The following is a 57263-nucleotide window of genomic DNA, read 5'->3' on the forward strand; positions in this document are numbered from 1 at the left end:
GACTAGCGAAGTATTGTACTTGGAAATTGATTTAGTTCCAACGATGTTTTGTTTATTATCAACACAATCATCTTTTTTGAATTGTGTTATGACCGTGAATATCCCTGAATCCTTAATGAACCTTGAAGCCAATGGCGGTATCTATGCAGTATGGATGATGCTGCAACATTTAGGTATAGATGCAGAGATTGAACAATTGATTGATGTCTGTGCTTATGATGCAACGTTTGGCACCACAACGATAGGCTTGGCTGTAGGCTTAAAAAAGTTTGGTTTCAATGTGCATTTCTATACCGATGAAGACCCTGATCTTCAAGAACAAGAAAAACTGAGTTATGCCGAAGCTGAACAGTTAAAGTTACCTATTTCGCCTGCAATCAATTATCAACACATTCAGCAGGCGTTTGAACAGAATAACTTTATTATTGTGTATTACGATACTTTAGAAGGCGTCGGAAACCATTCACTGGTTTATTCTATAGATGAACAAGAAATCTGTTTCTTTGACAGTTTTGATGCTATGCCAGCATCTGTATTTGAACAACAACGAAAAGCCGAAGGCATTTGTCGTCAGGTGATCATGATCGAGAATGCAAACTTTGAGACTCATGCAGAACATTAAACCTTAAAAAAGAAGATTAAAATGAAAAAAATAATAGGGTTATTCGTATTTATGTCTATGCACGTGAGTGCGAATGACAGTACGGGTTTTGTTGCAACAGGCGGTGTGCAATATCTGAAAAATAAAGATATTCAAATGTATAGTGAAAACTTATTTATCAGTAAAAAGCGAATCATTGTCGATTATGAGTTTAAAAATTTAAGTAAACATTTGGTAAACGAGACTATTTTATTTCCCTTACCGAAAGTTCAAAATTACATGGACTATGATTATGCTGATGCCACAGGTTTAATTGATAGTTTTAAAATTCAAGTTAATGGTCAGCGTATACAGCCTCAGGTGCATGTACGGGCTTTTTTACCGAGTAATGAACAAGAATATGTTCATGATGGAGACTTTCAAGCCGATGTAACGAATGAGCTTATGGCTTGCAGTCTCACGCAGCAAGAGTTGATCCAGCCGTGGAAAGGTGAAAATGCCGATATAAGTATTTCTATTCAGCAAAAAATTCAAACTTGTAAAAATCCAAGAGTGCAAAAACTATTAAAAATTCAAGATGAAGATCTCATTCGCTGGCAGTCTCAGGTTATTTATAGTTGGAAACAAAATTTTAAAGCGAACAGCATGACCCGTATTCAGCATGAATATGCACCATTGGTCGGTGGTTCGGTCTCTTTATATCCTGAAGAGGATGAAAAGACTTATTGTATGGATCAAAGCTTCAAAGCGGGTTTGAAAAAAGCCAAATCACAATATGCACCTTATCAGGCGTTGGGTTATATCTTGAAAACGGGCGCAAATTGGGCGAAACCGATTCAAAATTTTAAACTGACGATTGAGCGTGATCCCAATGAGTTGGTTTCATTTTGTTGGAATGGTCAGGTGAAAAAGATCAGTTCGACACAATTTCAAATGACAGAAAAGAATTTTGTGCCTAAGCAGGATTTAGATATTATTTTTGTGCGTAAGTTTTAAGTAGTAAAAAGCCCATCAAAGGATGGGCTTTTGCTTTTATTCTTGCTCTGCGGCATCCGCCTTGTCGTGCCAGTATTTGGCTTTTTCTTCATCCGCATCAATACCTAGTGCATTTTCATAAATGAAAGCCAAATCACGCATGGCTTGAGCCTCACCCAGTTCCGCCGCTTGTTGTACCAGTTCAATTGACTTAGTGACATCTTTTTCAACCACATCGCCCCGACGGTAAAAACCAGCCAACTCTAATATTGCAGTAGGGTGTTTCAGTTCAGCAGCTTGTTTTAACCAGTGATGTGCATGTCCAAAGTAGGTTTCTGCTTCGCTTGGGTCTTCTTCACAAAGTTCTTTGGCATAAAAAGCATAACCTTCACCGAGCCAATACATGGCTTCTACATGACCTAATGCTGCTGCTTTGAGTGCCCATTCTTCTGCAAGGGTAATGTCATCTTCATTTTCACTTTGCATATATAGTTCAGCAAGTTCAAATTGAGCGTCACTATTACCTGTTGTTGCAAGGTTGACCAATTTAGCAGGAATTTTAGGAGATTTAGGCATACAGATAACCAAAGATTTAAACTGTGGATAGCCTAATGCTTTCAAGTGAAAAAGCCAATCCGAAGATTGGCTTTTAGGCTTAGATTAGGTGCAAAGTTAGACTGGATATAAATATGAGTAAAACTGAAACAGCGATATTCCTAATTTTTTGCTCAAAATAACTCAAGCAAAGTCCAACAAACAACGCCGCGAAGCTAATCACGCCAACCCAATAACTGATTTCAGTACTCCAGTGTCCTTGCGTTAAGCAAATGAACAAAGAAACAATGAGGAGTAACCAACCCACAGTGGTTGCTAAGCGGGTTTGCTGAAGTGTCAATTCTTTGCTAAAGATTTGCTTTTGATGTTTAGACATACTGCTGGCAAGAGCAAAAAAACCTAGGGTTGCTAAAGCCCATATCATTAGAAACCAAATCATGCTTTGGCCTCCTGAACAGGTGCTTTCACTTTTTTATTCGGCAAACCTTGATGCTTTTTAACTTTGTTATAAGCGAAATAGAAGATCACTGCCATTACCCACATGGCTAGGTCAACCGATGCAATCATCCACTGATCCTGCGCAATGCTGTTCCACAAAGCCTGACCACCTGTCATCAAGTTGACCACTGGTAACAGGGCGAAAGCGAGTGTTGCCAATAACAGTAAGTCTAACCATGCTTGCCGGTGGGTACGGAAAATGGCATAAATTAGCGTGAGTAACCATACCGTAAAGAAGCTACGGATCTCCCAGTTTAGACGCATTTCTACATCTGCTGGAATGAAACGGTTGGCATAAAAATATGCTGCGCAGGCCAAAGGTAAACCAATAATGGCTGCAATATTCAGGACTTCAACCAGTCGGAAACCAAACGATTTATAGCCTTGTTTCTGTTGTTGGGGTGCACGTTTTACACACCAAAGAATCAGACCTGTAGCGACCATGAGCGTGCCTAAAATGCCCGAACAGAATAGCAACCAACGAAGAGCCAAATCGACGCCGCGAGCTTCGTGTAAGACGGTGACCACGTTATAGATGCCACTTGGAATAGATGGGTTTTTTATCCGTATATTTTTATCCGTTTCATCTTGACCTGTGACCCCATTGTAGTTGAGTGTTGCATAGACATTGCGATGCGCGACACTTTCAGCACGCAAGGCACGGAACTCAATTTTGGCTTGGTCTGTATTGGGTGAAATAATGTTAATCGAAGCAATTGGATTGTCTTTCCACTGCTGTTGTACTGTCACCATAATCGGCGCTAGGTCTGTCAGTGGTGCAGGATGGAATACAGGTTGTGGATGTTCCCCACCACGACCTTCAGCATGTTCACCACGTTGCTGTCCGCGCTCTCCACCATCCGCTCTTTCGCCTTCGCGTTGACCCCGACCTTCGCGCTGCTGATCTTCAGCTTTTTGGGGCTGCTCAATCATGCTGGCCTGTTGGTCACGTAAGAACTGTTGTCTATTTTCATACGCTTGGTTAATTCCCCAAGGCATGAACATAAACATGAGCAGTAGTAAGCCACTAAAAGTAATCATTAAGTGAAAAGGCAATGCAAAAACAGCGGTTGCGTTGTGTGCATCTAGCCATGAACGCTGACCTTTGCCTGAGCGAAAGGTAAAGAAGTCCTTAAAGATTTTTTTATGAGTGATGATACCGCTAACAATTGCAACCAACATGAACATGGTGGCAATCCCGACCAACCAACGTGTCCACAGACGCGGTAAACCGTATAATTCAAAATGGAAACGGTACAGGAACCCACCACCACGCGTATCCCGTGGTTCAATCACTTCACCAGTTGCACTGTCTAAGGTGATCCGTGTCCCACCACGACGTGCTTTCGGGTCTTCGCCGACGGCACGAATAGTTACTTCAGTCGTAGTTTGCCGTGAGTTGGGTAGTTGAATGTTCCAACTGCCTGCATCAGGGTGGTTTTTTTGTAAATAGTTGAGTGCGACCTGCATTTGTTGTACTTGAGACTGTGCAGGGATAGATTGATGGGTTTCAGGTTTCATCCAAGTAGAAATTTCATTTTGGAAAAAACTGAGTGTTCCAGTCACAAAAATTGCATACAGCAGCCACCCTAAAATGAGACTGGCCCATGTATGCAACCATGACATGGATTGGCGCGGTCCTTCCGCTTTTTGATCAACACGCATTGAAAAACTATCCTAAAAATTTGAGTAGGGCATACAGTGCAATACATGGCACAGCAATACCGAGCGTTGCTTTTAAGGTTTTTTGAACCATAAAGACCCAAATAAAGGCAGCACAGTTAAGACAAAATGCAATGAGTGTAGCGCTCATAGCCGCATTCACAGGATTGGCTATAAAGATTTTAGCAATGGCTAATGCAGAAAGTGCTGCAAGGAGATAGCCTCCAAGTAAGGCAAGAGCAAATCGGTACAACACCATAAGGCGGTAGCTAACGGGGGTATCGACTTTTTTCTTTTTGGTTGGTTTCGGACGAACTTTTTCCGAATGAACCAAGGCATCAATTTGAGTGGTGCTATTCATGGAAGACAGTTGGTGCTTTAGTAAATAGTGTTGCAAATGATAACAATTATTATTTAAATTAAATAGATGGTAATTTTATTTATTTTTTCTGTAATGTTTGGTGAGCCTCTAAATGAGTAAGATTTAAAGCAACGGTAGAAGAATATTAAATTTATTAAATTTTGAAGATTTTTTTTAGCCGAAAAGGCTACATGGCGTTACTAAATCATCTGATTGAGTATTTGTTTCTGCGTTATTTTCATTGCCTATACAATGATGTAATTTGAGGAAAGGAATGGCTGCTTTTATTAATGCTGAACAAGCAAAAATTATGTCTAACCAAGCGTATTTAGATATTGAGATCTACAAATTACGTTTGGCCTCATTGATTGAAGAAAGTGCCAAACAGGGAAATACTGCGGTATTTACAGTGCTGCCAAAACATTTACCTTTACAGGATATTCGCCGTTTTTCAGCAGAACTCACCCAATTGGGATATCAAGTCCGTTTGGAGGTGGAAGAGTTCTATTACCGTTTAAACGTCTATTGGATTTAAAACTTTGCTTCGATGTCATGGTTTATATTGTGTGGATAAAATAAAAGCCCGTAAACGAACTTTTATTTTTTAGCAATTCCACAAAACCAATAAGACGATTAGAGTCTAATATCTGAAATTTTGGTGTGATAGGGGTTATTTAAAGAGAGTGTCTGTTCAAGCTCATGGTCGAAAATATCGGTGAGCATACTATCGAAGCGTTGAGTGTTGTAATGAAGCAACTGATCCGCTTCCTCAGAGCTGATGAACCCTGTTTCAAGCGCATGTTGAATATGTGATTCAAAATCTAAGCCTTCAAATTGTCCTTTGGACTCCGCTTTTTTAAACTTCGTCCACAGCGGATCAATCTTTAGTGCTGCTTGGAACGCATTTTCCATACGCCCAAAGACATCATCGGGATTGGTATTGTAAAAAACATGCTGCTTCAGTTGTTCACGGAACGGGTTATTTTCCATGATAGCAAGTCCTAATTGCGTTTTTAGCTGGTCACTTGGTTGTTGGGCAACACGACCAAAAGGGAAACAGATGAATTTGACTATGCGAGCTGCGGCTCGTATAGGAAAGTTTGCAAGTAGCCCATCAAATGCATCCTGAATTTGCACGAATGCTTTTTCTAAAGCTAGTTGAGCATGTTGTTGTTCCACCTCACTATGTTGTCCTTTTTCATAAAACTTCAAAATAGCAGTCGCGATAAATAAATAAGCATGAATGTCGGCTAAACGCCCTGAAAGCATTTCTTTGCGCTTAATATCACCTGCAAGTAAGCCTAAACAAAGGTCTGCGGTTAAAGCGAAGTTGGCACTGAAACGGTTAATGGTTTTGTAAAAAGGACGTGAGAAATCATCTGTCTGTGCGGAAGCATCTGAAGGACCACCGAACATGCCATAACTGAATGAACGTGCTGTTCGGTTAAAGGTATAAGCCAAATGTTTAAAAAGTAGCGTGTCGAAAGGCGCTAAAGCGGTTTTTGTATCTTCTGCTTGAAGGAGTTGCAGCTCTTCATATAAATAAGGATGACAGCGCATAGAACCTTGACCAAATATCATTAAAGAACGGCTTAAAATATTGGCCCCTTCAACAGTAATCGAAATGGGGATGGCTTGATAATTCAGTGCTAAAAAATTGCGTGGCCCCATTTGCACAGCCCGTCCACCAACGACATCCATGCCGTGATTGACAATTTTACGCATGGTTTCAGTGGCATAGTATTTGGCCATAGCTGTCATTACAGCAGGTTTTCCACCTTCATTTAAACCACAGGTCACCATATAGCGAAAAGCTTCTAACATATACGCACCGCTGGCAATATCACTGGTGGCTTCTTGCACACCTTCAAAATGTCCCACAGAAATTTTAAACTGTTGGCGGACTTTGGCAAAAGCACCGATGCTTAAATAGGCCATTTCAGCAGAAGCAGTGGAGAGCGCAGGTAGGGAAATACCGCGACCTACGGCTAAGCACTCCATCAGCATGCGCCAACCTTTACCTGCATTTTCTACCCCACCAATAATCCAATCGAGTGGGATAAAAACATCTTGTCCATCGACCGTTCCATTCATAAAAGGAGAACCAGGATTATGGCGTGCACCGACTTGGACACCTGCATGGCTGGCAGGTAATAAGGCGCAGGTGATACCGTATTCAGTTTTGCTTGCATCGCCTAAGAGTCCATCAGGGTCATAAAGTTTAAAAGCGAGACCAATCACAGTTGCAATAGGTGCCAGAGTAATCCAGCGTTTTGAAAAGTTCATACGTAAACCGAGTATTTCTCGGCCTTCAAACATGCCATAACAGACCACGCCTGTATCAGGTATTGCACCTGCGTCTGAACCAGCCTCGGGACTGGTTAAACCAAAGCAGGGGATTTCTTCACCTTTGGCGAGTCCCGGTAGATAGCGTTGTTTTTGTTCCTCAGTTCCATAATGTAAAAGCAACTCACCTGGACCTAGAGAGTTGGGCACCATACAACTGACGGCAGTAGTTAGTGAACGTGAAGAAATTTTGCTCATGATGCGGCTTTGGGCAAAGGAGCTAAACGCACGACCGCCGTATTCTTTGGGAATAATTAAACCCAAAAAGCCTTGTTCTTTGATGTATTGCCATGCTTCAACAGGAAGATCTTTTAAGTGATGGTGAATTTCCCATTCATTGAGTAAACCGCAAAGGTGTTCTACTTCATGATCTAAGAAGGACTGTTCTTCAGCAGACAAGGTTGGATAGACATAACCATCAAATTTTTTCCAGTCAGGCGCACCCATAAATAATTCTTTTTCCCACCAACTGGTGCCTGCATCCAATGCTTCGCGTTCGGTACTGCTCATACTCGGCATGGCTTTGGCTAAAGCTTTATAGGCAGGTTGCGTGATTAAGGACTTGCGTAATGGATCAATAACCACAATCAGGCTGAGAATAATTAAGGGTAGACCTAGAAGTAGTGACCATGGATTAATAAAAATAGCAGTGAATAGGGATGCAAAAATAAGGATTGCAGTCCCAAGTAAGCGACTGACTTCAAAATAAAAAATAGCCCAGAGGGTACAGATTAAAAGAAGAATGGCGAAAATGAAACCCATTGAAACCTCCCGTTGTTTACACCGTGAGGTGAGTCATACGTTTTATAAAATTTCACGGAAAATAGGACAAAACGTAGACTAAAAAGGTGTAATAAAATGAATTTGATTTGATGTGTAGCAATACAATTATTTTAGACTTCGAATTAGATTAGGGTGTTTTTTGAGCAATGACTGTGTTAGAAATGTATGAATACGTAATTGAAAAATATAAAGAACGACGATCGCAATAAAAAAAGCCCTCATATGAGGGCTTTTAATTTTTGCATTTAACTGTTTAACACCACAGGAAATTAAGCTTCAATCGTTTGAACGGCAATCTTTTTCGCAGGGTCTACTTTGCGACGTACTGCTGCTACAGGTTCGCCATAGTATTGACGGTCAGCGAAGTAACTTGAGCGAACCATTGGTGCTGCCCAAATATTTCTAAAGCCTAGCTTTTGACCATGTGCAGTGTAACGTTCAAATTCTTCTGGTGTAACAAAGCGGTCAATCGGCGCATGCTCTTTTGAAGGCTGTAAATACTGACCAATCGTTACATAGTCAACGCCGTGTGCATGCAAGTCATCTAAAAGTGAAATGACTTCTTCTTCAGTTTCACCAATACCGACCATCAAACCACATTTGGTTGGAACGTCAGGGCAATATTCTTTAAACATTTTCAACAGATTTAAAGAGTGTTGGTAGTCTGAACCTGGACGCATCGCTTTGTATAAGCGCGGTACCGTTTCAATGTTGTGGTTAAAAACATCGGGTGGACACTCAGTCATAATACGAAGCGCAATGTCCATACGACCACGGAAGTCAGGTACCAAAATCTCAAGTAAAGTATTCGGGCTTAATGCACGTGCTTCTTTAATACAATCAACAAAGTGTTGTGCACCACCGTCAAGTAAGTCATCACGGTCTACAGAGGTGATCACAGCATATTTTAAACCTAAGTTTGAAATTGTTTCAGCCATGTGACGTGGTTCGTCTGCATCAAGTGCATTTGGACGGCCATGTGCCACGTCGCAGAAAGGACAACGACGTGTACAAATGTCACCCATAATCATAAAGGTTGCAGTACCGCCACCAAAACATTCAGGTAGGTTTGGACACGCAGCTTCTTCACAAACAGTATGTAGTTTTTGTTCACGTAGGGTTGATTTAATGCGTTGCACTTCTTCGGGTGCTGCCATTTTCACGCGAATCCAATCCGGCTTGCGTGGCGTTTCAACCGTAGGAATAACTTTTACAGGTATACGCGCGACCTTTTCTGCGCCACGAAGTTTGATACCCTGCTCAGGTTTACGGTTTTCAGACATATTCAACTATTCCACTGTTTTTGACGGGGGAGATGCTAAAAATAGCAGTTCTTAGTATAGCGGAAATGCGAATTGATAGGGCAGAAATACTATTCATTTACTAAATGTGGTTATCACTTAATATATGTAAGCTAAATACAGCAAATTGCCTGCAATTACGTCATAATATGCCCAAGATAAGTAATAAGTTTTTTGAAGAAGGAGCGTTGAATGCCACGTAAAAAAGAGGTCGTTGGTGGAACTTTCGTTAAGTACGATGCGGTCGTTCTAGGTTCAGGCCCTGCGGGTGAAGGCGCGGCAATGAAACTTGCCAAATCTGGAAAGCGTGTTGCGATTGTGGATGTACGTGAGCAGCTCGGTGGTAACTGTACCCACGTGGGGACCATTCCAAGTAAGGCTTTACGTCAAACGGTATCGAGCATTATTCGCTATCGTCGTGATCCAATGTTTAAAAAAATGGGCGACTGGCGTCAGTTTACCATGAAGCAAGTGCTTCAAAATGCACATAAAGTGATTCAACAACAAGTAGATACGCATTCACGTTTTTATGACCGTAACAAAATTGATATTTTCCATGGTCGCGCCTATGTCCAAGACCAAAATACAGTTTTAGTGTTTAGCCCTGAAGGCATTAAAGAAACGATCCTATGTAAACAAATCGTAATTGCAACGGGTAGTCGTCCATATCGTCCTGCGGCGCTTGATTTTAACCATCCGCGTGTATTCGATTCAGACAAAATTTTAGATCTTGATTATTCCATCCAAAAAATCATTATTTATGGTGCAGGTGTCATTGGTTGTGAATACGCGTCTATTTTTATTGGGCTAGATCACAAAGTTGACTTGATAAACACACAGCACAAACTGCTGAGTTATCTTGATGATGAAATTTCAGATGCGTTATCTTATCACTTACGCCAACAAGGTGTTTTGATTCGCCATAATGAGCAGATTGATCATCTTGAAACCTATGATGATCACGTGGTACTGCATTTGCAAAGCGGTAAGAAAATTAAAGCCGATGCCATTTTATGGTGTAACGGCCGCTCTGGAAATACGGATGGCTTAGGTTTGGAAAATGTTGGCATTACACCAAACAGTCGTGGTCAGATTACGGTGAATGATCAGTACCAAACCGAAGTAGAAAATATTTATGCTGCAGGTGATGTGATTGGCTGGCCTTCACTGGCTTCTGCTGCATACGACCAAGGTCGTTGTGCGGGTGCAAATATGAGCGGTGAGGAAGGCGTTGAACCTGTTGTTGATATTCCGACAGGGATTTATACTATTCCAGAAATTTCTTCGATTGGTAAAACTGAACAAGAGTTAACTGAAGAAAAAATTCCGTATGAAGTGGGTCAGGCTTCATTCCGTCACTTGGCACGTGCACAAATTACGGGTGACACGGTGGGTGAATTGAAAATTCTGTTCCACCGAGAAACTTTGGAAGTGCTGGGTGTACATTGCTTCGGTAACAACGCTTCGGAAATTATTCACATTGGTCAAGCTGTGATGAATAGTCCAAATAATACCATCAAATATTTTGTGGAAACCACATTCAACTATCCAACTATGGCGGAAGCTTACCGGGTTGCAACCTTAAACGGTATGAATCGGTTGTTCTAATTTTTATAATATTTTTCAAAAACCTGCGAGTTTAGGCTCGCAGGTTTTTTTATATCTAAAATATTTTTTTATCTATTGTTTAGTTTTTATGAGTATGTAAATATGCTGGATATGTACACTAAAGTTGGCTAACGTTATGAGTCGAACGCCGATTAGTCCAATTGATCACATTCGTCAGTCTACTCAGCAATTGGTTCGTGAGTATGGTCGTCTACAGAATGGTTTAGATCAAGTATTGTCATCATCGTCTGTGCAATGTTTACTTTGTTTAGAGCAACAAGGGCAACAGAGTGCAGTTTCTTTGGTGGAACACTTGGGTTTGGACAAATCAAGTGTGAGCCGAATGTTAGCCAAGTTAAAACAAACGGGTGAAATTGAGGAATTCAGTAGTAGCGAAGATGGACGTGTCAAGTTAGTTTGCTTAACCGAGCAGGGGCTCAGTACAGTTCACCATATTCATAGAGCTGATCAAAGTCAGATCAGTGCGGCATTGCAAAATTTAGATGAACATGGACAGCAACTGATTTTACAGGGTTTAGCCCTGTATATTGAAACACTAAAAAACTTCCGCATCTCAGCAACTACAATACATACTACAAATATTCAAATTGTCTCTGGCTATCAAACAGGCTGTGTTGCCCGGCTGATTGATATGTTGCGCCAGTTTTATCGAATGAATAGCACATCACATGATGTGATTGAAATTCAGTTTGCACGCGAGTTAGCTGATTTTATTGGTCGCTTAGATCAGGCGCGTAATGAAATTTGGTTTGCCTTACATCAAAATCGTATTGTGGGCTGTGTTGCGATTGATGCAGAAAACTTAGGCAATGCCAATGCTCAACTTCGGTGGTTGATGGTGGATGATATTTGGCGCGGACAGGGCATAGGTCAACGGCTCATGTCACATGCAATGCAATTTTGTGAGTTACATGACTTTCAGGCGGTGGAAACGTGGCTTGAGCAACCATATCAGGCTGCAAAAAAATTGTATGAGCAATATGGTTTTGTTTATATGAGTGAACAGCCTGTTGAGTATTTTGGGCAAATATTTACTGAACAATATTATATAAAGCGCATAAAAGACCACACAGCTAAGCGCGGTAGAAGAAAAAAAGTTTAGATGACTTTGTTTTGGCTATTTTAGACGTAAAAAAACCAACAATCGTTGGCTTCTTTGAATGGGGCTGCGAAGGTCACATCAATTACAAAATGAATTGATGTAAGAAGTAGGCAGAAATCATCATGCCTAACACAAAGAACATGCACGAATAAGCATCAAGCTGATAACGCTTTTCTAATTGATGTTCAACATGCTGTATATTTTCTTCTTGCATAATTTTCATGGAAGTTTTATTCCGATTTAATTATCGTTTAAATCCTATTGCATGTTTATATTTTTAACATAAAAAAATGATTAAATAAAGTACTAAATAAAAATAATCAAAGCCGATTATACATCATTATTAATTTTTTTAGTTTTATCTAAAAATTATATCAAAGTCTGCTTCTGGCAAGAGCTAACTATATGAAAGTCGTAGAACTCATAAGTTTTGAATATATAAATTAAATTAAAATAATGAATTTAAAACTGTGGGTAAATGGGTTTTAAAATGAATTTAAAATAGATGGAATTAATATAAAATGTGGATAAGTTTTATACAAATGAATTTAAATTAAAATAAAAGTGAGCTATAAAAATAAAAAAATCCAACTCAGTCGATACAAATTGCTTCGTAATCTGAGTTGGATTTTTGTTTAAATTATTGATTTGATGAATAAATGTTGGCTTGAATCCAAATGTTACCACGGATGTATTGCCCAATATTGAACTGTGCATAAGTTGGGTTTTTAGTGGCAATACGGATCAAGGTTGCAGCTTGGTCTTCTTCATGAATTAAGGCAACGTCAAGCAACGTGTAGTCTTGCTCCATAAATTGCATACTAGTTTTACCCACAATATTGCCTTGAAACCATGCTTCATCTTCCTGACCAATCTTTTCACCATATAAATAGGCAACCATCTTTGAAAAATCTACAGTCACAGGTTCTTTATCGTCATCTGACTTTGGTTCCCATGCGTCGATTTGCTCTTGGAGGTTGGCAGGGGCAATACCATTGTTTGCTGCTAAAATATCGTTTAGTGCGCGATGGTGTTTAATGGATGCGGGATCATCAACGACAAGTTGTTCATGTTCTGCAACAGCCTCTAGCTCATATGCCCATGCATTGAGTTGTGCAACATAGGTTTGGTCTTTTTGGTATTGGCCATGATTCACGCTATACAGACTATCGTAAGCATATACAATGCTGTTATTACCTAAATTTAGGCGTAGAACAGCTTGCGTGTTTGATTGACAGCGGATGATACGTTCAACCACAACAGGAACTTTGTAGGGGCTATTGAAACTTGGGAATGCAGTTTTTACTGCTGTAGGCTTATTATTTTCAACTGCAATCACTTGTGTAAGCTGAACAGCAGCTTGACTTGGTCCTTGGATTAACCAACAGTTTGCATCCATATCCTGTTCAGTTTGGCACAACCCCATTGGCATAATCGGCGCATTTAAAGCTAAACCTAACCATTTGGGTACATCTTGTGCAGGGTGATCTGTGAGTAAATTCCAATGTTCGACGTGGCTACCAAAGTTTTGGTCATCAATGGTGATTATTTCTGGACTATTTTGATTGTTCATATGCACGATTGAATGAGGTGATATATCCCTATTAAATCGAGGGTTATTTCTATATTTCAAGTCCTTTATTATATTTTTACTGAAGAATCATGAAAAAGCACATAGATATGGCTTGAATTTGGCTTTTAAATCCTGCCACAGTCATGATGGATTATACTTTAAAAGTATTTGGCGATGGTTAACACTGTCATTTTGAGCGGTTTTATCTATTAATCTAACGCACTGAGTTTGTTAGACTAAGACAGTTTCTTTTGTTCGTGGATGCAAAGTGTTGCCATTTAAACTGTGGGTGGATGCTGATGCATTACCTAAAATCTTACGTGAAGTGATTTTACGTGCTTCAGATCGTTATCAGCTTGAAGTCACTTTCGTGGCAAACCAAAATGTTGGGATTACGCCATCCATCCGTATTAATTCGATTCAGGTGATGAGCGGGGCAGATGCGGCTGATCAAGAAATTGTTGATCGCATGCAAGCCAACGATATTGTGATTACTCAGGATATTCCGCTTGCCGCACAAGTGATTGAAAAAGGAGGGGTTGCGATTCATCCTCGTGGTGAAATTTACACCACTGCAAATGTCAAAGCGCGACTGCATTTACGGGACTTTATGGATACCTTACGTGGGGCAGGTGTTCAAACAGGTGGTCCTCCCCCTATTTCCGAACGAGATAAACGAGAGTTCTCCAGTTCTTTAGATCAAACCATCCAAAAGCAAAAACGTAAAACAGCTATCTAGCATCGAGCCGATTATGTCTTCTAAAGCCAATTTGATGGCAACCTATGGATTACTGGTTTTTATTTGGTCTACAACGCCTTTAGCGATTGTGTGGAGTGTGACCGATTTACATATGCTGTGGGCGTTGGTATTGCGATTTTTTATTGCACTACCTTTGGCGATTTGTTTGTTATTGGTTCTAAAGCGCCAGTTCCCGACCAACAAAGTTGCGTGGCATAGTTATTTAGCTGGTTCTTTTAGCTTGATCGGCTCGCAGTTTTTTACCTATGTCGCAACCAATTATATTAGTTCAGGCATGATTGCCTTAATGTTTGGCTTAGCACCCATTATGGCAGGGCTGATCGGACGTTTTTACTTTAAGACCTATTTGAGCGCAATGCAGTGGCTCGGGATGTGTATTGCATTGGTGGGATTGGCCATTATTTGTCTTGCTGGAAATACACAGCATGTGCATCCCTTTGGGATTGGGCTGATGCTACTCAGTGTATTTTCTTATGCAGCCTCTATTTTCTGGGTGAAAAAAGTCAATGCAAATATCGAACCTGTTGCACAAGCAACGGGGTCAATCTTGGTTTCAACCGTAGCAGCAATATGTATCGTGCCATTTATTTGGCAGTATGCACCGCAGCAAATGCCCGATTTGAAAACTTGTTTGGCACTACTTTATACCGTCATTATGGCGTCATTGATTGCAATGTTCTGTTATTTTAATTTGGTACAAAAAATTCAGCCGACAACGTTGTCATTGACAACAGTCATGACGCCGATGATTGCTTTATTTATTGGTGCAGTACTCAACCACGAAAAACTGTCGATGTTAGTCCTCTTGGGCGCAGCGGTATTGCTATCTGGCTTATTTGTCTATTTTTATAAAGATCTTCAGGCAAGTCGCAAACTTGCCCAAAAATTAAAAAGTCCAAACTAGTCCGAGTTTTTGGCTTTTTAATGATCTTCTAAGCTTAATGAAATACAGTCTGCGAGTTTCGCACGATCTTGCGGGTGCAAGGTAATAAAGTATGCACCCGTGCGATACTTATCATTTTCTTCTGCGTTGCTATATACCACTTGCGCAATGGCTGCAATATGGAAGAAGTTTTCGGGATGGCTCAAAGTCAGATGTATATAGGTACCATCTTGAATTTGCTTGTCACTGTAAAAGCTTAAACCACTTTCTGAAAAGTTGACATGCTCAGGTGTAGGTAACATGGTTTGTACAATCGTGTCGTACAAAGATCCCGTGATCAGGTTTAATTTTTGATTAAATAGGGATAATATTCGAGCAATTTGTTGATCTTTTTCAGATAATTGTTCTAATTCGTAGTTTAGGGCATGATCAAATTGATCTAATTCTGCGAGTAGTAGAAAATAGCGTGGCAAAACAAAATTAGGATCGTAAGGGTCATTAAGGGCAACATCATCAGAAATAATCTGATAGTTAATTCTCAAGGCCGCGTCGATTCGAGACATCACACGACGTTCAGTTTGAACGTTTTGATGCTGTAAACTTTCCATAATTATGACCTCGGACTAGATGGTATGTTTAAACCAATCTCGCTGTATATAGGGTTGAGATATACTCGCGCACGGCGTAGCAACCACTTTATTTCTTTTATTGCACTGGTTTCGATGATCGGTCTCACACTGGGTGTGGCAGTACTCATTACAGTGTTATCTGTAATGAATGGTTTTGACCGAGAATTGAAAACTCGTGTACTTGGAATGATACCTCAAGCCACTGTTTCTTCAACACAAATTTTAACAAATTGGCCCGAACTTGCAAAAAAAATTGAAACAAAAGAGCATGTCACGGGTGTGGCACCTTTTACTCAATTGCAGGGGATGCTGACTGCACAAGGCCAAGTGGCTGGAATCATGGTCACGGGAATTGAACCTGAGTATGAAAAAAAGGTTTCGATTATCCAAGACCACATGGTTGAAGGGGGTATTGATAAGCTCAAAAAAGGTGAGTTTGGTATTGTTTTAGGCAAACAAATGACCGATGCCTTAGGTTTAGGCTTAAATGACAGTGTGACTTTGGTTTTACCTGAGGCAACACCATCACCAGCGGGTGTCGTACCACGTTTTAAGCGTTTCAAAATTGTGGGGATTTTCAGCATTGGTGCTGAGGTTGATTCGATGATAGGCTATATTGCTCTTAATGATGCATCAACTTTGCTGCGCTTACCTGATGGAGCACAAGGTATTCGCTTGAAACTAGATGATATTTTTGTTGCGCCGAAAGTGGCAGATGAAATTGTCATGGATCTGCCAAGCGGTTTTTATGCCTCAAATTGGACTTATACTCACGGCAACTTATTTAGTGCGATCCAAATGGAAAAAGCGATGGTGAGCTTATTACTGTTCCTGATTGTCTTGGTGGCTGCATTTAATATTGTGTCGTCCTTGGTGATGGTTGTCACCGATAAAAAATCGGATATTGCTATATTACGAACTCTTGGGGCTTCTCCAGCAACTATTACTCGTATTTTTATGGTTCAGGGTACGATTATTGGTGTGATTGGTACGGTATCTGGTGCGATTCTCGGTATTGTTTTCGCTTCAAGTATTAGTAGCTTGGTGGGTTGGCTAAACAATGTAATGGGACTTCATTTATTTGATGCTTATTTTATTAATTACTTACCTTCGTATTTAAGATGGCAAGATGTATTAACCATTGTGTCCCTGTCTTTAATTTTAAGTTTCCTTGCAACAATTTATCCTGCAATGCGTGCTGCAAAAATCCAACCTGCGGAGGCATTACGCTATGAGTAAAATTGTTTTAGAAGCACAAAATATTGAAAAGCACTTTACCGATGGTAAGTCGACCGTTGAAGTGATTAAAGGTCTCTCTCTACAAGTCAAAGCAGGCGAATTTGTCTCAATTGTGGGGTCGAGTGGTTCGGGTAAAAGTACGTTGTTACATGTATTGGGCGGTTTAGACCGTCCGAGCTCTGGACAGGTATTTTTACAGGGTAATCGTTTTGACAGTTTGAATGAAGCTGAGCGTGGCTATTTACGTAATCAACACTTAGGTTTTGTTTACCAGTTCCATCATCTGTTGCCTGAGTTTACGGCTTTAGAAAATGTGGCCATGCCGCTGATGTTACGCCAAGGCACCAACTTTAAAGATGTGCAAAAACAGGCTGAATACTTGCTTGAACGTGTAGGATTGACGCATCGTTTAACCCATAAACCAGGTGAGCTTTCAGGTGGGGAACGTCAACGCGTTGCTTTGGCGCGAGCATTGGTGGCTAAGCCTGCCTTGATGATGGCAGATGAACCGACAGGTAATTTAGATCGGAAAACAGCAAGTAAAATTTTTGAGTTGCTGATGGATTTACGTCAGGAATTCAATATGGCGATGTTGATCGTGACGCATGATGAGCAACTGGCTCAGTCGGCTGATTCTATTTTGCATATGCAAGATGGTCTTTGGGTCAATGATTAGGCTGAGTGCCGACAAAAATATGAGATAAAGCCACTATCTATTGAAGCCCACTTCGGTGGGCTTTATTATGGCGCCAATAAAAACAATAACTGAATAAAAAATGAAGCTTTTATATGCTGTTGCTTGGATTTTAGGAATTGCATTAATGGGGCAGAGCGTCTCCATCCTAAATCATCTTTTTTACCCAGCATTGATTTTGGTCATCGGACTTTTACCTTTACAGTTTTTTCTTTTTAAGCATAAACCCGCGCTTATTTTACAGTTTATATGCGGATTAATTTATTTCATGTTGTTTTTAACTGCAGGATATCATTATGCGCAATCGGCTTTGCAGCAACGTCTAGCCTATAAAGAAACCCGGGTGGAAGATACTAAAGTCATTGTTTATATTGCAAAGATTAACCAACTGGGTAGTGAGACCATTCAGCAAGAAATACAGGTCTTGAACCGACACGAGCAACCCGTCCAATGGTTAGGTTTTCAAAAAAGGATATCGGATCAGCAAGAGGTGTTGGAACTTGGGAAATACTACCGACTGACCGGGGAAATACGTCCTGCGCATAGTTATGCAGTGCAAGGTGTATTCGATCTTGAGCAGTGGTATCTGCAACGTAATCTTATGTCTGGTTTCAAACTCAAGCAAATACAACCCTTATCTGAGGCAGAAATTTACGCGTTAGGCTATGCCAGTCATTTAAGAAAGCAGCAAACCATCTTCAAGCAACTCCAGTTAGGTATAGAGCGACAGCGTTTAAAGATACGCAACTTTATTTATATACAGCCCTTAAGTCATAAGGGCTTAATTTTAGCGCTCCTGACAGGGGATGAAAGTTTCTTAGATAAGGAAACAACAATATTCTTTCAACGTTTTGGTATTAGTCATTTGTTGGCAATTTCAGGGCCGCATGTACTCATCTTTGCTGTGATGTTTTGCTGGCTCTTACAAAAAGGAGTCAACCGATTTTACTCACGTATTTTTCTTATAGTACCACGTCCATATTTATTGCTATTGCCATTTTTCCTCTGTGTGTTGCTGTATTGTGCCTTTGTTGGTTTTGAGATTCCTGCAATGCGGACTTTACTCAGTTGTTTCTGTTTAACAGCGTTGGTTTGGCTCAGGCAGAAAATTTCGGCTTTGACGTTGCTCTTATTGAGTGCATCACTTCTTTTATTGTTTGATCCTTTTTCGATTCTATCAGCTGCTTTTTGGCTGTCCTATGGGGCATGTTTTGTACTTTTACGCATTTATCAAACCACCATTCGGCTTGATTTGAGTGGCTCCCAAACGTGGCAACAGCAACTTATATTCGCACTCAAACTGTTGATAGAGTCGCAGTGGAAAATCTTTGTCGCACTTTTGCCTTTGGTGATCATTTTCTTTAAACAAGTCTCTTGGATTAGTCCTATCAGTAACCTTGTGGCCATTCCTTTGATTGGCTTAGTGGTTGTGCCATTGGATGTTTTGGCTGCTTTTACCTTTTATGTTTTTGAACCGCTGAGTAGTCTTTTGTTTCAGTTGGCAGATTGGGTATTGCTATTTTTGTTGAGCATACTCCACTTGTTAGATGCCATGCTTCCGATCAAATTGTTGTCGGTTGCACTTAACGTTTGGCAGATAATTTTGCTCATTGTGGTACTCAGCATTATTTTTATGCCCAAGTCGACTTTACCCAAAACATGGGTAGTATTGAGTGTTTTTCCGCTACTTGGGCTGAGTGCAAAGCAGCATCCTTTTGAATTAATTGTACTTGATGTTGGTCAGGGGCAGGCGGTGTATATGCAGGATGGTCAACAGCATGCCATGATTGACGTCGGAGGCTCCTATGATGAAACGAAGTTTAGTATTGCTAAGCAGGTGATTCAGCCATTTCTATCGAAACAAGGTGTGAGTGAATTAGATTCATTGATACTTACGCATTTGGATCAAGATCATAGTGGAAGCTATACCACATTAAAAAATGAGTTGTCGATCAATCAAGTCTATTCCAATCAGCAATTGGATGTGGCTAGCAAGTCTCGTTTTGATTATTGTAAACAAGGGCAGATTTGGCATTGGTCTGAACACGTTGAGATCAAAATTTTATCACCAAAAGCCAGTCAATTGGCACAAGTACCGTATCAGCAAAATGAGCTATCTTGTGTAGTTTATATACAGGTGAAAAATGTACAGCCTTATCAGAATTTTTTGATTATGGGCGATGCTGGCTGGCAAACCGAGTTTCAATTATTGCAGGATTATCCTGACTTAAAAGTTGATGTCCTGATCTTGGGGCATCACGGTAGTCGTCATAGTTCAGCTTATGCATTTTTAAAGTATTATCAACCAAAACTAGCGGTTGCTTCAGCAGGTTTTCATAATCGTTATGGGCATCCGAGTAGAATAACGCAAGCACGCTTGAAAGCACTCAATATTCCACTTTTGACTAAGGCAGGGCACGGTAGTATACGTTTTACTGCGAGGTCTACAGGACTTATTGAGTTGATGACACAGCGTCAGACTCGACCGTGGTTGCAATCGGCTGATTCTGTTGTTCCAAACGTAACTGCTCTAAACGCAGCACTGCCTCATTAAATGGCAGATTATACAATGGCCTAAGTTTCGAATTGGCTTTGAAGCGTTTATAGGTCCAGTGGTAATGTTCTGGGTGGCGATGGACTAAGTTCTCAATGGCTTGATGAATCACTAAAGTACCATCATTGGCACTACCTTGATAAATCGCGTCACTCATTTCTTCAATGTACATGTCAAAGCCATCGTCATTACGAATGGCATACAGCAGTAAAGCTTTGGCTTTGGTTTTTTGAATCAGCTTGGCGCTCAGGTTACTTGAGGCTAGGGGAAAACCAAAATAAGGAATCATTTCCCCGCCTTGTTTGGGGGTATGATCGGGCAGAATCACGGTTGTTCCCCCTTGTTTGAGCGCCTTAAAAATTTGTCGAACTCCAGACTCATCGGTAGGAACAAGATGAGCACCCTCCCGACCACGTGCTTCACGAACAAATAAGTCAGCCCCAGGATCTTTGACGGGTTTATACATAATGGTCATTTCGGTAAATTGGGCAACATAGGTGTTCATAATTTCCCATGTCCCAAAATGTGGAACGATCAAGACGACACCTTTTTTAGCAGCAAGGGCTTCGTGTAGTAGATGTTCGCCATGTACTTTTTGAACGCGTTCAATATTTTTTTGGTTACTGGAACCCCAAATACTAAAAAACTCAAAATAAGTAGTGAGTTCATTACGTACTGCTTGTTTCGCAATCATTTCGCGCTGTTCTGGACTAAGTTCAGGTAAAGCAATTTGCAGATTTAGTCTGAGGGCATCATTATTTTTACTAATTTTTAAAAGATTGACTAAACCCGCTAAACCTCTAGCAAAAAAACGTGAAAATTTAATGGGTTGTTTACTTGCAAAACGGAGTAGACGATAAGTCGAGTTCTGTTCTTGTGGTTTAGTCATTCTTTAGAGTCGATATAGTGTACGTGGATAAAAACAAAAAATATTATAAGATAAAATGAATGGTTTCGACAGTTTTGTATAAATCAGTGTATATAATGAGGGCAATTTTATTCAAGTTTGGATTGTTATATGTCCGATTGGCCACCAAAACCAGAAAATGAAATGCCGAAACAACAACCTGCACACGAACAGCCAACAGGGAATGAATGGAAGCTTTTAGAAAAAGCGGTTTTAGCTTCCGTTGAAGAACAACGTCGTGCACGTCGTTGGGGGATCTTTTTCAAGTTTCTGACTTTTGCCTATCTTTTGTTTATTTTAATTGCGATGACCAAGAGTTGTTCGACCAGTGGTACGGATGCAACAGCATCTAAGCATATTGCTGTGGTTGATATTGTGGGCACAATTGCCGCAGACGAGCAAAGCGTGAACAGTAATGACACGATTAAATCATTAAAGAAAGCATTTGAAAATAAGCAAAGCCAAGCAGTGGTTTTAAATATTAATTCACCGGGTGGTTCACCTGTTCAGTCTGACGAGATTTGGCAAGAAATCCAATACCTAAAGAAAACACATGGCGACAAAAAGTTGTATGCAGTGATTGGTGATACTGGTGCATCAGGTGCATATTATATTGCGTCAGCTGCGGATGAGATTCTGGTGAATCCATCAAGTTTGGTCGGTTCAATTGGTGTGATTATGCCGAACTATGGTGTAACCGGCTTGATGCAAAAACTGGGTGTTGAAGACCGCACCATGACATCTGGTCAAAACAAAGCCTTGCTATCTATGACCCAACCTGTTAATCCTGCGCAGCGCGCACATGTCCAAGCTGTACTTGATAATGTACATGAGCATTTTATTAATGCTGTTAAACAAGGTCGTGGTAAAAAGTTAAAATCGAATGATCCAGCGCTCTTTTCAGGTCTTTTCTGGACTGGTGATCAGGCAGTAAAACTCGGCATTGCTGACCGTATTGGTAACTTACATACTTTAAAACGTGAGTTAAATACAGATAAAGCAATGGATTATACTGTGGTACATAGTCCACTTGATTCTGTTTTAGGGCGTTTAGGTGCGTCTATGGGGGCCGGTTTTGCATCATCACTGTCAAACCAAATGCAAACTGAACAGACGACAAAGTTACAATGAAACCTTTAATTCATTTTGCGCACGCCAATGGCGTGCCCGGAAAAGTCTATCAGAAATTATTTGACTTACTCTCTGATCAGTACGATGTGATTTATGTGCCTCTATTGGGACCAGATAAAAGCTATCCGATTGATAACCATTGGAAAAGCTTAACTCAACAAGTGATTGATAGTATTGTTCGGCAGGCACAAGGGCGCAAGGTGATTGGTTTAGGTCACTCTTTAGGTTCAGTGCTTACTTTTCAGGCCGCATTACAGCGTCCTGAATTGTTTGAACAAGTCATTATGATTGATCCACCATTAATTATGGGCAAAGCTTCATTTGCATTACACTTTGCGAAGATGCTGGGGCTCAAAGTGGTGGATAATATGTCTCCAGCCGCGTTATCACTGCGACGCAGAGATCACTGGGAAAGCCGTGAACAGGCTGCAGAATTGTTAGGCGCTAAAGGTTTTTATAAAGACTTTGATCCTGATTGCTTTCAAGCATATATCGACCATGGGTTAACTGAAGATCGTGTGCGTGGAGGTGTGGAGCTTAGCATTTCAAAGATGGATGAAGTTCATATCTTTAGAACAAATCCATCATTGTGGTGGTTACCACAGGCTCAGCCAAAAGTTCCCATGCATTTATTGATCGCTGAGAAAGGGCCATTTATTGGTCCAGGTTTTCCACAAATGGTGAAAAAGAAATTCGGAATACCTTATCAAGTGGTTGAGGGAAGCCATATGTTCCCATTGGAAAAACCACAAGAAACGGTGACACTCATTAAAAGGCTCATTTCAACAGCGTAATTTTTTGGATTATAAATGCAGAAAGCCATTTATTCTTTATTTTTCATACTTCCGTTACTGGGATGTGCAAGCACTCAAGTCTCTCATTTGAATAATATTGATAAACGTGATTTAACGCATATTTGTATTGAACATAATCCTCAAGTTATTGTGGTTAACTTTGAAAATATTCTTATAAATGGTCTGGAAGCGCGTCATATCTCAACTCAAATTTATGATCGGACTAAACCTTTAGAATGTGTTTATGTCTTGAAATATGTGGCTTATCAAAAGTGGGATTTTTCAATGGTATTAACTAGAGCGGAATTAAGGCTTTATAAAGATGATCAATTGCTCGGTTTTGCTGAATATAAATTACATGCAGGTGGGTTGTTAAATCCAACGAAATATAAAAGTAATGAATCGAAAATCAATCCATTAATTAATCAGTTGTTAGAAAAGCATTAGAAATCATCATAAAAAAAACGCATCCGAGGATGCGTTTTTTTAATCTTAAAATTTATGGAAACTTGGCAAATTGCACAGGTTCATGCATGATTTGACCACGATATAACACAGCCTTTTCGGTATGCTGAATTGTACCTGTACAAATCCATTCCACCACTTGCGGGTAAATGACATGTTCAAGCACATGTACTCGGCTTGCTAGTGAATCGGCATTATCATGTACACTCACTTTCAGAACGCCTTGTGCTAAAGCCTGACCTGCATCAAGTTCAGCCGTCACATAGTGCACGGTACAGCCATGTAGTTGATCACCAGTATTCAGTACGCGCTGATGAGTATGCATCCCTTTGTAATACGGCAGAAGAGAAGGGTGAATGTTAATCATTTTTCCTTCCCAAGCACTAACAAATTTCTCACTTAAAATACGCATAAAGCCAGCAAGAACCACGAGATCAACATCCCAATCGAGCAATTGTTGATGCATAACATCATCAAAAGCTTCACGATTTGGATATTGCTTGTGTTCAATCACTGCTGTTGCAATACTTGCATTTCCAGCACGCTGTAGCGCATAGGCTTCAGGTTTGTTGGAAATAACGCCTACAATTTTTCCTGAAAGGTTGGCATCAATCAAAGCCTGAAGGTTTGATCCATTTCCTGAAACCAAAACAGCAATTTTAATCATATGAATTAAGCGAAAACGACACGGATTTTTTCGTCTGCGCCTTCAACTGACTCAGCATTGTCTACAATATGACCCATGGTGAATGCTTTTTCGCCAAGCTCATTCAGTAATTTAACTGTTTTGTCAGCGTCAGCAGCATCGACAACTAAAACCATACCTACGCCACAGTTAAATGTGCGATACATTTCAAACTGTTCAACACCACCTTCACGTTGAAGAAGTTTAAACAATTCTGGCCATTCCCAAGATGCTTCATTGACAACAGCTTGAGCACCATTTGGTAATACGCGTGGTAAGTTACCAGGTAAACCGCCACCTGTAATATGTGCCATTGCATGAACATCAACTTCTTTTAAAAGTTGAAGAATAGGCTTCACATAAATACGAGTTGGTTCCATTGCCGCATCGGCAAGTGGGCGGCCATCAACAATTTGAGTTAAATCAATATTCTTAACATCTAAGATTTTACGAAGTAGAGAGTAACCGTTTGAGTGTGCACCTGAAGATGCAACACCAACTAAAACATTACCTGCTTTAACTTTAGAGCCATCAATAATTTTGCTTTGCTCAACCACGCCTACGCAGAAACCGGCTAAGTCATAATCTTCGCCTTCATACATGCCAGGCATTTCAGCAGTTTCACCGCCAACCAATGCACAACCAGCAAGTTCACAGCCTGCACCAATACCAGTGACTACGTTTGCTGCAACATCAACATTTAGGTGACCTGTTGCGTAGTAGTCAAGGAAGAATAATGGCTCAGCGCCACAGACAAGAAGATCGTTTACACACATTGCAACCAAGTCTTGACCAATTGTGTCATGACGGTTCAAATTCAATGCTAAACGTAATTTTGTACCAACACCGTCTGTGCCTGATACGAGAACAGGTTCTTCATAACCTTTAGGGATTTTACAAAGTGCACCGAAGCCACCTAGTCCGCCCATTACTTCAGGACGAGTAGTACGCTTCGCGACAGATTTAATACGATCGACTAACGCGTCGCCCGCTTCAATGTCGACACCTGCATCTTTGTAGCTTAAACCAGTGTTTGGGGTAGAAGTTGAGTTGCTCATAATGAAGTCTCCGCATTCGCGGGGCGATTATACCTGAATATACGAAACACATATGTTATTTCTGCGCTAAAATGTTATCTTTACTAAAATATTTTTCTCAATAACGATTAAATCTGAAAAAGGCGAGATTGCATGCAAGATCGTACACTGAAGCGTTTCTTTATTTTGGCAGGTATAGCACTTATTCTCTGGGTGTTGTATTTACTCAAACCTGTCGTTTTACCTTTTATTGGTGCATTTTTAGTCGCTTATCTGTTTAGCCCATTAGTCGATAAACTGCATAAAATTGGTTTACCGCGTTGGCTATCTATCAGTGCTGTTTTTATCGGTATTGGCGTTGTCATTACATTAGCATTTTGGTATTTGGTTCCGTTGATTTGGGAACAGTTAATGTATGCCAAAAATAGTATTCCTTCAGGTATACATTGGGCAAATTATAAATTCCTCCCTTGGCTTTCAGACAGCTTTAATTTAGTTCCTATGGAATTGGATGTTGATCAAATTTCAGCGGCTATTATGGAATACGTACAAACCAATTATAGTGCGGACAGCATTCAAGCGATGATTGCTAAATTGGCGCAATCTGGTTTGAACTTTATTCAAATTGGCGGTACGGTGGTTCTGATTCCGATTATTGCATTCTATTTTCTATTAGATTGGGATCGCATGCTGGATAGTTTCCGTCGCCTGATTCCAAGAGCCTACGAGCAAAGGACACTTGTCATCGTTAGAGAGTGCCATAGCGTACTGGGTGCTTTTGTTAAAGGTCAGTTCTTGGTGATGGTGCTTTTGGGTGTGGTCTATGCTGTTGGTTTACAGCTTATTGGGCTTGAGGTCGGTTTAATTATCGGTATGGTCGCAGGCCTATGTAGTATTATTCCTTATCTAGGTTTTGCTGTTGGTATTATTGCGGCTGTTATTGCAAGCTTATTCCAATTTGGTATTGACTGGATGCAGCTACTGCTAGTTGGTGTGGTCTTTATGATTGGTCAAGCTGTAGAAGGCTATATCCTGCAACCGTTCTTGCTAGGCGATAAAATTGGACTGTCTCCAGTGGCAGTTGTATTTGCGGTTCTAGCAGGTGCTCAGTTGGGCGGAATTTTGGGGATGTTGATTGCATTGCCTGTAGCTGCTGTGATTGTGGTTTTATTGAGACATGCACGTGAGTTTTACGAAAATAGCCCTATGTATGGAACACCAGCACTTATTTCACAAGATTCGACAACAGGTTCAATTAGCATTGAAACTGATCAGGTTGAAGTTGATATTGAATTAAAAAATCGGATGGTAAAAGATCAGCAAGCATCTGAAAATTCTAGTAAGATTGATCAAGTCGACCATAAAGAACTTTAGGACAAATACCCCCCTATGCGTCAATTGCAATTAGATATTGAACCTCAACTCGATGCTCGGATCAGTGATTTTTCTGGGCCAGGGTGGGGGCATGTTATAGATGCAATTCGTCAGTTACATGCGGGTTTAATGAATCGTTTCTATGTCTATGGTGGTGCAGGTTCGGGGAAAAGTCATTTGCTCTCAGCAATTTGCGATTCCTATCTGGAAATTGGAAAAACAGCAATTCAAGTTTCATTGCTTGAGTTGCTTGATGCTCCGACTGAAGCAATTACCTCTTTAGAACGTTTTGATCTGGTCGCTTTAGATGATATTGAAGCCATTAGTGGAGTACCACATTGGCAAAAAGCAGTTTTCCATCTAATCAACTATAACAATGAAGAAGGTGGACAGTTGGTGTTCTCTTCTCGGGTTGCTCCCATTGAGTTAAAACTTGAGTTACCTGATTTGCAGTCACGTTTAACCCAAGCGGTAAGTGTGAAAGTCCCAAATGGTAGTTTGTATGCTGACCGATCGACACTGGTGATGTCAGTTCTTTCACGTCGTGGGATTCATATGGATCAACAAATTATTGATTATTTACTTGCACATGGTCCGCATCAAACCTCGATATTATTACAAAGCTTGGAACAGTTGATTCAGTTATTGAAGGGAGAGAAAACCAAATTAAGTAATGCAAACTTAAGACAGATTTATGCGTTGATTGACGAATATCGGTAAATCATAATATTACTTGAGAAATTGTTCGAGCTGTGACAGAGTACGGAAAATTGTTAGGTGTTGCAGGGATTATGCAACCTAAGAATAAAAAGAAAAGATAAAATAAAAAGCAAGGAGATCGTTATGCTCAAGAAGAGCATAGGTGTAGCTACGCTATTGATGGCGAGTCATGCCTACTCAGACAATATTAAGGTCACGACCACTGCAGATATTGTCAAAAATGACACGGAATGTTCACTTCGCGAAGCTATCGAATATATTAATCAAGACATGCCAGAAGCTGGATATTATGGTTGTGGTGGTAAAGATGCTATTTCAACAATTTTGCTTGAAAAAAATAAAACATATTTACTAAACAATCACTTAAGCATAAAAAAAGATATGACGCTGAGAACTACATACGATAGTTCTGTTGGGGATGACATTGTTCAGGGTGTAAGTAATGCCTTTTTAAAAATGAATGGACAAGATAATATTTTACGAGTTGATAATGATCAAAGCGCTTTAATTCGTGTGAATTTAAAAGAAGTGAGTTTGCAAGGCTGTGAACAAGAGTGTGGTGTTGGGCAAGGCGGGCTAATTTATAATAATGAATATTTAAGTCTAGAATATGTCAAATTAACGGGTGGTTTTGCTGAGCAAGGTGGTGCTATTTATAATGTTGCAACCTTGTTGGCAGATGGGATCAGTCGAAGTATAGTAGAAATTCGCTCGAGTTTGGTCGAGAAGAACCAAGCGCTACAAGGGGCAATATTGTATGGTGGTGCACCTTCTTTTCGCATATCTAATTCTGTTTTCAAAGAAAATAAAACAACAAACAGTACAAGTGCCAATATTTATTCTTTAAATAATGCGACTGTTAACGAAGATTCTACCTTATTGACATTAACATCACGTCTTGTCAGTAGTACCTTTGTCAAAAATACGGGCTATGTCGTCAATGTTCGTGATGGTATGGCTTTGAACAATTTAACTGTCGTTGGCAATAGTAAAGGTATTTACTTTGATGCTGCTGCAAACATGGCTTATTTGGCGAATAGTATTGTACTTGGCAACATTGAAAATACAATTGCAGAAAACTGTGCTGGAAATGTTACTAAAGCCGTGCTTCAGAATAATCTTGTTACACAAGAGGATTGTGGAAGTGGTGTAAATTATTATCCCAATGAGTTTTGGTCGGGTCCTCTGATTGCAGGCAATGATGTTGTTGGCGATTGTAAGACGATGTCTGAAGATGGGGATAGCTTACTGTGTCCATATAAGGTACCTAATCAGAAATTTTTAGGTTATATACGCCCACGTATCTTAATGAGTCAAATGCATTGGCTAGATTCACCAATTGTGAATAAAGGTAAAGTAGTTGTGAATTCAACTGATACTCTGATTGAATGTGATGACTCTGATCAACGAGGCGTAAACCGAAATAGCAACGACACGTTTTGCGACCGAGGCGCAATTGAAATTGAAGTCCCTACCAGCATTAGTCTGATTGGTCAGGATTTAATCTCTGGCCAAGTTGCCAAGCTTTCAGTTGCAGATTTGCTAGGGGATAGTGATTTATTGTCTAAAACTGAATGTGCGACCTTGTTCAACTCAGTCAAGGCGCCTAATGGCGAGGAATGGCAACCGGGTTGTATGCGTGTACAGCAGACTCAAACTGTTTCCAAGGGCAAAGTTATTATTGATGAGCAAGGGAATATCACCTATAAGCCAAATGGATCATGGCATGGTGCAGATATTTTTAGATTGCAACTTGTGACCACAACAACACGCTTTGATGAGCATGTTCCGTTCATTGAAGTGAATGTTCAAATTGTGCAAGAACCACAAAATCATATGGAAAGTGACAAAATTAAAACCTCTGGAGGAAGCACTGGAATTCTTAGCTTACTCGGGTTGTTTGCATTAATTTTGCTGCGTCGAAAATAAAAAGAAAAGGCCAAACATGAAATATTTTAAGAAAGGACTGTTAGGAGCCGTGGTGGTCGCGAGCATGGCTCTAATTGCAGCGGAAGATAAGACCATTCATGTCAATACATTTGAAGATGAAGATAATGTGAACATGGATCAATGCTCACTCCGTGAGGCAATTAAAACAGCGAGTCTCAACAAGGCTTATGGGGGCTGCACAGCTGGAAATACAGGTTCTGGTCAGACAGATTATATACAATTAAAAGCTGGTACATATAAGTTGGATAAAGAAATCATACCTGAATCTAAGGTTGTGATTTTAGGAAAAAGTCCATATTTAGATCGTGAGAAAAGCCCAATTAGTTTTAAGTATCCAGCACTAGGTGAGTTGACTTCACGAATTGATGCGGCTGGGAAATCACGTTTATTTAACACCATCACACAGAGTAGTCTAACACTTGAAAATGTAGTTTTAGAAAATGGTTACTCATCAGATGAAGGTGGGGCTCTGCTTATTGGTGGAGCATTAACCCTCAACAATAGTCAGATTTTAAACTCAAAATCTGCTAAGAAAGGTGGGGCATTATATTTAGTTGGATCAGGGGAACATCAACTGTCTGTTAATAACAGTGTGTTGCAGGGTAATCAGGCGAATGTTGGTAGTATTCTTGCAATGCAGTGCAATGCAGGTCTTTTGGATGTGAAGGCTAATCTAGAATTTAGGGCGAGTAGTTTTATTGCGAATGGACTGACATCGAGTCTCAGTGCATTTGACTTCTGCGGGAATCCTAAAGTTGCCATGAGTAATAATACTGTGGCAAAAAACATTGCGAGTCCTACAAACGGAAGTATTATTTATGCCATCAATACTCGTGAACATAATTTAAGTCTAGAAAGTAGTTTTATCCTTTCAAACAATACCATTGTGGAAAATAGTGCAGCAGGTGTTCTGGATTATGATGATTCTGGTGATAAATCTTTATATTACAATGTGCTTGCATATAACCAATACAAGTCGTGCCGTTATTTAGGATCACAGACTTTGTCGGATAAGTATGATGCTGGTGTGACAGTTGCTTATAACGCTTTTGATACAAGTACAAGCCAGTGTGAGTTCGCTGAAGGTGCAAGGGTTGTAAGTAATTCGGTTGATACCAATATTGATGTTAAAAATGTTGCTATGTCTAGCTTACTGAGTTCATTAACTGAACCATCAAAGTATAATTTATTTCGACAAATGTACTTCCCGAAAGTCAATGGGGGAGGTATTGATTTGTTAGATACCAACAGCAAATTAGACTGTAATAGTAGTGATCAGCGTGGCTTAGATCGTATTGTTGATGGAACCTTGATGTTGGCTCCAGAAGATGCCAATAGTTGCGATATTGGTTCTGTTGAACTTCGTCGCTTGGCGGCGGCAGACATTACTGATTTGAAAAACACCTCACATGTAGAGCGTCTACAAGCTTATGAAGATAATATTAAGGAATTAGAAGATTTAATTGCCAATAAAAATACTAACCCTGACTTTCTAGTTGAGTTTAATGAGGAGTTACAACGCTATAAAGCACTTTTATCCGCGACAAAAACTGATCAAAAATACCGTGCGATTTATGTCGATCCATTCCTTTTTATACTTCAAGATGAAGCTGTGATTAATTCTGCTGATGGAACATCAGCTTTAAAAGAACCCAATACAGATAATTATGCGATTATTGAAACTAAGGTTTTGGGTGTTGGAACACTCAGTGCTACAGGCGGTGTCCTTGATACTTCTAAACTCAGGGCTGATCCAACATTGCGTTGTGAATGGAAAGATGATTTAAAACAAATCATGATTTATCGAACAGATGGTCAACCTACCAATAGTTCTGAATATGTCTATTGTCAATATACTGTTCAGAGTAAGTCAACACAGGCAACATCGTCAGGAATTTTAAAAGCTGAATTTAGCAATATTCAACCAATTGCCAAAACAGACGAATACACATTGAATTACGGTGGAACATTAAAATTAAATATAAACCCACTTTCCAATGATAGTGATGACGGTGATGGCCCTGTTAGCACTGTGGCTTCAGAATATCAGCGACCAGCATTTTACCAAGATGCTAATGGTGAAAATCTTGCAATTCGTATTGTTCGTCAAGATGCAGGTATCAATATTAAACCAGAGCGTACAGGACCGTGTCCTGGAGAGTATGAGAAATATGTATGTTATGGCGGTAATATTGAAGTTGAAGTGCGCAATAATTTCAGCCCATTCCCCTATGAGATTGAATATGTAATTTATGATGCTGAGGCTGAAGAGTCTAAATCTGCGATGATCTACTTTAAAAATACTGCTAAAAATACCAATAAAGAATCAAGTGGCGGTGGAGGCGGTTCGATCGGTGGTTTAGGGGTGATAGGGTTATTGTCATTGGTGTGGTTAAGACAACGCCGTAAAATTTAGAATTAAAATAAAAAATGCCTCAATTGAGGCATTTTTTATGAACTTGAGAGCAGTAGGTCATAAGTTTTGACTGAACTTAATGTGTGCTGTTATGGTTATTGATGTATTTATTAATATATTCATTACGAATGTTTACACGTTCATTTGCATCAGCTTTTTGCATGCGAATGCCTAAATCACGTCGCTCTTGGGTGCTCATCTGTTGCCATGTATCACGCATTTTCTGCTTTTCTTGCTCAGGTAGCTGAGTGAACCAATCCATACGTTGTTGAAGTGCGGCACTTTGCGCATCTGGGAGTTCTTTGAGGGACTGGTAGCGTTGAATTAACGCACGCTGTTCTTCTTCAGATAGCGATTCCCACGTTTCAGATACTTGTGTATCGGCATCTTTGGAAAAAATCCAAAAACGTTCAAAACCTGCAAAACTGGTTTGTAAAAAACCCAGTGTACAAAGCGCAAAAGCGACACGTTTAGCTGCCATGTGGAACGGTGTCCTCACCTAAAACCAATAACATTTCTAAATCTTCAACCATCTGTGGTGAAAGTTTCGGAGTCGAAACTACTTGGTTGTGTGGTTTTTCATCGAGAGTTACAGAGTTTGGAAGAACCACGAAACCTGCAATAGCCGCAGCTAAAGCAAAACCAGACATTTTCCAAAGGCCATAACGTGAGGACTTTTGATCTTGAATATCATCAAGAACATGTTGCATCACCACGGGTTTATTTTTGTGGTGCTGCGCGAGTCCATCAAGTTTGGAGGTTACTTGCTTTAAGAAATCATCTTTCATTCGGATGATCCTCCTAGATGTGGATTCAAATGTGCGAGAGCTTGGCGTAAGCCTTGAATCGCACGATGGTAATGCGTTTTAACACTGCCTTCAGAGCAATTCATGATTTGTGCAGTAGTTGCAGTATCAAAACCTTCCCATGCACGTAACATAAATGCTTGCTGTTGACGAACTGGAAGGCTCGCAATGGCTTCTTGAATTTCATCAGCAGTAACAGCTTGACTTAAAAAGTCTGATGGATTTAGCGCTCTTTCATCAACCACATCATTGACTTCAAGATCGTCATCATCAAGACTGACTTTTTTGAAGAAAGAAAAGGGTTGTGCTCGACGTGTTTCTTTACGACGCCAATCCTGTAATTTGTTGGTTAAAATGGTATAGAACAGGGGATACCATTCTTCCGTAGAACGATCTGCATAAGACTTATGCAGAGAAATAAAGGCTTCTTGCACCAAATCCATGGCAATGCCATGTTGGTTTTGTGTTGCACTTTCCATCATCACTAATGCACGACCAGTCACTTCTTGCATAAAGCTTTTCAGGCGAGACTCAGCGGTACTCTTAAGAATACTCGAATCTTGCGCTTTAGACTGTTTGGGTGCTAAATCCATAGAGATGGAAAATCCTGTCATTGGATACCCACCATTATTTCCTCGATCATGTGCCTATAACGTTGGAAATAATGGTTTGGTTGACAACACAACTAATTATTTTTTCTAGTGTAATCTATTTTTTCAGCTGAACCGACTTTAATTAATATAACTTAACGATTTTAAAGTCGCTGTCGTACCATTTCAAAGAAACAAATTGAACCTGCAATTGCCACATTAAGAGACTCTTGACCACCTGGTTGTGGAATGCTAACTGCTTGGGCATGGGCCAAAGCAAAATCAGAAACACCTTGACCTTCGTTACCTAAGATCCAGACACAAGCTTGGGTTAAATCTTTTTGATACAGGCTTTCAGCTTGATGTGAGCTGGTGACATACACTGGAATTTCAAAGCGCTCGAGTACATCTTCGATGGCAACGTTTTCATAGGTGTTGAGCGAGAAATGCGCTCCCATACCAGCGCGTAATACACGTGGCGACCAAAGTGATGCTGAGCCTTTGGTGCAGATCACTTGTTTAATCCCTGCAGCAGCTGCGGAGCGGAGGAGTGTACCGACATTACCTGGATCTTGAATATTTTCCAAAATCAGGGTGTCTAAGCTAAAGTCTACGCTTTGGCTTGAACTTGGTAAGTCTACAACTGCCAAGAAGGGCAAAGTGGTCCCCAATGTGCTTAAGTCTCGATACAGGCTTTCAGCAATGACAAAAACAGCACCTTCATATTCATCTAAAATATCGCAAATATCAGGGTGTTCGAGTGCATTTTCAGTGGTGAAAATAGAATTGAGTTTCTTCTTTTTTTCAACCCAAGCTAAGCCTAAGTGTGTCCCTTCAAGCACGGTTTGACCTTGCTTTTTACGGTAACTACTTTGTTCGATTAAACCACGCAGATGTTTAATCTTTGGGTTGTCTTTTGATTCAAGAAAAACGATTGACATGAGGGAGACTCGTGCGCATAACGCGTTAGATGGTTATGCGCATTTTAAAAAATTAGTTGTGGTAGCCAGTCACTAAATCGACTTCGTTTTTAGAACCAATAATCACAGGGACACGTTGGTGTAGGTCAGTCGGTTGAATGTCTAAAATACGAACGCGACCCGTTGTAGATGCACCGCCAGCCTGTTCAATTAACATACTCATTGGGTTTGCTTCATACATTAGACGAAGACGACCTGCTTTTGTCGGATCTTTTAAGTCGTATGGATACATGAAAATACCACTACGGCAAAGAATACGGTGAATGTCGCCCACCATACATGCAACCCAACGCATGTTGAAGTCTTTCTCACGCGGACCTGTTTTACCTGCAAGAAGTTCTTCAATATAACGTTTTACTGGATTCTCCCAGTGACGTTGATTGGATGAGTTAATTGCATATTCTTTGGTATCTGCTGCTACTTGAATATTTTCAGAAGTGAGCAAGAATTGTTGAGTTTCAGGATCGAAAGTGAAAAACACAGTACCTGCACCGACTGTTAACGCTAACATGGTGGATGGACCATAGAGCACATAACCCGCAGCAACTTGCTGGTTGCCTGCTTGCATAAAGTCTTCAGCTTGAGTTACTGCATTTTTTGCAGGCAAGATTGAGAAAATAGTACCCACGCACATATTAATGTCGATGTTGCTTGAACCATCAAGAGGGTCAAATAACACTAAATATTTGCCATTTTCTTGAGCTGGGGTGAATTCATCTAATTCTTCAGAGGCTAAACCACCAACCTGTGGGTGTACTTTTAAAGCATCAATTAAATAGTCATTTGAAATCACATCTAATTTTTTTTGTTCTTCACCTTGCACATTTTCATTTTGTGCACTGCCCAAAACTCCTGCTAAGGCACCTTTTTGCAAAGCTTGATCAATGGTCTGGCAAGTGTTAGCAATTGTGCTAATCACTTGAGCCAATTCAGGCGTAAGATTTCCCGTTTGTTGTTCTAAGAATTGGGACAGATTGAGATATGACATAAGGGGGAAGGCTCCACTAAAACTTGAATACATAATAAAATCAACTTTGCGCTATATTTTAGTCGAGAACGAGGCAAAAGAACAATTAAACTCGACTATTTGCTGTGATTTTACCCTTGCAAGTCTTGTGGAAAGTGCTATGTTGATGAAAGGAACATCAGGTAAAAATAGGAGCACAACAATGACTACGCAAAAATTTGATGCGACTCCAACGCCGAGCGAAGGGATTACTCTAGATGACATTTCAGCGGATAGTGTAAAAAAAGCATGGCAAGATTATGAAGCCAAAGCTGAGTACAAAAAGTTCAATAAGCATGACATGATTGAGTCTATGCAACACGCTGAAGAGTCTGACCAAGATCCCAAGCCTGAACAAGTTTAGTCATAAAAAAAAGCGCCCACGAAATTGAGCGCTTTTTTTATAGCTGAAGAAACGACTACTATTTTAATAGTGGCGGTACAGCTTCGTAGTTAATTTCTACGCGACGGTTTTCTTTCCATGCATTTTCATCATGACCGGCATTGATAGGCATTTCTTTACCATAGCTAACAGCTTCAAGTTGGTTTGGACTTACACCTGTAGTGATTAAGAAACTCTCAACAGCTTTAGCACGACGTTCGCCTAATGCCATGTTGTACTCACGTGTACCGCGTTCATCGGTATGGCCTGTTAACGCTACGCGAGAGTTTGCATTAGCCATGAGGAACTGAGCATGTGCTTGCAAAGTTTGATAGTCTTCATTACTGAGTTCGCTACTATCATAGTCAAAGTGAACAACACGTTTTGCTAAAAATGCTTTGTTGGCTTCAGTCACACCTTTTGCTGATGCACCTGCAAGATTTTGTGCATTTAATGCAGCATCTTCACTTAGACCTTGTGTGTTGACTGTGGTGGCACCATTTGGATTTTGACCCGCCTCAATTGTTGCTGCTGGTTTACGACTTGCACAACCAGTCATAACTAGAGCAGTTGCTAAAATCGGAAGGGCTAAAAGTTTGATTGATTTCATTCTTCATCTCCATGAAAACTGATGATTACTAAAAAAGACAGTTAAAAATTATTTAGGCGCCCAAGCGGGTTCGCGTACTTCACCTTGTTCGCTTGGAAGGTTCATACGGAAGCGTCCATCCAATGACATGATCGAGAGCAAACCACGTGAGCCTTCACGTGTGGCATAGACCACCATTTGTCCGTTTGGCGAAAAACTTGGTGATTCATCCAAACTGGTTGGCGTTAAAATATTGGTGACACTTGAGTTTAGGTCTTGAATCGCGACTTTATAGTTACTGCCACTTGGACGGTGTACTAGTGCCAGTTTTTTGCCATCGGCACTGAGTGTGCCACGTGCATTGAATGCGCCACGGAAAGTTAGGCGTTTATAGATACTGCTGTCGAAGTCGTAACGATAAATCTGCGCAGAGCCACCACGGTCAGACGTGAAAATAAATGATTTGCCATCAGGAGCATAACGCGCTTCAGTATCAATCGCACTGTCATTGGTCATACGTTGTAACTGACGGGTTTCCAAGTTCATTTGGTAGATTTCAGGGTTGCCATGCATAGATGCCGTAAACAACATGCTCTTACCATCTGGTGAGAAACTTGGCGCACCATTAAGACCACGGAAGCTGGCAAGTTTTTCTCGTGTACCTGTAGAAAGGTCTTGAACGTAAATTGCGGGGCGTTTAGTTTCAAATGACACATAGGCAATTTTCTTGGCATCTGGAGTCCAAGCTGGTGATAAAATTGGATCACGTGACGTTAAGATCGTCCGAGGTTGCTCACCATCGGTATCGGCAATTTGAAGTGTATAGCGTTGTTCTGGCGTAGCTGGATTACGTAGTACATAAGCAATCCGTCCGCTAAAGTCACCAGGAATACCTGTAAGTGCTTGATAGATAGCATCACTAATCATGTGTGCGGCAGAGCGCACACGGGATGCTGGAACGGTTAATAATTCATTTAAAAGGTATTGTTGTTTCTGGACATCATAAAGTTGGTACTGGACTTCGAAACCGCCATTTGCAGCAGGCTTAACTGTACCAGTCACCACATACGGTACACCAGCTGCCTGCCAGTTAGCTGCATTAGGTGTGTTCATACTGGCTGTCGCGGGTAGATTTTTTGAGGAACTGGTGAATTTTCCTGAGCGATTTAAATCCGTTTCAATAATAGGATAAAGACTGCTGTCATTGCTAAATGGCACGATTGCAATTTTCGGTGCTTCTTCAGGTGCTTTTGCAATTTCTAAATGAAGCTGGGCATGTGCTTGAGTCACTAAGACTGGGCTAAAAGCAGTTAAAATAGCTAGGCTAAGAAGGTGTTTACGCGTCATTTCCATCATTCGTTATTTACTCAAACAAACGTCTTTTATTGTGGATTTAATTGTTCTACATAATGGCATGATTTTCTAATATTGAAAGCATGAAATTATGATTGATCTGTTATAACACTGTGAAAAGTGAGTACGAATTAAGTGGTTTAAGCGTAAATAGGAAAAGGAATCACCCGATCAAGGTCATAGATGTACGGAAACGGTTATGGAATAGCTGAAACATCAAATAATTTTGATGTGTAAAGTTGACGTACTTTTAGGTCATAGAACGCTACAAAAACTTCATATTGTGCTCAAAATAAATATCCCCTGATTTTGTTCAGGGGATATTTTTATTTCGCAGTAAATGATGAAGTAAAACTTTGAGCTTGTCTGCGCGCCTCTGGGTCTGATGGCATAGGGTAGGGTGCAGCAGAACGAACCGCGGCTTCAACACTGGCTTTCATGTCTGGGTCGCTAGAACTCACAATGACGGACCGCACAGTACCATTATCTGATAGCGTCACACGTGCTGTCGCTGTTTTCCCACTTGAGCCGGCAGGGGTATCCCATGCACGCTTAATTTTATTTTCAAAGTCTCGTTTTGCCGTGGACGCAATTTGTTTGGCCTCAGCTTTCTTTTGTGCAGCTTCTTCGGCAGCCTGTTTTGCAGATGAAGCACGTGCTTCTTCAGCCGCACGCTCTTTTGCTTCGGCATCGGCTTTACGTTTTGCATCAGCGGCAGCCTTGGCTTTTTCTGCATCTGCTTTGGCTTTTGCATCAGCATTTGCCTTAGCTTTATCCGCATCGGCCTTACGTTTCGCATCAGCGTCGGCTTTGGTTTTCGCTGCATCTGCTTTAGCTTTAGCATCGGCATTTGCCTTGGCTTTATCGGCATCTGCTTTAGCCTTCGCATCAGCGGCGACTTTTGCTTTGTCCGCATCGGCTTTACGTTTTGCATCAGCAGCAGCCTTGGCTTTATCTGCATCCGCTTTAGCCTTTGCATCCGCCGTAGCTTTAGCTTTATTTGCATCAGTAATTTGTTGCTGCTTTTTAGCGAGATCAGCTTTCTTCTGTGCTTCAAGCTTCGCTTTTTGTACAGCTTCCGCTTTTTTCAATGCTTCTAAGTTTGCTCGGTGTTTTGCATCTGCTTCGGCTTTTGTGGCAGCATCCAGTTTGGCTCTTTCAGCAGCTTTCGCTTGTTCGGCAGCTCGGGCTTCGGCACGCTCTTGCTGTGCTTTAAGTTTTTCAGCTTCAGCCTTCGCACGTGCTTCTAACTGCTTTTGCATTTCTGCTTTACGCGCTGCCACTTCAGCGGCTTTGGCATCCGCAACTGCTTTTTGAGTATCGACCTTTGGCACAACTGGTGTTATAGGTGGTGTGGTTGGAATAACAGGTGCAGGCTCTACAGTGGGGGGAGCCGTTTGTGTGATTTCTTTGGCTACATTTTCATGTGCTGTTTCAGTAAACTCTGTTTCTTCAAGCGTAACAGGCTTTAAGTCCTCGGGTTTAATCAGAACAGTCTTGATTTGCTTCGGTGGCTCAGGTGGTTTACTCATACCAAGATAAAGTAAGCCAACAACAGCAATCACATGGATACCAAAGGTAAATCCAAGCGCGATGGCTTTTTGTTTAAAAGGTGGCTTTTTAAAATCTTTCATAAATTACTTTAATGGCTCTGTGAGTAATCCAACTTGGGTGAGACCCGCTTCTTGTAGACTGTTCATAAGTGACATGACTTCGCCATAAGAGCGAGACTGTTCACCTTCTACAACAACAGTTAAAGTTTTGTTTTCAGCCTGAGCTTGTTGTTGTGCTTCACTTAAAATAGACGTCAATTCAGATAAAGCCAAAGGTCCAGTTGAACTATGCGTTTTATATTTAAGAAAATAGCGACCTTCTTTATCTAAGCTGACCATTGCAGGTGCATCTTTTGATTCAATAGGATTGCCATTGGCTTGTGGCAGATCGACATTGATGCCACTGGTAATCATGGGTGCAGTCACCATGAAGATGACTAATAATACGAGCATGACGTCAATATATGGGACGACGTTCATCTCACTTTTTAGTGGTTTTTTAATGCGCTCGAAGCGTCCTGAACGTTGAATTGCCATTAGTCATGTTCCTTAGTTTCACCCAAAGACTGACGTTGTAATAACGCAACCATTTCCTCTGCAAATAAAGCACGATCGGAGTAAACCGTTTCGCCTTTTCCTGTGTAATGGTTAAATGCCAATACTGCGGGAATAGCAGCAAATAAACCAATCGCTGTAGCAATGAGTGCTTCAGCAATACCTGGTGCAACTGTTGCAAGGGTGACTTGATCTACGTCAGCTAAACCAATGAACGCATTCATGATGCCCCACACGGTACCAAATAAACCGACATAAGGGGCAACAGAACCAATGCTGGCCAAAGCACCTAAGCCTTGTTCAAGTTGGCTTTGGTCACGACTTAGCCCTACACGTAAAATACGTTCTGTACCTTCAATGGTTTGTGCTGGTGCAGCATTGCGTTTTTTTAGTTTTAAAAACTCCCCCAAACCTTGATAGAAAATGTCCTCAAGGCCGACACGTTTGGAGTTAAGTTGCGCATTGTTATATAGCGTATTCAGCTCAGCACCCGACCAAAAAATTTTTTGGAAATGCTCATCGTCTGCCTGTGCTTTTTTATAACTCATGTGTAACTTGGCAATCAGATACCAGCTAAACAGCGAGGCCAAAAGTAAAGCCAGCATTATCAGTTGTACGACAGGGCTTGCTTGTAAAATTAGATCTGAAACTTGAAGAGATGATTCGAGTTGAGTTGCCATAGTTACTACATGTGCCAATAATTTTTTTAGTCTTGTCCTAATTCTTTTAGAATCAGTTCGCGGATTTCATCGGGAAGTCGACGTGGTTTCATTTCTGAACTGATACATGCCAATTCGACCTCACCAGATGCAAGCATGATTTCACCACGATAAATATTTTGTTGCAACACAAATGACGTAGCCTTACACGAAACAACACTTGCTGTAACAGTAATTAAATCATCCATTAAAATTGGACGTGAATATTTCACATTAATTTTGTGTACAACGAAGTTATAGTCTTTTTGATGCCAGTAATGATCTACACCAGAAGCACGTAACCACTCGGTACGAGTACGTTCCATAAAGCGAATATGATTGGCGTGGTAAACAATGCCACCTGCATCAGTATCTTCAATATAGACACGAATGTTGAATTCAAATTTATTCGCCATGAGAGTATTCCGTTTTTCCAGTTTTACGAGTCGATTTAGATTGACTTGGCGCTTTTATATTTAAGGACATGGTCTTAAAATTGGTGCACGTCAAAGTACTAATGCGTCGCAGTTTAGCATTATGAGATTTCACTCCAATGGCACAAGATGTCAAATATTCTGCTTCGTGACCGCTTGAGTTACATGTGGTGAAAATATGGATTGGGTGTGATAATTTGATCCATGCTGTACTCAGCTATATTTCATTTTTTAAATAGCCCCAAATTTTACGTGTTTATAGATTTTATGAGCCATAACGATCAACCTACACCTTCGCAACTCATGTCTGTGATTCAGACGCAAACAGCAATCGCAAAGCTTGGTTTAGATCTCAATGCGGTTATGACCTTGGTTGCTGAACAAGCGCAGCAGATTACCAATGCGAAAGGTGCTGTGGTCGAACTCGATGAAGATGGAGATATGGTTTATCGTGCTGTATCTGGCGGAGCTGCACATTTATTAGGCTTGCGGCTGTACAAATTAAACAGCTTGTCAGGTTTATGTGTGGAGCAAAATACCACTTTATATTGTAGCGATAGTGAAAATGATCCCCGAGTAGACCGTGAAGCATGTCGTCGCGTTGGTTTAAGATCGATGGCTGTTGTACCGTTGACACATTGCGGTGAAGCGGTGGGCGTACTTAAAATTTATTCTGAAGAAGTAGAAGCCTTTAAAGAGGGTGATTTACAGCTTTTAAGTCTGATGTCAGAGTTAATCGCAGCAGCCATGTATCATGCCACAAAGTTTGGTGCGCAGGAGTTATATAAACTTGCAACCCAAGATCATCTAACCGGTTTATCCAATCGTGCATTATTTTTAGATTATTTAAGACAAGGCGTGATGCAGGCTCAGAAATATGGGAAGCAGATTGGCGTTTTAATGATTGATATGGATGGTCTAAAAAGTATCAATGATCAATTTGGGCACCGCATGGGAGATGTTGCACTAAAGGAAATTGCGCATCGTATTAAAAATAATACGCGACAAGAAGATTTAGTTGCGCGGTTGGGTGGTGATGAGTTTGCGGTGATCTTAAGCAGTGTTGCGAACCGAGACTTAGCAACATCCGCCATGAATCGAATTGCAGAGGCGTGTGGTCTCCCTTTTCGATTTGAGCAGTTAGACCTAAAAATAGGGGCAAGCATTGGACTTGCCATCTACCCTGAGGATGCTTTGGGGATAGAGCCTTTAATTGAATTTGCAGATCAACAAATGTATTCACAGAAAAGACAACGTAAGACCGTGCAATGACATAATGTCTGGGATCAATCAAAATCATCAGGCTGAGTGATCAACCTGATGGGATGAACTGTGATCTTAAAGTTACTGTTGGCTTAGACGTCTAAGTTTTTGATCACATTATTCTACTTTTATTTGTCCTTCGGTTCAGGCGGTGTCATGCCAAACTGTAAATACGCCATATTGGTGGCAATACGCCCCCGAGCGGTGCGCATGACATAACCTTGTTGAATCAAATACGGTTCAATCACGTCCTCTAATGTACCTGAGTCTTCAGCCATCGCTGCTGCCAAAGCTTCTACACCGCCAGGGCCACCATCAAAACGTTCAAGTAACATACTCAAATAACGACGGTCTAAAGTATCTAAACCGTCTTTGTCGACATTGAGCATATCGAGTGCGCGTTGCGCCATATCTTGTGTCACTTCACCTGTACCTTTGACTTGCGCATAGTCACGGACTCGACGTAGTAAACGGTTGGCGATACGCGGTGTACCACGAGAACGACGTGCAATTTCTGCTGAACCTTCTCGCGTAATCGGTACATCCATCAAATTGGCTGAACGAGTCACAATATGCGTTAAGTCCGTGACCGAATAGAACTCAAGGCGTTGCACAATACCAAAGCGATCACGAAGAGGAGAAGTAAGTAAACCTGCACGTGTGGTTGCTGCAACTAAAGTGAAAGGAGGTAGGTCGAGTTTAATGGAACGAGCCGCGGGACCTTCACCAATCATAATGTCGAGTTGATAGTCTTCCATCGCAGGGTACAGAATTTCTTCAATCACAGGGGAAAGACGATGAATTTCATCAATAAATAGCACATCACCTTCTTCAAGGTTTGTCAGCATGGCTGCCAAATCCCCAGCACGTTCTAGTACAGGGCCCGAAGTCGACTTGAGGTTTCCCCCCATTTCACGGGCAATAATATTGGCCAGTGTAGTTTTACCCAGTCCCGGTGGACCAAAAATTAAGGTGTGATCAAGGGCTTCACCACGACCCCGGGCTGCACCAATAAAGATTTCCATTTGTTCACGAACCACGGGCTGACCGATGTAGTCATCGAGTGAGGTCGGGCGGATTGCGCGGTCGATATGATCTTCGGGTTTTTCGGAACCACCGATGAGACGGTCTTGCATATAGTTAAATCAATCTCTGGCTGAACTTTCGAGGCACAGCCTCAAATGATGATTTGTGTTTAGGTACCATTGTGTAGGCATTGCCTTACTTTTGAAAGATCAAAATGAGGGCTTTTAAATATATTTAAAAGTCCGCAAGTAAATCTTATGTTGGATTGAGGATATGTCCTTATATCCCAATCCAACATGGCGACATCCATGTCGCCTTCGTGTATCCAATTTAGGTGTAATGGTGTGTCTATTTGAATTATTTATTCATGGATTTGAGAGCAGCACGGATGATGTCACTTGCTTCAGTGAAATCACCTTTTGCAGCATTGACCAATTTCTGTGCTTCTAGAGGTTTGTACCCTAAAGACTGCAATGCAGCTTCGGCTTCTGCAACGGCAGAGTTGCCTGTGAACTGGATTTGTTCAACGGTTGAGTTGCTTGGTGCTGTGCCTGAAGACATCGCTTTAAAGCGATCACGTAGCTCAATCATCAAACGTTCAGCGGTTTTTTTACCCACGCCCGGTACTTTAACCAGGGTATTGATATCTTCATGTTCAACGGTATGAATGAGCATATCGACACTGAGTGTGGACAGAATGCCTAAAGCCATTTTAGGGCCGACACCATTGACCTTTAACAGCGTGCGAAAAATGATTTTTTCTTGTTGATGTAGAAAGCCATAAAGCAGTTGAGCATCCTCACGCACGGCAAGGTGCGTCCATAAGGTAATTTTCTGGCCTTTTTGTAGTTGGCAGAAGGTCGTCAGTGGTGTATCAATTTCATAACCGACACCATTTACATTTAAAAGTACGGTGGGTGCTTCTAGTGCGAAGACTTCACCAATAAGACATCCGATCATGTTGTGTGATTCACTTTTTTTATCAATGGTTGCATAGTAGTGAGCATTGCGTAGAAAGGCAAAAGGCTCACGAAAAATTGAGTTCGGATTGATGGCTTTATCATCAAATTGGATGCTGATGACAGGTTTAAATCAATCCTGCTTTATTACCTTGTAATTCCTGAGACAAGTTATAGGCTTGGTGATCTGAAAACTTAGAAATAATATCTAAGACCTGCATGATATTCTCATAATGGTTACTGCCAAAGTGTGCACCAGAACGACATAAAATAGCCATTAAGCGCTGCTCTTTAAAACTTAAGGTTTTATGCGGTGTAGTGAGCGGAATAAAGGCATCTAAAATATTTTGCAAACTTTGATGAGCAATAATTTCCAAACCAGCTTTTTGCGGGTGTTCAAATATTTTATCGCGGGCTAAATCCTTAGCACGGTTAATGCCTAACTCAATATCAGCAGCACAGTATTGCAATAAACTGCCAGCCAGTTGTCCACTTAAAATTTCAAAATGATGCTTGGCAAAAGCGGATGTGACTTCTTCAACCAGACGTTTCATCACCCGTCCGCGTAAGGCTGCAATTTTTTGCTGCCACGTGGTATCTGGCATAGAGAGTTCTACTGGCGCACTATATTCACCAAGCAAGCTTAAAAAAATCGGTTCAACTTCTTCATAAGACAACATGTTTAAAATGATGCCATCTTCAAGGTCAATCAGGGCGTAGCAAATATCATCTGCTGCTTCAAGTAAATAAGTCAGTGGATGGCGACAATAATGATATTCACCTAGTTGAATCAGTCCGAGTTGCTCTGCGATTTGTTGCAGGATTTCTTTTTCTGCTTGATAGCAGCCAAATTTGGCACGTTTACTGGCTGGGGTATCGCCTTGTGATTCGATGGTTTTCGATAGCCACGGATATTTTAAGTAAGCTCCCAATGTTGCATAGGTTAGACGCATGCCACCATCATTAGGATGATAGTCAATTTTAGTCAGTAGACGCAGACCTTGGGCATTGCCTTCAAACTGACGCACATCAGCTTGTTCCTCTGCGGAAAGTTTCTCCAAAAAGTTGCCGTGTGATGCATCATCAAACCATTCACGAATGGCATATTCACCTGCATGACCAAACGGTGGGTTCCCAATATCATGTGCTAAACAAGCCGCTTGAATAATGGCTCCAACATCGGCAGGGGAAATCCACATTGGTAGTTCGTCTTTGATTTTTTCCGCTGCGAGCATACCGAGCGAGCGCCCAATGCAGGAGACTTCGAGTGAATGCGTTAAACGAGTATGAATGCCATCGTGTTGAGTTAGTGGATGGACTTGGGTTTTTCGGTTCAGTTGGCGAAAGCTTTGAGAAAAAATAATTCGGTCATAATCTTTGTGAAATGGGCTGCGTGCCAATTCTGTGTTTTGTTTTTTACTTCCAATACGAACTGTTGAGAGCAGTTCTAACCAACGCATTTGCATCATTTATCGTTATTCAGTGAGTTATTGGCTTCATCATGCCAAAAAAGTGTGACGAGCTCTAGAGGGCTGCGACATAAGTTGTCTTTTAATTTATGCGGTATTAAATTTTCTTCAATAGAGCATCTTAAAGCAGTCTTGTTTGTTCTCAAGGAGGCTATCAACTTCTTTATTTGTAGCCTGAGTATCAATTGAAAATGGTTTTTAGAACCCAACAAAAGCCCAAAAGTCGGGCATCTTTGAAATTTATCCCTTAAAACATTTGTTACTAATCATGTTTGATTTTTAAAGTCAAAGTAAATTGATCTTTTAAAACAAAGAAATCTCACTTTTTTAAGTCGTAGACGACTAGCTGATTTTGGCAATACACAGTAGAATATGCGCTCTCTTCAAGTCACATTGAGGTAGGTTGTCTAGACCTGCCCGTGGAGCCAAAAACAGCATGTTTATCGTTGCCGGTGCACCTGCACACTCTTCTTTTAAGCAAACACAACTTTTAACACGTCTATCGTCTATTAGTTCTGTTCAATCAATAGAAAGCCAATGGGTTTACCTTTTCGACCAAGCGCTCGACGAGCAACAACAGCAATCTGCTTTGCAGTTATTAAATGATGGCGCAACCTTCCAAGTTCGCCAAGCGACAAGTGATGAAGTTCAAGTCCTTGTGACGCCACGTGTAGGCACAATCTCGCCGTGGTCATCAAAGGCAACGGATATTTTTGCCAACTGTAATACCCCGATACACCGCTTAGAACGCGGTGTTTTGTTTACTTTAAAAGGTATTTCTGAAGTATCGGATGCAGTGAAACAAGTTTTACATGACCGCATGACTGAAAGTGTGTTCAATCAAATTGAAGACGCTGCTGCATTGTTCTCTGAAACTGCACCAAAGCCTTTAAATGCAATTGACATATTAGGTCAGGGTAAAGACGCTTTAGTGAAAGCAAACTCTGAGTTTGGTTTTGCGCTATCTGATGAAGAAATTGATTATTTGGTTGCTGCTTTTAACAAGCTCGGCCGTAATCCACACGATATTGAACTAATGATGTTTGCTCAGGCAAACTCAGAGCACTGTCGTCATAAAATCTTTGGTTCTGAATGGACAATTGATGGTGAAAAACAGCCATTGTCATTGTTCCAAATGATTAAAAACACCTATAAAGAATCACCAACAGATGTATTGTCAGCATATAAAGACAATGCTTCGGTGATTGTTGGCTTTGATACTCAGCGTTTCTATCCGAAGAAAGATGAAGCGACTGGTCACCACGTTTATAAGTATAAGAGCCAAGCCGCTCACATCCTCATGAAAGTGGAAACGCATAACCACCCAACAGCGATTGCGCCATTTGCGGGCGCTGCGACCGGTTCAGGCGGTGAAATCCGTGATGAAGGCGCAACAGGTCGTGGTGGTAAACCAAAAGCAGGTTTAACAGGCTTTACGGTTTCAAACTTAAATATTCCGGGCTTTGAACAGCCTTGGGAAGAAAACTACGGTAAACCATCTCGTATGGCATCGCCACTTCAAATCATGATTGAGGGGCCTTTGGGTGGTGCTGCATTCAACAACGAGTTTGGTCGTCCTGCGTTAAACGGTTACTTCCGTACTTTTGAACAAAACGTGAATGGCGATGTGAAAGGCTTCCATAAGCCAATCATGATTGCGGGTGGTTACGGTAACATCCGTCCAGACCACGTGGAAAAAGATGCGATTCAACCAGGTGATTTACTGATCGTTCTCGGCGGCCCTGCAATGCTGATCGGTTTAGGCGGCGGTGCGGCATCTTCTGTAGACAGCGGTAAACTCGGTGAAAACCTAGACTTCGCTTCCGTACAGCGTGAAAACCCTGAAATGGAACGTCGTTGCCAAGAAGTGATTGATGCATGCTGGCGTATGGAAGACTTCAACCCAATCGTGTCTGTGCATGACGTGGGTGCAGGTGGTGTTTCAAATGCAATGCCTGAACTGGTGAATGACCACGAACTGGGTGCGATTCTTGATTTGCGTAAGATTCCATCGCTTGAACCGGGCATGTCTCCAATGGAGATCTGGTCAAACGAAGCGCAAGAACGTTATGTGTTGGCGATTCGTCCAAGTTCTTTAGAACTATTTGAATCATTATGTGCGCGTGAACGTTGTCCGTTTGCTGTTTTAGGTGAAGCAACTGAAGCGCGTCAATTGACAGTGAACGATCCATTGTTTGATAACAAAGCCGTGGATATGCCAATGCAAGTCATGCTGGGTGGCACACCTCGCATGAGCCGTTCGTATGAAACGATTGAACGTCAAGGCGACGACTTTGACGCATCTAAAGTCACAGATTTAAAAGATGCGATTTACCGTGTACTTAAAAATCCAACGGTTGCATCGAAATCATTCCTGATCACCATTGGCGACCGTTCAATTACAGGTATGGTTGCACGTGATCAGTTTGTGGGTCGTTGGCAGGTTCCTGTTGCAGATGCAGCAGTGACGACAACAAGCTTACAAGGTTACACAGGTGAAGCAATGGCGATGGGCGAACGTCCGCCAGTTGCCTTGTTAAATCCTGCGGCATCTGCACGTTTATCGGTTGCAGAGTCGATCTCGAATATTATGTCTGCAAAAATCGACCAGATCAGTGACATTAAATTGTCTGCAAACTGGATGGCGGCGGCAGGGCAAAAAGGTGAAGACCAAGCTTTATTCGAAGGTGTAAAAGCCATCGGTATGGAAATGTGTCCTGCACTCGGTATTGCAATTCCAGTGGGTAAAGACTCATTGTCAATGCGCACTACTTGGAATGATGAAGGCGAAGACAAGTCAGTGACTTCACCGATGTCAGGGGTAATCACAGCCTTTGCACCTGTAACTGATGTACGTAAAACCTTGACGCCTGAATTGAAAGACGAAGAATCAGTACTGGTTCGTATTGATCTTTCTAAAGGTCAGTTCCGTCTAGGTGGTTCGATCCTTGCTCAGGTTTATAAAGCGATTGGTTCAGTGACACCTGATGTGGATAGTTTTGACGACTTCAAAGCTTTCTTTGCATTGGTTCAAGATTGGAACAACCGGGGCTTAATTAAGGCGTACCACGACATCGGTGATGGTGGTTTGCTTGCAACTGTTGCGGAAATGATGTTTGCAGCACGTCTCGGTGTGGCTTTAGAAGATCAATCAACTGAAAGTCTATTTGCAGAAGAAATTGGTGCAGTGCTTCAAATCAGCGCATCTGATTGGGCAACACTTGCAGACGAAGTTTCGGCATCTACATTACGTGATGCAATTGCGGTGATTGGTAAGGTAAACAATACTGATCAGTTGACTGTAAATGGATTAGTGCTTGAACGTGCAGACTTGCAAGTGGCGTGGACTGAAGTGTCACATCAGATTCAACGTCTACGTGATAACGTGGAAACAGCGGATCAAGAATTTGCATTGATCACGGACAAATCACATGCTGGTATTATTGCAAAACCTACATTTGATTTGAATGAGCCAATTGAAGCACCGTATATCAACGAACGTCGTCCAAACATGGTGATCTTACGTGAACAAGGCGTAAATGGTCATGTTGAAATGGCTGCGGCATTCGACAAAGTTGGTTTTAACACTGTAGATGTGCACATGAGCGACTTGCTTGCAGGTCGTATCAGCCTAGATGACTTTGAAGGTCTTGTGGCATGTGGTGGTTTCTCTTACGGTGATGTCATGGGTGCGGGTGGTGGCTGGGCGAAATCAGTTTTGTTCAACCCAAAACTTCGTGACCAATTTGAAAAATTCTTCAACCGTGATGAAACGTTCTCTCTTGGTATTTGTAACGGCTGTCAAATGTTGTCGCAATTGGCTCCACTGATTCCGGGTGCTGAAGCTTGGCCGCGTTTCCATCGCAACACTTCTGAGATGTTTGAAGCACGTGCAGTTAACGTTCGTGTTGAAAAATCGAACTCTGTATTGTTAGAAGGTATGGAAGATTCAATCCTGCCGATCGCAGTTGCACATGGTGAAGGTCGTGTGGTGACAAGCGCGGATAACTTGGCTGCATTAAATACAGGTCATCAAGTGATCTTGCGTTATGTTGATAGTCAAGGGAATCCAACTCAACACTATCCAATGAACCCGAATGGTTCGCCAGAAGCGATTTCAGGTGTTACATCGAAAGATGGTCGTGCAACAATTATGATGCCGCACCCTGAACGTAACTTCCGTGCTGTACAGCATTCTTGGAAGCCTGAAGAGTGGACTGAAGACGGTGCATGGTTACGTATGTTCCGCAATGCACGTAAGTTCATTGGTTAATCTGAAGTCAGTGTTTTAAAAGCCACCTTCGGGTGGCTTTTTTATTGAATCGTCTTTTTTGTTTTTTAATTTTTTATTTCTCCCGCTGATGTTGGTTTAGATTTTGCTTTTATATTTGTGTGAAAGTGATATTGTGTAATAAATGCACAATTATCATGCAAAATAGAAGAAAGATGGATTACTAAACAATTTCAGTATCAACACTCATGTATGAGGTGATGACATGATTAAAACAGTTACATACGAAGCAGTCGATAAGTCTGCATTGCGTAAAAAAGGATGGAAGTTGTTTGCTGTGATTTTGAGCTTGCAATTGATCTTTTTGATTTTGGGTTATGCGTCGCAGATGTGATTTTAATAATTAAAAAATCGCCATGTGAACTGACTGAACTGACCCCATAAAGTTGGACAGTTTTTCAGGCGGTTTATTTATTAATTTCGTTTAAGCAAATTGAAGTCATGACGGAGTGATAAATATTAAATGTAAATGATGCTAATTGAAGCAAAAGAAATGAAATGCCTATAAATAGTATATTGAATACTAAGTAATTGATTAGATGATAGAAACAATTAATATTCTCAATTTTGTTTGTAATAAGTGGTTCTAATATCTTAGATTTTGAAAAAAATATAATAAAAGTTAAAAACATTGTATATAGTAAATAATAGAAAAATACTCGCATAAATAACAGGTGTGAGTACTTTAATTGTGAAAAACCAAAAGGTTTCGTATTGGAGTTATATATTTCAATAGAAAGAGTATGATTCATTACAGAACAAAAAATTGCATATCCAGCTATAAGAAATCCAAGAACTGTAAGAATTACACTTATAAGGCTGGCAGAAATGGTAGGGATCATCTCTGCTAGTTCACTGCTATTAATACCTAAGCTTAAAGAAAATGAAAGAATACTAAATATTGTTAGCAAAAAGATGTTTGTATTGGAAAATGGAATTTTTCTTGAAGTCAGGTATACATCAAATAAATTTTTTTCATCTAATAGCTCGTTACACATTTCTACATTTTTATTTTCAGTCATTTTTCTGTGTGCTCTTTCGTTGTTCTAGAGTTTTAAGTTGCTCTATAACCGCAGGCTTAGTTGGAGGAACAATAATCTCCTTTTGCGAAGTGAGTTTAAGAAATGAACCATATAATTTTTTTCCAGTAGAAAGTATATTATCTAAGCTGATGTCTTTAATTGTCTTTATAACTTTGAATTTATCATTATTGCCTTTTATTAAATCTCCATTAGCATTGACCCCTTCAATTTGAATACCTTGGTTACCTTGTTCTGTAGCTTCGCTGAGTTGATCTAATGTTTCATCAAAATTTAAACCATTCTTTTTATTACTAAACATAAGGGTCGTATTGCTACTTTGAATAGCATCTGATTTCAATTGTGCTCTTTTAATTAAATCATTTTTAAATTGAAGTTCATCATTTCTTTTCTTAAGAGTAATTTTTATGCTTTGAATTTTTTTATATTGTGTCAAAAAATCTTCTAAGCTTTCTTTTGTGTTTAATGGAGTGATATGGATATCAGGTAATCCATATTTTACTATAAAATCTTTTCGTGAGTCCTGAAGTAGAGATTCAATATGAATTCTAGTTTGTCGTCTAAAAAATGTTTGACATGTTTCTTTAAACATTTCTAATGTTGGAGCATGAGGGGTTTCTTTTAAATATATCAAACGATGGTTATTTAAAATAAGTACAAATAACGCAGATGGTGAAGTTTGGATGGAATCTTTCTGAGAAATTAGTTCTTTAGTTTCATAATCATAGATCTGAGTACTTGTTAATTTAGTATCTCGAATAAATCTTCCGATTACTGCAAATGTCTTTTCAGATTGATTTGGTAATTCTACTATTTGAGTTGATTGAAAGAAAAAATTCCCTCGTTTTACTTTCCACGTATCTTCTATTGTAAATGCTGGAATAACAACTTCATGAAGCATATCCATTAAATTATATGAATTAAATTTGCAAACAAAATTAGCTAGTTCATAAGTATAGGTGGTAGTCATAAATCTATGTTGTCTATATTTTATACTAATATAGCATGCGTGATATTAAATACAAGTAACTGATTTTAATTAAAAAGGTATTATTAATGCTCAAACTCATCTACTATGTACTTGAATCTCACCTTGAATCTACCAAACTTGCGATTTTTGAAGCAGGGGCAGGTGGTATAGGGAACTATGAACACTGTGCTTGGCAGGTCTTGGGTATAGGCCAGTTTAAACCTGTAAAAGGCGCAAATCCGTTTATAGGTCAGTTGGATGCTTTGGAGAAAATTCCAGAGTGGCGGGTGGAAACCATTGTTCCAGAGGAAAAGGCTTCTGCTGTGGCAAAGGCTTTAAAATTAAGTCATCCCTATGAAGAACCCGCTTTTGAGTTTATTCAGATGGTCGATGTACTTTAATGATGAACCTAAAAATATATTTGATACACGTTAACGGCATTCGCAACTGTTTGAGGCAGGACTTAATTTATCAGATAAAGTTTCTGCGACTAAATTGATAAACGACGGAATAGAACGAGTTTTGCGAATGACAATGGTTTTGTCTACTTTTCCCGAAAGAAAAGTAGGTCGAACCGAAGGTTAATCCTGAAATTAAAACTTTAATGAAAAGATTCCATTGAGAAAACTAATATTAAACCTTCTGAATAAATAACTCACGATCAAAACGATACTGCGGGAAAAACACCCCATCGGTCGCACGCTCACCTGCACCAATCACCATCACAGGATATTGCTGCTCGTTTAGATTCAAAATTTTGCGAACCAAAGGCTCATCAAAACCTTCCATCATACAACTATCAAAACCATAGGCACGTAAAGCTAGGACAAGGTTTTCACAAGCCAAAGCTGTGGTTTTACTTGCCCAAAGTTTTGTATCTGCTTGGTTAAATGTGGTTACGGGTAGTTGTTTGTCTAAGCTACGTGCGATTTTGAAAGCAACTTTCTTAAAGTTACCTAACGCATTTAAGTAACCTGTTTTATAGTTATAAGGAATAAACTTGTAATATTTGAGTACACTTGCAGGGGCTTCAGGGAAAGGGAACTCTGTAATGTTACGTTTTGCCATTTCATCATTACGGTCAGTACGTGCGACACACACGATCAGTTCTGACGCTGTTTTTGCTGCAAGCTGATTTAGGCAAGCTTTAACCAATAGTTTCTTTTTCGTTGGATTTTGAACCACATAAAAAGTCCAAGGCTGTAAGTTGGATGAATTTGGTGCAAGTAGTGCCAAATCTAAACAGTCATCAAGCACTTCGGCTGGAATGGTCTTATCCGTAAATTTACGAACAGAACGGCGACTTTGAATGACTTTTTTAAAATTCTCAACATCAATGTCTTGTGGCGCGGGCTCAAAATAGCGTTTTTTTTCTGTAGTGTTCGACATAAGAAGTATTTCCAGATTGGGTTTTAAAATATGTTGGGACTAAAAGTAAAAAAACCACTGCGTTTTAATAAACGTAGTGGTTTTTTCAGTCAAGTTATAAAGCCTTAATTGAACTGGGAAAAATCAGGTTTACGTTTTTGCATAAATGCTGCTACAGCTTCCATCATTTCAGGCGAACCAACGCGATCCATGAAAATCTCAGCTTCATGATCAATCCAAGCCACAATTTCATTCACATTATGTTTCATCAGGCCTTTAGACTTAACCAAGGATGCTAAAGGTAAAGTAGACAATTGTGCTGCTTTTTTAGCTGCTACTGCATATACATCATCTTCAATACTGTTCACAATATTTGCAGCAACTGCAGTTGCACTGTCAAATTTCTGAGCGGTCAGCAGTAATTCCGCAGCTTTGTGGTAACCCGCTTGTTCAACCAACAATTTGCTTGAAGCTCCTTCTGGAGATAAGCCAAGGCTGACAAATGGAATTTGGAATAGGGTAGTGTTGTCGCTATACACCAAGTCACAATGTAATAAGATCGTTACCCCAATACCAATCGCCACGCCACGTACAGCAGCAATCAATGGTTTAGAAAACTTCGCTGCAGATTTGAGTAAAATAAATGGAGGGCCTTCAGATGCTGGTGCTTGACCTTTTTGCGCCGCAGATTTCATAAAGTCTTGCATGTCGTTGCCTGCGGTAAAGTCTGCATCTTCACCACGTAGAATCACGGTACGAACGCTATTGTCCTGATCTGCTTCATCTAAAGCTTTTGCAATCCACAAATAAAGTTCGCTATACAATGCATTTTTTGCTTCAGGACGATTAATGGCTAATGTCAGTACACCATTATCTAATTTTGCATTCAAATGTTGATGAGGTTGTTGAATACAGCTCAGTGTCATCGTACTATCCTTGCTTGAAAGTCTGATTTAATTTTATGGGTTCATTATGTCGCATAATTTTATGATCGACATAACTGACCAGTTCATAAAAAAGTAAAAGATTTATGCCATACACATTTGATTATCTCGTATTCATTGGTCGTTTCCAGCCATTTCACTTGGCACATATGCAAACCATCAAGATTGCTTTGGAGCAAAGTGAAAATGTCATTTTGGCTTTAGGTTCTGCACAAAATGAACGAAATACGAAAAATCCATTTTTAGCATCTGAACGTGAAGAAATGATTTTATCTAACTTTTCAGAAGCGCATCAAAAACGGATTCACTTTGTACATGTAATTGACGTTTATAATGATGTTAAATGGGTGCAACTGGTAAAAAAATTAGTGAATCATGTAGTCACACCTGATGCTAAAGTTGGACTCATTGGCCATTTTAAAGACGATTCATCATATTATTTACAGCTTTTTCCAGAGTGGGAAATGGTAGAGCTCGATAGCCTGCAAGATGCGATGTCTGCTACACCTGTTCGTGAAGCTTACTATCGTGGGGAAATTTTAGAACAAGCGTTTCCTTTAGGGACGAGTGATTTTTTACATAAATTCCAACAAAGTGAAATTTATAAACAGTTGCAACACAAATTTTTAACTCAGGACACATCCAATTTAGACTAAGGTTCTCAGTCGAATAAAAATATTTCGACGAGGACCAACTGCAATGGATAGAAAACAACAGACGATATCTAATACTGTCATTAAAAATACCTTGATGATTGCAGGTGTTATATTTGCCTGTAGTACACACGCGCAAGCTGAAGCTTGGACGTTGACACCACAAAGCAATGTAGGCTTTGAAATTAAATCCTTAGGTGTGACTGTAGTAAAAGCCAAGTTCAATCGTGTGCAATCCAGCATGCAGTTTGATGCCAAAGCACCACAGCATGCTTCGACAAATTTTGTTATGGATGTAAATAGCCTAAGCTTGAGCAAGCCTTCATTGAAAAATATGATTTTGGGTGAAGATTTGTTTTATGCATCCAAATACAAAACAGCCACGTTCAAAAGCACCAGTTTTAAAGATTTGGGTGGGGGAAAATATAATATTGCTGGGAATTTAACACTTCGCGGCATCACCAAACCTGTCACATTTAGTACCACACTAAAACCGAGTGCAAATACTGCTAATTTGTTGGACGTTCAATCATCAGCCATGATTAACCGCAGTGATTTCGGTATGAAAAAAGCGATTGGTGGTGTAGGTGAAAAAGTGAATATTCAACTGTCAGGCCAGTGGAAAGTGCAATAGCTTGCGTGGCTTAGAATTCTGAGTTAACTTTTTGCTCATTCATCTCTGCGTGTGCTTTTTTCACCAAGATATCTGTCAGCACATTTAATTGCACCGACTGCTGTTTCCAATGGTGCCAATACAAAGGTTGATCAATATTGAGCTGAGGATCCACTTCAACCAATGAGCCTTCTTCCAAACAAGACTTGGCTTGATAGTAAGGTAACCAGCCATAGCCGAGTCCTAAGGTAATCGCATCGAAAAATGCGCTGGAAGACGGAATAAAGTGATGCGGATATTGAGTTGGATTAAGTCCGAATTTTTGTTGGATATAGGCCGTATGGAGCACATCTTTTGCATTAAAGATTAGGGCAGGAGCAGCACGTAATGATTCTCGGTTGACACCTTGGTCAAACCATTGCTGTGTAAAAGTAGGTGTTGCAACAAAACGGTAGTTCATATCCCCAAGATATTCGGCTACGCAGCCTTTCATGGCTTGAGATTCATCCGTCACGCAGGCATTCACTAAACCAGCTTCAAGTAAATGGTGAGTTTGTGATTGGTCATCGACCTGAAAATGTACCACAATCTTTTCATTAATCAATGTTGACTGTAACACGGGTAAAAGCCATGTGGCTAAAGAGTCGGCATTGGTTGCAATGTTGATCTGATAAAAAGCAGAGGTGTTTATATGACCAGTAAGGTTCTGAATGAAGCTTTGTTCTAGCAGACGACTATGCTGCAAGTAATGTAACAGCGATTGTCCAGCTTGGGTGGGACGGCAGGGTCTTTCTCGTACAATCAATAAATGTCCCAAACTTTTTTCTAGGCTTTGTACACGTAAAGTGACGGCAGAAGCGGTAATGCATAAGTGTTCGGCAGCAAGGTCAAAACTTCCTGTTTCTGCTACTGCTAAAAATGCATCACACTGTTTATGGTTGAGCATAATCGAGACTCACTTAAAACTAAAAATATTTTAGTTATATTGATATTTTCTAAATAATACTTAATTTAATGAAAAATGAAAGATAATCCTGACATTATCAATTAAGTTGAAAAGTCAAAATGTTAAGTACATATATGCAAGGGCTTGCAGTCGGGATGAGTCTTATTATTGCTATTGGTGCGCAAAATGCATTTGTGCTGAAACAAGGCCTCAAAAAGCAGTTTGTTTTTTGGGTGTGTTTTGTCTGTGCATTATCAGATTCGATTTTAATTGTATTGGGTGTATCTGGCTTTTCAAAAGTGCTTCAGCACTATCCTGAAATTATTCAGTTTGCCAAATGGGCAGGGGCGCTTTTTTTATTTTGTTATGGATTTCAACATTTACTACGGGCCTTCAAATCACAGCAGGGCTTGGAAGCAAGTGCCATTGAAAAGCATCAGCTGTTAAATATTATTTTGCTGTGTTTAGCGCTGACTTGGCTTAATCCGCATGTGTACTTAGATACAGTTATTTTACTGGGTTCAATTTCAACACAGTTTGAGCAACCTGCGTACTTTGCCCTAGGGGCAGTGTGTGCGTCTTGGTTATTCTTTTTTGCTTTGGGCTATGGTGCTCGTATGCTTACTCCCATTTTTTCAAATCCGAAAGCGTGGAATGTCCTCGATGCGATCATTGCACTGGTGATGTGGGGGATCGCTATTTCGCTGCTTGTGAAATAAAAAGCGTGTACAATAAAATCTATCAGTAAAAAATCACACAAAACAAAGCCCGCATCTGCGGGCTGATGTGGATTAAGCTTGTAATGCTTTTAAGTCTTCTAAAACTTGTTCCGCATGCCCCGCGGCTTTCACCTTACGATATTCTTTCACCAGTTTGCCGTTATGAAAAATAAACGTTGAGCGCTCAATGCCCATCACTTTTTTACCATACATATTTTTTTCTTTAATCACATCAAAGTGTTTACACAGCACTTCTTCTTTGTCGCTAATTAAATTAATGGTTAAAGCCTGCTTTTCTGTAAAATTCTGATGCGCTTTAACCGAGTCACGTGAAATACCAATAATTGTGGTTTGCAGGGCATCAAACTGATCTTTTAAACATGAAAAACCAACGGCTTGAGTTGTGCAACCAGGCGTTGAATCTTTTGGGTA

The 57263-nt window shown here is 40.5% G+C and carries 56 protein-coding genes (1 of these 56 running past the window's edge); 25 read left to right on the forward strand and 31 right to left on the reverse strand.

Features of this window, described 5'->3' with window-relative positions; genetic code table 11:
* Positions 1-88: 88 nt before the first annotated feature.
* Both B4F08_RS11765 and B4F08_RS11770 read left to right on the forward strand, forming a co-directional pair.
* Entirely contained in the window at positions 89-622 is a 534-nt protein-coding gene (locus tag B4F08_RS11765) for a peptidase C39 (RefSeq protein ID WP_086208319.1), read from the forward strand.
* A gap of 21 nt (positions 623-643) precedes the next feature.
* The gene (locus B4F08_RS11770; RefSeq protein ID WP_291374452.1) at positions 644-1597 is read left to right on the forward strand and encodes a DUF4424 family protein; all 954 of its coding nucleotides are present in this window, start codon (positions 644-646) and stop codon (positions 1595-1597) included.
* A 36-nt stretch (positions 1598-1633) separates the two neighbouring features.
* Here B4F08_RS11770 and B4F08_RS11775 read toward each other — a convergent pair whose 3' ends face one another.
* The 4 genes from B4F08_RS11775 to B4F08_RS11790 all read right to left on the reverse strand — a co-directional run bounded on the left by B4F08_RS11775 (position 1634) and on the right by B4F08_RS11790 (position 4652).
* Complete coding sequence (locus B4F08_RS11775; protein WP_291374453.1) at positions 1634-2152, reverse strand: tetratricopeptide repeat protein; 519 nt, start codon at positions 2150-2152, stop codon at positions 1634-1636.
* A 79-nt stretch (positions 2153-2231) separates the two neighbouring features.
* Positions 2232-2570, reverse strand: a complete 339-nt coding sequence (locus B4F08_RS11780) for a DUF3325 domain-containing protein (RefSeq protein ID WP_291374454.1) — start codon at positions 2568-2570, stop codon at positions 2232-2234.
* Entirely contained in the window at positions 2567-4294 is a 1728-nt protein-coding gene (locus B4F08_RS11785) for a PepSY-associated TM helix domain-containing protein (RefSeq protein WP_291374455.1), read from the reverse strand. Before B4F08_RS11785 ends, B4F08_RS11780 begins: the two co-directional genes overlap by 4 nt.
* Before the next feature lie 7 nt (positions 4295-4301).
* Complete coding sequence (locus tag B4F08_RS11790) at positions 4302-4652, reverse strand: hypothetical protein (protein WP_086208314.1); 351 nt, start codon at positions 4650-4652, stop codon at positions 4302-4304.
* A gap of 274 nt (positions 4653-4926) precedes the next feature.
* On the opposite strand from B4F08_RS11790, the gene B4F08_RS11795 reads away from it, so the two are divergent.
* The gene (locus tag B4F08_RS11795; protein ID WP_110974560.1) at positions 4927-5187 is read left to right on the forward strand and encodes a hypothetical protein; all 261 of its coding nucleotides are present in this window, start codon (positions 4927-4929) and stop codon (positions 5185-5187) included.
* A 98-nt stretch (positions 5188-5285) separates the two neighbouring features.
* On the opposite strand, the gene B4F08_RS11800 is transcribed toward B4F08_RS11795, so the two are convergent.
* Both B4F08_RS11800 and lipA read right to left on the reverse strand, forming a co-directional pair.
* Entirely contained in the window at positions 5286-7760 is a 2475-nt protein-coding gene (locus tag B4F08_RS11800) for an acyl-CoA dehydrogenase (RefSeq protein ID WP_291374456.1), read from the reverse strand.
* A gap of 290 nt (positions 7761-8050) precedes the next feature.
* Positions 8051-9064: a lipoyl synthase gene (gene lipA, locus B4F08_RS11805; protein ID WP_291374457.1), complete on the reverse strand. Its 1014-nt coding sequence runs from the start codon at positions 9062-9064 to the stop codon at positions 8051-8053.
* Between the two features lie 210 nt (positions 9065-9274).
* Between lipA and sthA the strand changes: the two genes are divergently transcribed.
* Together sthA and B4F08_RS11815 are read left to right on the forward strand one after the other, a co-directional pair.
* Positions 9275-10690: a Si-specific NAD(P)(+) transhydrogenase gene (gene sthA / locus B4F08_RS11810; RefSeq protein ID WP_086208310.1), complete on the forward strand. Its 1416-nt coding sequence runs from the start codon at positions 9275-9277 to the stop codon at positions 10688-10690.
* 136 nt (positions 10691-10826) lie between these two features.
* On the forward strand, positions 10827-11813 hold the full coding sequence (locus B4F08_RS11815; RefSeq protein ID WP_291374458.1) for a bifunctional helix-turn-helix transcriptional regulator/GNAT family N-acetyltransferase: 987 nt from the start codon (positions 10827-10829) through the stop codon (positions 11811-11813).
* 82 nt (positions 11814-11895) lie between these two features.
* Here the strand turns inward: B4F08_RS11815 and B4F08_RS11820 are convergent, their stop codons facing one another.
* Positions 11896-12036 carry a hypothetical protein gene (locus B4F08_RS11820; protein ID WP_004693924.1) on the reverse strand — a complete coding sequence of 47 codons (141 nt, stop codon included), beginning with the start codon at positions 12034-12036 and terminating at the stop codon, positions 11896-11898.
* A gap of 417 nt (positions 12037-12453) precedes the next feature.
* Positions 12454-13386 (reverse strand): hypothetical protein, encoded by a 933-nt coding sequence (locus B4F08_RS11825; protein ID WP_119063661.1) that lies wholly within the window; start codon positions 13384-13386, stop codon positions 12454-12456.
* 268 nt (positions 13387-13654) lie between these two features.
* Between B4F08_RS11825 and B4F08_RS11830 the strand changes: the two genes are divergently transcribed.
* Positions 13655-14125 carry a YaiI/YqxD family protein gene (locus B4F08_RS11830; RefSeq protein WP_086208307.1) on the forward strand — a complete coding sequence of 157 codons (471 nt, stop codon included), beginning with the start codon at positions 13655-13657 and terminating at the stop codon, positions 14123-14125.
* A gap of 13 nt (positions 14126-14138) precedes the next feature.
* Positions 14139-15050 carry a DMT family transporter gene (locus B4F08_RS11835; RefSeq protein WP_086208306.1) on the forward strand — a complete coding sequence of 304 codons (912 nt, stop codon included), beginning with the start codon at positions 14139-14141 and terminating at the stop codon, positions 15048-15050.
* Positions 15051-15067: 17 nt separating this feature from the next.
* On the opposite strand, the gene B4F08_RS11840 is transcribed toward B4F08_RS11835, so the two are convergent.
* The gene (locus B4F08_RS11840) at positions 15068-15637 is read right to left on the reverse strand and encodes a PilZ domain-containing protein (protein ID WP_086208305.1); all 570 of its coding nucleotides are present in this window, start codon (positions 15635-15637) and stop codon (positions 15068-15070) included.
* A gap of 24 nt (positions 15638-15661) precedes the next feature.
* On the opposite strand from B4F08_RS11840, the gene B4F08_RS11845 reads away from it, so the two are divergent.
* The 3 genes from B4F08_RS11845 (at position 15662) to B4F08_RS11855 (ending at position 20145) form a co-directional block, all read left to right on the forward strand.
* On the forward strand, positions 15662-16897 hold the full coding sequence (locus B4F08_RS11845; protein WP_291374459.1) for a lipoprotein-releasing ABC transporter permease subunit: 1236 nt from the start codon (positions 15662-15664) through the stop codon (positions 16895-16897).
* Positions 16890-17573 carry a lipoprotein-releasing ABC transporter ATP-binding protein LolD gene (gene lolD, locus B4F08_RS11850; RefSeq protein WP_291374460.1) on the forward strand — a complete coding sequence of 228 codons (684 nt, stop codon included), beginning with the start codon at positions 16890-16892 and terminating at the stop codon, positions 17571-17573. Before B4F08_RS11845 ends, lolD begins: the two co-directional genes overlap by 8 nt.
* A gap of 100 nt (positions 17574-17673) precedes the next feature.
* Positions 17674-20145: a DNA internalization-related competence protein ComEC/Rec2 gene (locus tag B4F08_RS11855; protein WP_349680393.1), complete on the forward strand. Its 2472-nt coding sequence runs from the start codon at positions 17674-17676 to the stop codon at positions 20143-20145.
* Here the strand turns inward: B4F08_RS11855 and B4F08_RS11860 are convergent.
* Positions 20045-21034, reverse strand: a complete 990-nt coding sequence (locus B4F08_RS11860; RefSeq protein ID WP_086208302.1) for a lysophospholipid acyltransferase family protein — start codon at positions 21032-21034, stop codon at positions 20045-20047. The genes B4F08_RS11855 and B4F08_RS11860 overlap by 101 nt on opposite strands.
* A 129-nt stretch (positions 21035-21163) precedes the next feature.
* Here B4F08_RS11860 and sppA point away from each other — a divergent pair, with 129 nt between their 5' ends.
* From sppA to B4F08_RS11875, 3 genes are read left to right on the forward strand one after another with little or no spacing between them, the layout of a single operon-like run.
* Entirely contained in the window at positions 21164-22183 is a 1020-nt protein-coding gene (gene sppA / locus B4F08_RS11865) for a signal peptide peptidase SppA (protein ID WP_110974568.1), read from the forward strand.
* Positions 22180-22977, forward strand: a complete 798-nt coding sequence (locus tag B4F08_RS11870) for an alpha/beta fold hydrolase (protein ID WP_086208300.1) — start codon at positions 22180-22182, stop codon at positions 22975-22977. Before sppA ends, B4F08_RS11870 begins: the two co-directional genes overlap by 4 nt.
* Before the next feature lie 15 nt (positions 22978-22992).
* The gene (locus tag B4F08_RS11875) at positions 22993-23424 is read left to right on the forward strand and encodes an Sbal_3080 family lipoprotein (protein WP_291374461.1); all 432 of its coding nucleotides are present in this window, start codon (positions 22993-22995) and stop codon (positions 23422-23424) included.
* A gap of 52 nt (positions 23425-23476) precedes the next feature.
* On the opposite strand, the gene purN is transcribed toward B4F08_RS11875, so the two are convergent.
* Positions 23477-24109, reverse strand: a complete 633-nt coding sequence (gene purN, locus B4F08_RS11880) for a phosphoribosylglycinamide formyltransferase (RefSeq protein ID WP_291374462.1) — start codon at positions 24107-24109, stop codon at positions 23477-23479.
* Positions 24110-24114: 5 nt separating this feature from the next.
* Positions 24115-25185 carry a phosphoribosylformylglycinamidine cyclo-ligase gene (gene purM, locus B4F08_RS11885; protein WP_086208297.1) on the reverse strand — a complete coding sequence of 357 codons (1071 nt, stop codon included), beginning with the start codon at positions 25183-25185 and terminating at the stop codon, positions 24115-24117.
* Between the two features lie 132 nt (positions 25186-25317).
* On the opposite strand from purM, the gene cxpE reads away from it, so the two are divergent.
* The 4 genes from cxpE to B4F08_RS11905 all read left to right on the forward strand — a co-directional run bounded on the left by cxpE (position 25318) and on the right by B4F08_RS11905 (position 31624).
* Positions 25318-26538 (forward strand): chloramphenicol efflux transporter CxpE, encoded by a 1221-nt coding sequence (cxpE, locus tag B4F08_RS11890; RefSeq protein WP_291374463.1) that lies wholly within the window; start codon positions 25318-25320, stop codon positions 26536-26538.
* Positions 26539-26553: 15 nt separating this feature from the next.
* On the forward strand, positions 26554-27258 hold the full coding sequence (gene hda / locus B4F08_RS11895) for a DnaA regulatory inactivator Hda (RefSeq protein ID WP_086208295.1): 705 nt from the start codon (positions 26554-26556) through the stop codon (positions 27256-27258).
* 123 nt (positions 27259-27381) lie between these two features.
* Positions 27382-29187, forward strand: coding sequence for a rhombotarget A (rbtA, locus tag B4F08_RS11900; protein WP_291374464.1), 1806 nt, complete (start codon positions 27382-27384; stop codon positions 29185-29187).
* Between the two features lie 16 nt (positions 29188-29203).
* A complete protein-coding gene (locus B4F08_RS11905) occupies positions 29204-31624 on the forward strand; it encodes a CSLREA domain-containing protein (RefSeq protein ID WP_291374465.1) in 2421 nt (806 codons plus the stop codon).
* Between the two features lie 76 nt (positions 31625-31700).
* Here B4F08_RS11905 and B4F08_RS11910 read toward each other — a convergent pair whose 3' ends face one another.
* The 5 genes from B4F08_RS11910 to B4F08_RS11930 all read right to left on the reverse strand — a co-directional run bounded on the left by B4F08_RS11910 (position 31701) and on the right by B4F08_RS11930 (position 34988).
* Entirely contained in the window at positions 31701-32105 is a 405-nt protein-coding gene (locus B4F08_RS11910) for a DUF3106 domain-containing protein (RefSeq protein ID WP_086208292.1), read from the reverse strand.
* Complete coding sequence (locus B4F08_RS11915; protein WP_004693889.1) at positions 32095-32412, reverse strand: hypothetical protein; 318 nt, start codon at positions 32410-32412, stop codon at positions 32095-32097. The genes B4F08_RS11910 and B4F08_RS11915 overlap by 11 nt, the downstream gene beginning before the upstream one ends.
* Positions 32409-33023 (reverse strand): RNA polymerase sigma factor, encoded by a 615-nt coding sequence (locus tag B4F08_RS11920; protein WP_291374499.1) that lies wholly within the window; start codon positions 33021-33023, stop codon positions 32409-32411. Before B4F08_RS11920 ends, B4F08_RS11915 begins: the two co-directional genes overlap by 4 nt.
* Positions 33024-33184: 161 nt before the next feature.
* Entirely contained in the window at positions 33185-33961 is a 777-nt protein-coding gene (locus tag B4F08_RS11925; protein WP_086208290.1) for a TrmH family RNA methyltransferase, read from the reverse strand.
* 52 nt (positions 33962-34013) lie between these two features.
* Positions 34014-34988, reverse strand: coding sequence for a class 1 fructose-bisphosphatase (locus B4F08_RS11930; protein ID WP_291374466.1), 975 nt, complete (start codon positions 34986-34988; stop codon positions 34014-34016).
* A gap of 181 nt (positions 34989-35169) precedes the next feature.
* Between B4F08_RS11930 and B4F08_RS11935 the strand changes: the two genes are divergently transcribed.
* Positions 35170-35370, forward strand: a complete 201-nt coding sequence (locus B4F08_RS11935) for an NF038105 family protein (RefSeq protein ID WP_086208288.1) — start codon at positions 35170-35172, stop codon at positions 35368-35370.
* Positions 35371-35428: 58 nt separating this feature from the next.
* Here B4F08_RS11935 and pal read toward each other — a convergent pair whose 3' ends face one another.
* From pal to ybgC, 6 genes are all read right to left on the reverse strand, one after another.
* Positions 35429-35998, reverse strand: coding sequence for a peptidoglycan-associated lipoprotein Pal (gene pal, locus B4F08_RS11940; protein WP_110974577.1), 570 nt, complete (start codon positions 35996-35998; stop codon positions 35429-35431).
* Positions 35999-36046: 48 nt separating this feature from the next.
* Complete coding sequence (gene tolB / locus B4F08_RS11945) at positions 36047-37330, reverse strand: Tol-Pal system beta propeller repeat protein TolB (protein WP_291374500.1); 1284 nt, start codon at positions 37328-37330, stop codon at positions 36047-36049.
* Between the two features lie 326 nt (positions 37331-37656).
* Positions 37657-38964, reverse strand: a complete 1308-nt coding sequence (gene tolA / locus B4F08_RS11950) for a cell envelope integrity protein TolA (protein WP_291374467.1) — start codon at positions 38962-38964, stop codon at positions 37657-37659.
* 3 nt (positions 38965-38967) lie between these two features.
* Positions 38968-39420 (reverse strand): protein TolR, encoded by a 453-nt coding sequence (gene tolR, locus B4F08_RS11955; protein WP_291374468.1) that lies wholly within the window; start codon positions 39418-39420, stop codon positions 38968-38970.
* Positions 39420-40118 (reverse strand): protein TolQ, encoded by a 699-nt coding sequence (gene tolQ, locus B4F08_RS11960; RefSeq protein WP_086208283.1) that lies wholly within the window; start codon positions 40116-40118, stop codon positions 39420-39422. Before tolQ ends, tolR begins: the two co-directional genes overlap by 1 nt.
* A gap of 26 nt (positions 40119-40144) precedes the next feature.
* Complete coding sequence (ybgC, locus tag B4F08_RS11965) at positions 40145-40552, reverse strand: tol-pal system-associated acyl-CoA thioesterase (RefSeq protein WP_004693869.1); 408 nt, start codon at positions 40550-40552, stop codon at positions 40145-40147.
* A 285-nt stretch (positions 40553-40837) separates the two neighbouring features.
* On the opposite strand from ybgC, the gene B4F08_RS11970 reads away from it, so the two are divergent.
* Positions 40838-41842 carry a sensor domain-containing diguanylate cyclase gene (locus tag B4F08_RS11970; protein ID WP_291374469.1) on the forward strand — a complete coding sequence of 335 codons (1005 nt, stop codon included), beginning with the start codon at positions 40838-40840 and terminating at the stop codon, positions 41840-41842.
* Positions 41843-41961: 119 nt separating this feature from the next.
* On the opposite strand, the gene ruvB is transcribed toward B4F08_RS11970, so the two are convergent.
* The 3 genes from ruvB to B4F08_RS11985 all read right to left on the reverse strand — a co-directional run bounded on the left by ruvB (position 41962) and on the right by B4F08_RS11985 (position 45287).
* Entirely contained in the window at positions 41962-42969 is a 1008-nt protein-coding gene (gene ruvB / locus B4F08_RS11975) for a Holliday junction branch migration DNA helicase RuvB (protein ID WP_114837111.1), read from the reverse strand.
* A 247-nt stretch (positions 42970-43216) separates the two neighbouring features.
* Entirely contained in the window at positions 43217-43819 is a 603-nt protein-coding gene (gene ruvA, locus B4F08_RS11980) for a Holliday junction branch migration protein RuvA (protein WP_004693861.1), read from the reverse strand.
* A gap of 127 nt (positions 43820-43946) precedes the next feature.
* Positions 43947-45287, reverse strand: coding sequence for a deoxyguanosinetriphosphate triphosphohydrolase (locus B4F08_RS11985; protein ID WP_086208278.1), 1341 nt, complete (start codon positions 45285-45287; stop codon positions 43947-43949).
* 436 nt (positions 45288-45723) lie between these two features.
* On the opposite strand from B4F08_RS11985, the gene purL reads away from it, so the two are divergent.
* Both purL and B4F08_RS11995 read left to right on the forward strand, forming a co-directional pair.
* Positions 45724-49560, forward strand: coding sequence for a phosphoribosylformylglycinamidine synthase (purL, locus tag B4F08_RS11990; RefSeq protein WP_291374470.1), 3837 nt, complete (start codon positions 45724-45726; stop codon positions 49558-49560).
* 223 nt (positions 49561-49783) lie between these two features.
* Positions 49784-49912: a KGW motif small protein gene (locus tag B4F08_RS11995; protein WP_291374471.1), complete on the forward strand. Its 129-nt coding sequence runs from the start codon at positions 49784-49786 to the stop codon at positions 49910-49912.
* 680 nt (positions 49913-50592) lie between these two features.
* Here B4F08_RS11995 and B4F08_RS12000 read toward each other — a convergent pair.
* A complete protein-coding gene (locus tag B4F08_RS12000; RefSeq protein ID WP_291374472.1) occupies positions 50593-51588 on the reverse strand; it encodes a hypothetical protein in 996 nt (331 codons plus the stop codon).
* 86 nt (positions 51589-51674) lie between these two features.
* On the opposite strand from B4F08_RS12000, the gene B4F08_RS12005 reads away from it, so the two are divergent.
* Complete coding sequence (locus B4F08_RS12005) at positions 51675-51989, forward strand: NGG1p interacting factor NIF3 (RefSeq protein WP_291374473.1); 315 nt, start codon at positions 51675-51677, stop codon at positions 51987-51989.
* Positions 51990-52221: 232 nt separating this feature from the next.
* Here the strand turns inward: B4F08_RS12005 and B4F08_RS12010 are convergent, their stop codons facing one another.
* Together B4F08_RS12010 and B4F08_RS12015 are read right to left on the reverse strand one after the other, a co-directional pair.
* Positions 52222-52977, reverse strand: coding sequence for a nitroreductase family protein (locus B4F08_RS12010; RefSeq protein WP_086208274.1), 756 nt, complete (start codon positions 52975-52977; stop codon positions 52222-52224).
* A 104-nt stretch (positions 52978-53081) separates the two neighbouring features.
* Positions 53082-53882 carry an enoyl-CoA hydratase-related protein gene (locus B4F08_RS12015; protein ID WP_291374474.1) on the reverse strand — a complete coding sequence of 267 codons (801 nt, stop codon included), beginning with the start codon at positions 53880-53882 and terminating at the stop codon, positions 53082-53084.
* A gap of 104 nt (positions 53883-53986) precedes the next feature.
* On the opposite strand from B4F08_RS12015, the gene B4F08_RS12020 reads away from it, so the two are divergent.
* Both B4F08_RS12020 and B4F08_RS12025 read left to right on the forward strand, forming a co-directional pair.
* Positions 53987-54556 carry a nicotinate-nicotinamide nucleotide adenylyltransferase gene (locus tag B4F08_RS12020; RefSeq protein ID WP_291374475.1) on the forward strand — a complete coding sequence of 190 codons (570 nt, stop codon included), beginning with the start codon at positions 53987-53989 and terminating at the stop codon, positions 54554-54556.
* 43 nt (positions 54557-54599) lie between these two features.
* Positions 54600-55187 (forward strand): YceI family protein, encoded by a 588-nt coding sequence (locus tag B4F08_RS12025; RefSeq protein ID WP_291374476.1) that lies wholly within the window; start codon positions 54600-54602, stop codon positions 55185-55187.
* Between the two features lie 10 nt (positions 55188-55197).
* Here B4F08_RS12025 and B4F08_RS12030 read toward each other — a convergent pair whose 3' ends face one another.
* Positions 55198-56112, reverse strand: a complete 915-nt coding sequence (locus B4F08_RS12030) for a LysR family transcriptional regulator ArgP (protein WP_291374477.1) — start codon at positions 56110-56112, stop codon at positions 55198-55200.
* 119 nt (positions 56113-56231) lie between these two features.
* On the opposite strand from B4F08_RS12030, the gene B4F08_RS12035 reads away from it, so the two are divergent.
* Complete coding sequence (locus tag B4F08_RS12035) at positions 56232-56831, forward strand: LysE/ArgO family amino acid transporter (protein ID WP_086208269.1); 600 nt, start codon at positions 56232-56234, stop codon at positions 56829-56831.
* Between the two features lie 72 nt (positions 56832-56903).
* Here the strand turns inward: B4F08_RS12035 and B4F08_RS12040 are convergent, their stop codons facing one another.
* On the reverse strand, positions 56904-57263 hold the 3' portion of the coding sequence (locus B4F08_RS12040; protein WP_086208268.1) for a peroxiredoxin. 99 nt of this gene lie beyond the right edge of the window; the window shows 360 of its 459 coding nt (coding positions 100-459); its start codon lies off the right edge, out of view; its stop codon occupies positions 56904-56906.

The organism is Acinetobacter sp. UBA6720 (assembly GCF_002454215.1).
In the GTDB taxonomy this organism is placed as follows: Bacteria; Pseudomonadota; Gammaproteobacteria; order Pseudomonadales; family Moraxellaceae; genus Acinetobacter.

Excerpts from the sequence above, each read along its gene's own strand:
- B4F08_RS11765 (WP_086208319.1), top strand. The coding sequence starts at position 89 with ATGACCGTGAATATCCCTGAATCCTTAATGAACCTTGAAGCCAATGGC.
- B4F08_RS11770 (WP_291374452.1), top strand. The coding sequence starts at position 644 with ATGAAAAAAATAATAGGGTTATTCGTATTTATGTCTATGCACGTGAGT.
- B4F08_RS11775 (WP_291374453.1), bottom strand. The coding sequence starts at position 2,152 with ATGCCTAAATCTCCTAAAATTCCTGCTAAATTGGTCAACCTTGCAACA.
- B4F08_RS11780 (WP_291374454.1), bottom strand. The coding sequence starts at position 2,570 with ATGATTTGGTTTCTAATGATATGGGCTTTAGCAACCCTAGGTTTTTTT.
- B4F08_RS11785 (WP_291374455.1), bottom strand. The coding sequence starts at position 4,294 with ATGCGTGTTGATCAAAAAGCGGAAGGACCGCGCCAATCCATGTCATGG.
- B4F08_RS11790 (WP_086208314.1), bottom strand. The coding sequence starts at position 4,652 with ATGAATAGCACCACTCAAATTGATGCCTTGGTTCATTCGGAAAAAGTT.
- B4F08_RS11795 (WP_110974560.1), top strand. The coding sequence starts at position 4,927 with ATGGCTGCTTTTATTAATGCTGAACAAGCAAAAATTATGTCTAACCAA.
- B4F08_RS11800 (WP_291374456.1), bottom strand. The coding sequence starts at position 7,760 with ATGGGTTTCATTTTCGCCATTCTTCTTTTAATCTGTACCCTCTGGGCT.
- lipA (WP_291374457.1), bottom strand. The coding sequence starts at position 9,064 with ATGTCTGAAAACCGTAAACCTGAGCAGGGTATCAAACTTCGTGGCGCA.
- sthA (WP_086208310.1), top strand. The coding sequence starts at position 9,275 with ATGCCACGTAAAAAAGAGGTCGTTGGTGGAACTTTCGTTAAGTACGAT.
- B4F08_RS11815 (WP_291374458.1), top strand. The coding sequence starts at position 10,827 with ATGAGTCGAACGCCGATTAGTCCAATTGATCACATTCGTCAGTCTACT.
- B4F08_RS11820 (WP_004693924.1), bottom strand. The coding sequence starts at position 12,036 with ATGAAAATTATGCAAGAAGAAAATATACAGCATGTTGAACATCAATTA.
- B4F08_RS11825 (WP_119063661.1), bottom strand. The coding sequence starts at position 13,386 with ATGAACAATCAAAATAGTCCAGAAATAATCACCATTGATGACCAAAAC.
- B4F08_RS11835 (WP_086208306.1), top strand. The coding sequence starts at position 14,139 with ATGTCTTCTAAAGCCAATTTGATGGCAACCTATGGATTACTGGTTTTT.
- B4F08_RS11840 (WP_086208305.1), bottom strand. The coding sequence starts at position 15,637 with ATGGAAAGTTTACAGCATCAAAACGTTCAAACTGAACGTCGTGTGATG.
- B4F08_RS11845 (WP_291374459.1), top strand. The coding sequence starts at position 15,662 with ATGTTTAAACCAATCTCGCTGTATATAGGGTTGAGATATACTCGCGCA.
- lolD (WP_291374460.1), top strand. The coding sequence starts at position 16,890 with ATGAGTAAAATTGTTTTAGAAGCACAAAATATTGAAAAGCACTTTACC.
- B4F08_RS11855 (WP_349680393.1), top strand. The coding sequence starts at position 17,674 with ATGAAGCTTTTATATGCTGTTGCTTGGATTTTAGGAATTGCATTAATG.
- B4F08_RS11860 (WP_086208302.1), bottom strand. The coding sequence starts at position 21,034 with ATGACTAAACCACAAGAACAGAACTCGACTTATCGTCTACTCCGTTTT.
- sppA (WP_110974568.1), top strand. The coding sequence starts at position 21,164 with ATGTCCGATTGGCCACCAAAACCAGAAAATGAAATGCCGAAACAACAA.
- B4F08_RS11870 (WP_086208300.1), top strand. The coding sequence starts at position 22,180 with ATGAAACCTTTAATTCATTTTGCGCACGCCAATGGCGTGCCCGGAAAA.
- B4F08_RS11875 (WP_291374461.1), top strand. The coding sequence starts at position 22,993 with ATGCAGAAAGCCATTTATTCTTTATTTTTCATACTTCCGTTACTGGGA.
- purN (WP_291374462.1), bottom strand. The coding sequence starts at position 24,109 with ATGATTAAAATTGCTGTTTTGGTTTCAGGAAATGGATCAAACCTTCAG.
- purM (WP_086208297.1), bottom strand. The coding sequence starts at position 25,185 with ATGAGCAACTCAACTTCTACCCCAAACACTGGTTTAAGCTACAAAGAT.
- cxpE (WP_291374463.1), top strand. The coding sequence starts at position 25,318 with ATGCAAGATCGTACACTGAAGCGTTTCTTTATTTTGGCAGGTATAGCA.
- hda (WP_086208295.1), top strand. The coding sequence starts at position 26,554 with ATGCGTCAATTGCAATTAGATATTGAACCTCAACTCGATGCTCGGATC.
- rbtA (WP_291374464.1), top strand. The coding sequence starts at position 27,382 with ATGCTCAAGAAGAGCATAGGTGTAGCTACGCTATTGATGGCGAGTCAT.
- B4F08_RS11905 (WP_291374465.1), top strand. The coding sequence starts at position 29,204 with ATGAAATATTTTAAGAAAGGACTGTTAGGAGCCGTGGTGGTCGCGAGC.
- B4F08_RS11910 (WP_086208292.1), bottom strand. The coding sequence starts at position 32,105 with ATGGCAGCTAAACGTGTCGCTTTTGCGCTTTGTACACTGGGTTTTTTA.
- B4F08_RS11915 (WP_004693889.1), bottom strand. The coding sequence starts at position 32,412 with ATGAAAGATGATTTCTTAAAGCAAGTAACCTCCAAACTTGATGGACTC.
- B4F08_RS11920 (WP_291374499.1), bottom strand. The coding sequence starts at position 33,023 with ATGGATTTAGCACCCAAACAGTCTAAAGCGCAAGATTCGAGTATTCTT.
- B4F08_RS11925 (WP_086208290.1), bottom strand. The coding sequence starts at position 33,961 with ATGTCAATCGTTTTTCTTGAATCAAAAGACAACCCAAAGATTAAACAT.
- B4F08_RS11930 (WP_291374466.1), bottom strand. The coding sequence starts at position 34,988 with ATGTCATATCTCAATCTGTCCCAATTCTTAGAACAACAAACGGGAAAT.
- B4F08_RS11935 (WP_086208288.1), top strand. The coding sequence starts at position 35,170 with ATGACTACGCAAAAATTTGATGCGACTCCAACGCCGAGCGAAGGGATT.
- pal (WP_110974577.1), bottom strand. The coding sequence starts at position 35,998 with ATGAAATCAATCAAACTTTTAGCCCTTCCGATTTTAGCAACTGCTCTA.
- tolB (WP_291374500.1), bottom strand. The coding sequence starts at position 37,330 with ATGGAAATGACGCGTAAACACCTTCTTAGCCTAGCTATTTTAACTGCT.
- tolA (WP_291374467.1), bottom strand. The coding sequence starts at position 38,964 with ATGAAAGATTTTAAAAAGCCACCTTTTAAACAAAAAGCCATCGCGCTT.
- tolR (WP_291374468.1), bottom strand. The coding sequence starts at position 39,420 with ATGGCAATTCAACGTTCAGGACGCTTCGAGCGCATTAAAAAACCACTA.
- tolQ (WP_086208283.1), bottom strand. The coding sequence starts at position 40,118 with ATGGCAACTCAACTCGAATCATCTCTTCAAGTTTCAGATCTAATTTTA.
- ybgC (WP_004693869.1), bottom strand. The coding sequence starts at position 40,552 with ATGGCGAATAAATTTGAATTCAACATTCGTGTCTATATTGAAGATACT.
- B4F08_RS11970 (WP_291374469.1), top strand. The coding sequence starts at position 40,838 with ATGAGCCATAACGATCAACCTACACCTTCGCAACTCATGTCTGTGATT.
- ruvB (WP_114837111.1), bottom strand. The coding sequence starts at position 42,969 with ATGCAAGACCGTCTCATCGGTGGTTCCGAAAAACCCGAAGATCATATC.
- ruvA (WP_004693861.1), bottom strand. The coding sequence starts at position 43,819 with ATGATCGGATGTCTTATTGGTGAAGTCTTCGCACTAGAAGCACCCACC.
- B4F08_RS11985 (WP_086208278.1), bottom strand. The coding sequence starts at position 45,287 with ATGATGCAAATGCGTTGGTTAGAACTGCTCTCAACAGTTCGTATTGGA.
- purL (WP_291374470.1), top strand. The coding sequence starts at position 45,724 with ATGTTTATCGTTGCCGGTGCACCTGCACACTCTTCTTTTAAGCAAACA.
- B4F08_RS11995 (WP_291374471.1), top strand. The coding sequence starts at position 49,784 with ATGATTAAAACAGTTACATACGAAGCAGTCGATAAGTCTGCATTGCGT.
- B4F08_RS12000 (WP_291374472.1), bottom strand. The coding sequence starts at position 51,588 with ATGACTACCACCTATACTTATGAACTAGCTAATTTTGTTTGCAAATTT.
- B4F08_RS12005 (WP_291374473.1), top strand. The coding sequence starts at position 51,675 with ATGCTCAAACTCATCTACTATGTACTTGAATCTCACCTTGAATCTACC.
- B4F08_RS12010 (WP_086208274.1), bottom strand. The coding sequence starts at position 52,977 with ATGTCGAACACTACAGAAAAAAAACGCTATTTTGAGCCCGCGCCACAA.
- B4F08_RS12015 (WP_291374474.1), bottom strand. The coding sequence starts at position 53,882 with ATGACACTGAGCTGTATTCAACAACCTCATCAACATTTGAATGCAAAA.
- B4F08_RS12020 (WP_291374475.1), top strand. The coding sequence starts at position 53,987 with ATGCCATACACATTTGATTATCTCGTATTCATTGGTCGTTTCCAGCCA.
- B4F08_RS12025 (WP_291374476.1), top strand. The coding sequence starts at position 54,600 with ATGGATAGAAAACAACAGACGATATCTAATACTGTCATTAAAAATACC.
- B4F08_RS12030 (WP_291374477.1), bottom strand. The coding sequence starts at position 56,112 with ATGCTCAACCATAAACAGTGTGATGCATTTTTAGCAGTAGCAGAAACA.
- B4F08_RS12035 (WP_086208269.1), top strand. The coding sequence starts at position 56,232 with ATGTTAAGTACATATATGCAAGGGCTTGCAGTCGGGATGAGTCTTATT.